This window comes from Chryseobacterium gambrini, assembly GCF_027920505.1.
GTDB classification, from domain to species: Bacteria; Bacteroidota; Bacteroidia; order Flavobacteriales; family Weeksellaceae; genus Chryseobacterium; species Chryseobacterium gambrini.
Map to the genome: position 1 here is coordinate 2,941,244 of NZ_CP115857.1, position 57,671 is coordinate 2,998,914.

59 protein-coding genes (2 of these 59 running past the window's edge) are annotated in these 57,671 nt (G+C 36.5%); 16 read left to right on the plus strand and 43 right to left on the minus strand.

Going from position 1 to position 57,671, the window contains the following annotated elements:
- The 14 genes from PFY09_RS13345 to mraZ form a co-directional block, all read right to left on the minus strand.
- Positions 1–544: the 5' portion of a cell division protein FtsQ/DivIB gene (locus tag PFY09_RS13345; protein WP_271160027.1), read on the minus strand. 401 nt of this gene lie to the left of the window's left edge; only the first 544 of its 945 coding nucleotides appear in the window; the start codon lies at positions 542–544; its stop codon lies beyond the left edge, outside the window.
- A gap of 116 nt (positions 545–660) precedes the next feature.
- Positions 661–1,038 (minus strand): GxxExxY protein, encoded by a 378-nt coding sequence (locus PFY09_RS13350; RefSeq protein WP_116548116.1) that lies wholly within the window; start codon positions 1,036–1,038, stop codon positions 661–663.
- 122 nt (positions 1,039–1,160) lie between these two features.
- On the minus strand, positions 1,161–2,519 hold the full coding sequence (murC, locus tag PFY09_RS13355; protein ID WP_271160028.1) for a UDP-N-acetylmuramate--L-alanine ligase: 1,359 nt from the start codon (positions 2,517–2,519) through the stop codon (positions 1,161–1,163).
- A 10-nt stretch (positions 2,520–2,529) separates the two neighbouring features.
- The gene (locus PFY09_RS13360) at positions 2,530–3,180 is read right to left on the minus strand and encodes a hypothetical protein (RefSeq protein ID WP_271160029.1); all 651 of its coding nucleotides are present in this window, start codon (positions 3,178–3,180) and stop codon (positions 2,530–2,532) included.
- The gene (gene murG, locus PFY09_RS13365; RefSeq protein WP_271160030.1) at positions 3,180–4,340 is read right to left on the minus strand and encodes an undecaprenyldiphospho-muramoylpentapeptide beta-N-acetylglucosaminyltransferase; all 1,161 of its coding nucleotides are present in this window, start codon (positions 4,338–4,340) and stop codon (positions 3,180–3,182) included. Before murG ends, PFY09_RS13360 begins: the two co-directional genes overlap by 1 nt.
- A gap of 23 nt (positions 4,341–4,363) precedes the next feature.
- Positions 4,364–5,602 carry an FtsW/RodA/SpoVE family cell cycle protein gene (locus PFY09_RS13370; RefSeq protein WP_076391176.1) on the minus strand — a complete coding sequence of 413 codons (1,239 nt, stop codon included), beginning with the start codon at positions 5,600–5,602 and terminating at the stop codon, positions 4,364–4,366.
- Between the two features lie 22 nt (positions 5,603–5,624).
- The gene (gene murD / locus PFY09_RS13375) at positions 5,625–6,962 is read right to left on the minus strand and encodes a UDP-N-acetylmuramoyl-L-alanine--D-glutamate ligase (protein ID WP_271160031.1); all 1,338 of its coding nucleotides are present in this window, start codon (positions 6,960–6,962) and stop codon (positions 5,625–5,627) included.
- 64 nt (positions 6,963–7,026) lie between these two features.
- Complete coding sequence (mraY, locus tag PFY09_RS13380; RefSeq protein ID WP_271160032.1) at positions 7,027–8,268, minus strand: phospho-N-acetylmuramoyl-pentapeptide-transferase; 1,242 nt, start codon at positions 8,266–8,268, stop codon at positions 7,027–7,029.
- A gap of 48 nt (positions 8,269–8,316) precedes the next feature.
- Positions 8,317–8,682, minus strand: coding sequence for a four helix bundle protein (locus PFY09_RS13385; protein ID WP_271160033.1), 366 nt, complete (start codon positions 8,680–8,682; stop codon positions 8,317–8,319).
- A gap of 30 nt (positions 8,683–8,712) precedes the next feature.
- Positions 8,713–10,173 (minus strand): UDP-N-acetylmuramoyl-L-alanyl-D-glutamate--2,6-diaminopimelate ligase, encoded by a 1,461-nt coding sequence (locus PFY09_RS13390; protein WP_271160034.1) that lies wholly within the window; start codon positions 10,171–10,173, stop codon positions 8,713–8,715.
- Between the two features lie 112 nt (positions 10,174–10,285).
- Positions 10,286–12,277 carry a penicillin-binding transpeptidase domain-containing protein gene (locus PFY09_RS13395; RefSeq protein ID WP_271160035.1) on the minus strand — a complete coding sequence of 664 codons (1,992 nt, stop codon included), beginning with the start codon at positions 12,275–12,277 and terminating at the stop codon, positions 10,286–10,288.
- A complete protein-coding gene (locus tag PFY09_RS13400; protein WP_076391186.1) occupies positions 12,261–12,629 on the minus strand; it encodes an FtsL-like putative cell division protein in 369 nt (122 codons plus the stop codon). Before PFY09_RS13400 ends, PFY09_RS13395 begins: the two co-directional genes overlap by 17 nt.
- Before the next feature lie 71 nt (positions 12,630–12,700).
- On the minus strand, positions 12,701–13,594 hold the full coding sequence (rsmH, locus tag PFY09_RS13405; RefSeq protein ID WP_108408923.1) for a 16S rRNA (cytosine(1402)-N(4))-methyltransferase RsmH: 894 nt from the start codon (positions 13,592–13,594) through the stop codon (positions 12,701–12,703).
- 36 nt (positions 13,595–13,630) lie between these two features.
- Complete coding sequence (mraZ, locus tag PFY09_RS13410; protein ID WP_271160036.1) at positions 13,631–14,089, minus strand: division/cell wall cluster transcriptional repressor MraZ; 459 nt, start codon at positions 14,087–14,089, stop codon at positions 13,631–13,633.
- 272 nt (positions 14,090–14,361) lie between these two features.
- Here mraZ and PFY09_RS13415 point away from each other — a divergent pair, with 272 nt between their 5' ends.
- The 3 genes from PFY09_RS13415 to PFY09_RS13425 all read left to right on the plus strand — a co-directional run bounded on the left by PFY09_RS13415 (position 14,362) and on the right by PFY09_RS13425 (position 16,256).
- Positions 14,362–15,123 (plus strand): alpha/beta fold hydrolase, encoded by a 762-nt coding sequence (locus PFY09_RS13415; protein WP_271160037.1) that lies wholly within the window; start codon positions 14,362–14,364, stop codon positions 15,121–15,123.
- A 67-nt stretch (positions 15,124–15,190) separates the two neighbouring features.
- Positions 15,191–15,814 carry a ribosome biogenesis GTP-binding protein YihA/YsxC gene (gene yihA, locus PFY09_RS13420; RefSeq protein ID WP_108408924.1) on the plus strand — a complete coding sequence of 208 codons (624 nt, stop codon included), beginning with the start codon at positions 15,191–15,193 and terminating at the stop codon, positions 15,812–15,814.
- Positions 15,807–16,256, plus strand: a complete 450-nt coding sequence (locus PFY09_RS13425; RefSeq protein WP_271160038.1) for a GNAT family N-acetyltransferase — start codon at positions 15,807–15,809, stop codon at positions 16,254–16,256. The genes yihA and PFY09_RS13425 overlap by 8 nt, the downstream gene beginning before the upstream one ends.
- Positions 16,257–16,905: 649 nt before the next feature.
- Here the strand turns inward: PFY09_RS13425 and PFY09_RS13430 are convergent.
- The 13 genes from PFY09_RS13430 to PFY09_RS13490 form a co-directional block, all read right to left on the minus strand.
- Positions 16,906–17,793: a hypothetical protein gene (locus tag PFY09_RS13430; protein ID WP_271160039.1), complete on the minus strand. Its 888-nt coding sequence runs from the start codon at positions 17,791–17,793 to the stop codon at positions 16,906–16,908.
- A gap of 10 nt (positions 17,794–17,803) precedes the next feature.
- Positions 17,804–19,144 (minus strand): beta-carotene 15,15'-monooxygenase, encoded by a 1,341-nt coding sequence (locus PFY09_RS13435; RefSeq protein ID WP_271160040.1) that lies wholly within the window; start codon positions 19,142–19,144, stop codon positions 17,804–17,806.
- Positions 19,145–19,149: 5 nt separating this feature from the next.
- Positions 19,150–19,557, minus strand: coding sequence for a hypothetical protein (locus PFY09_RS13440; RefSeq protein ID WP_271160041.1), 408 nt, complete (start codon positions 19,555–19,557; stop codon positions 19,150–19,152).
- Positions 19,547–19,963 (minus strand): DUF6804 family protein, encoded by a 417-nt coding sequence (locus PFY09_RS13445; RefSeq protein WP_214587915.1) that lies wholly within the window; start codon positions 19,961–19,963, stop codon positions 19,547–19,549. The genes PFY09_RS13440 and PFY09_RS13445 overlap by 11 nt, the downstream gene beginning before the upstream one ends.
- 11 nt (positions 19,964–19,974) lie before the next feature.
- Entirely contained in the window at positions 19,975–20,190 is a 216-nt protein-coding gene (locus PFY09_RS13450) for a TM2 domain-containing protein (RefSeq protein ID WP_076391204.1), read from the minus strand.
- A gap of 6 nt (positions 20,191–20,196) precedes the next feature.
- Entirely contained in the window at positions 20,197–20,823 is a 627-nt protein-coding gene (locus tag PFY09_RS13455) for a PH domain-containing protein (RefSeq protein ID WP_214587917.1), read from the minus strand.
- A 19-nt stretch (positions 20,824–20,842) separates the two neighbouring features.
- A complete protein-coding gene (locus PFY09_RS13460; RefSeq protein WP_108408932.1) occupies positions 20,843–21,367 on the minus strand; it encodes an SH3 domain-containing protein in 525 nt (174 codons plus the stop codon).
- A 2-nt stretch (positions 21,368–21,369) separates the two neighbouring features.
- Entirely contained in the window at positions 21,370–22,440 is a 1,071-nt protein-coding gene (locus PFY09_RS13465; RefSeq protein ID WP_271160042.1) for a type I restriction endonuclease, read from the minus strand.
- Positions 22,441–22,444: 4 nt separating this feature from the next.
- Positions 22,445–22,783, minus strand: a complete 339-nt coding sequence (locus tag PFY09_RS13470; protein ID WP_076391212.1) for a YegP family protein — start codon at positions 22,781–22,783, stop codon at positions 22,445–22,447.
- Between the two features lie 57 nt (positions 22,784–22,840).
- Positions 22,841–23,011 (minus strand): hypothetical protein, encoded by a 171-nt coding sequence (locus tag PFY09_RS13475; RefSeq protein WP_002981870.1) that lies wholly within the window; start codon positions 23,009–23,011, stop codon positions 22,841–22,843.
- 145 nt (positions 23,012–23,156) lie between these two features.
- Positions 23,157–23,816, minus strand: coding sequence for a response regulator (locus tag PFY09_RS13480; RefSeq protein ID WP_271160043.1), 660 nt, complete (start codon positions 23,814–23,816; stop codon positions 23,157–23,159).
- Positions 23,809–25,449 (minus strand): tetratricopeptide repeat-containing sensor histidine kinase, encoded by a 1,641-nt coding sequence (locus PFY09_RS13485; RefSeq protein WP_271160044.1) that lies wholly within the window; start codon positions 25,447–25,449, stop codon positions 23,809–23,811. The genes PFY09_RS13480 and PFY09_RS13485 overlap by 8 nt, the downstream gene beginning before the upstream one ends.
- Before the next feature lie 66 nt (positions 25,450–25,515).
- Positions 25,516–25,725 (minus strand): hypothetical protein, encoded by a 210-nt coding sequence (locus PFY09_RS13490; RefSeq protein WP_271160045.1) that lies wholly within the window; start codon positions 25,723–25,725, stop codon positions 25,516–25,518.
- A gap of 403 nt (positions 25,726–26,128) precedes the next feature.
- Between PFY09_RS13490 and PFY09_RS13495 the strand changes: the two genes are divergently transcribed.
- Positions 26,129–26,923 carry a hypothetical protein gene (locus PFY09_RS13495; protein WP_271160046.1) on the plus strand — a complete coding sequence of 265 codons (795 nt, stop codon included), beginning with the start codon at positions 26,129–26,131 and terminating at the stop codon, positions 26,921–26,923.
- A 151-nt stretch (positions 26,924–27,074) separates the two neighbouring features.
- Here the strand turns inward: PFY09_RS13495 and msrA are convergent, their stop codons facing one another.
- The 7 genes from msrA to PFY09_RS13530 all read right to left on the minus strand — a co-directional run bounded on the left by msrA (position 27,075) and on the right by PFY09_RS13530 (position 38,102).
- A complete protein-coding gene (gene msrA, locus PFY09_RS13500; RefSeq protein ID WP_087706943.1) occupies positions 27,075–27,629 on the minus strand; it encodes a peptide-methionine (S)-S-oxide reductase MsrA in 555 nt (184 codons plus the stop codon).
- A gap of 1,250 nt (positions 27,630–28,879) precedes the next feature.
- Positions 28,880–29,848, minus strand: coding sequence for an ROK family protein (locus PFY09_RS13505; protein ID WP_271160047.1), 969 nt, complete (start codon positions 29,846–29,848; stop codon positions 28,880–28,882).
- An 84-nt stretch (positions 29,849–29,932) separates the two neighbouring features.
- Positions 29,933–31,144, minus strand: coding sequence for a PepSY-associated TM helix domain-containing protein (locus tag PFY09_RS13510; RefSeq protein ID WP_271160048.1), 1,212 nt, complete (start codon positions 31,142–31,144; stop codon positions 29,933–29,935).
- Between the two features lie 64 nt (positions 31,145–31,208).
- Complete coding sequence (locus PFY09_RS13515) at positions 31,209–33,365, minus strand: TonB-dependent siderophore receptor (RefSeq protein ID WP_271160049.1); 2,157 nt, start codon at positions 33,363–33,365, stop codon at positions 31,209–31,211.
- A 150-nt stretch (positions 33,366–33,515) separates the two neighbouring features.
- Positions 33,516–36,590: a preprotein translocase subunit SecA gene (secA, locus tag PFY09_RS13520; RefSeq protein WP_076391236.1), complete on the minus strand. Its 3,075-nt coding sequence runs from the start codon at positions 36,588–36,590 to the stop codon at positions 33,516–33,518.
- Between the two features lie 126 nt (positions 36,591–36,716).
- Positions 36,717–36,938: a DUF2795 domain-containing protein gene (locus tag PFY09_RS13525; RefSeq protein WP_027382805.1), complete on the minus strand. Its 222-nt coding sequence runs from the start codon at positions 36,936–36,938 to the stop codon at positions 36,717–36,719.
- 141 nt (positions 36,939–37,079) lie between these two features.
- Positions 37,080–38,102 carry a GDP-mannose 4,6-dehydratase gene (locus tag PFY09_RS13530; protein WP_271160050.1) on the minus strand — a complete coding sequence of 341 codons (1,023 nt, stop codon included), beginning with the start codon at positions 38,100–38,102 and terminating at the stop codon, positions 37,080–37,082.
- Positions 38,103–38,177: 75 nt separating this feature from the next.
- On the opposite strand from PFY09_RS13530, the gene PFY09_RS13535 reads away from it, so the two are divergent.
- From PFY09_RS13535 to PFY09_RS13545, 3 genes are read left to right on the plus strand one after another with little or no spacing between them, the layout of a single operon-like run.
- Positions 38,178–39,236, plus strand: a complete 1,059-nt coding sequence (locus tag PFY09_RS13535) for a DUF389 domain-containing protein (protein ID WP_271160051.1) — start codon at positions 38,178–38,180, stop codon at positions 39,234–39,236.
- A gap of 36 nt (positions 39,237–39,272) precedes the next feature.
- The gene (locus PFY09_RS13540) at positions 39,273–40,070 is read left to right on the plus strand and encodes a DUF2797 domain-containing protein (protein ID WP_271160052.1); all 798 of its coding nucleotides are present in this window, start codon (positions 39,273–39,275) and stop codon (positions 40,068–40,070) included.
- Between the two features lie 32 nt (positions 40,071–40,102).
- Positions 40,103–42,766, plus strand: a complete 2,664-nt coding sequence (locus tag PFY09_RS13545) for a hypothetical protein (protein ID WP_271160053.1) — start codon at positions 40,103–40,105, stop codon at positions 42,764–42,766.
- Positions 42,767–42,791: 25 nt separating this feature from the next.
- Here the strand turns inward: PFY09_RS13545 and PFY09_RS13550 are convergent, their stop codons facing one another.
- A complete protein-coding gene (locus tag PFY09_RS13550) occupies positions 42,792–43,142 on the minus strand; it encodes a hypothetical protein (protein ID WP_116099114.1) in 351 nt (116 codons plus the stop codon).
- Positions 43,143–43,313: 171 nt separating this feature from the next.
- Between PFY09_RS13550 and PFY09_RS13555 the strand changes: the two genes are divergently transcribed.
- Together PFY09_RS13555 and PFY09_RS13560 are read left to right on the plus strand one after the other, a co-directional pair.
- A complete protein-coding gene (locus tag PFY09_RS13555) occupies positions 43,314–43,508 on the plus strand; it encodes a hypothetical protein (RefSeq protein ID WP_087706921.1) in 195 nt (64 codons plus the stop codon).
- A 123-nt stretch (positions 43,509–43,631) separates the two neighbouring features.
- On the plus strand, positions 43,632–44,678 hold the full coding sequence (locus PFY09_RS13560) for a PA0069 family radical SAM protein (protein ID WP_271160054.1): 1,047 nt from the start codon (positions 43,632–43,634) through the stop codon (positions 44,676–44,678).
- A 62-nt stretch (positions 44,679–44,740) separates the two neighbouring features.
- On the opposite strand, the gene PFY09_RS13565 is transcribed toward PFY09_RS13560, so the two are convergent.
- Complete coding sequence (locus PFY09_RS13565) at positions 44,741–44,908, minus strand: bacteriocin-like protein (RefSeq protein ID WP_271160055.1); 168 nt, start codon at positions 44,906–44,908, stop codon at positions 44,741–44,743.
- A gap of 223 nt (positions 44,909–45,131) precedes the next feature.
- Here PFY09_RS13565 and PFY09_RS13570 point away from each other — a divergent pair, with 223 nt between their 5' ends.
- Positions 45,132–45,401 carry a bacteriocin-like protein gene (locus PFY09_RS13570; protein WP_271160056.1) on the plus strand — a complete coding sequence of 90 codons (270 nt, stop codon included), beginning with the start codon at positions 45,132–45,134 and terminating at the stop codon, positions 45,399–45,401.
- A gap of 117 nt (positions 45,402–45,518) precedes the next feature.
- Here the strand turns inward: PFY09_RS13570 and PFY09_RS13575 are convergent, their stop codons facing one another.
- Positions 45,519–46,469, minus strand: a complete 951-nt coding sequence (locus tag PFY09_RS13575; RefSeq protein WP_271160057.1) for an isopenicillin N synthase family dioxygenase — start codon at positions 46,467–46,469, stop codon at positions 45,519–45,521.
- An 85-nt stretch (positions 46,470–46,554) separates the two neighbouring features.
- Here PFY09_RS13575 and menD point away from each other — a divergent pair, with 85 nt between their 5' ends.
- Positions 46,555–48,231 carry a 2-succinyl-5-enolpyruvyl-6-hydroxy-3-cyclohexene-1-carboxylic-acid synthase gene (gene menD / locus PFY09_RS13580; RefSeq protein WP_271160058.1) on the plus strand — a complete coding sequence of 559 codons (1,677 nt, stop codon included), beginning with the start codon at positions 46,555–46,557 and terminating at the stop codon, positions 48,229–48,231.
- On the opposite strand, the gene PFY09_RS13585 is transcribed toward menD, so the two are convergent.
- The gene (locus PFY09_RS13585; RefSeq protein WP_271160059.1) at positions 48,228–48,854 is read right to left on the minus strand and encodes an aminotransferase class IV; all 627 of its coding nucleotides are present in this window, start codon (positions 48,852–48,854) and stop codon (positions 48,228–48,230) included. The genes menD and PFY09_RS13585 overlap by 4 nt on opposite strands.
- On the minus strand, positions 48,838–49,815 hold the full coding sequence (locus PFY09_RS13590) for an aminodeoxychorismate synthase component I (RefSeq protein WP_271162350.1): 978 nt from the start codon (positions 49,813–49,815) through the stop codon (positions 48,838–48,840). Before PFY09_RS13590 ends, PFY09_RS13585 begins: the two co-directional genes overlap by 17 nt.
- Before the next feature lie 47 nt (positions 49,816–49,862).
- Here PFY09_RS13590 and PFY09_RS13595 point away from each other — a divergent pair, with 47 nt between their 5' ends.
- The 4 genes from PFY09_RS13595 to PFY09_RS13610 all read left to right on the plus strand — a co-directional run bounded on the left by PFY09_RS13595 (position 49,863) and on the right by PFY09_RS13610 (position 52,750).
- Complete coding sequence (locus PFY09_RS13595) at positions 49,863–50,585, plus strand: hypothetical protein (RefSeq protein WP_271160060.1); 723 nt, start codon at positions 49,863–49,865, stop codon at positions 50,583–50,585.
- Between the two features lie 74 nt (positions 50,586–50,659).
- The gene (locus tag PFY09_RS13600; RefSeq protein WP_256039204.1) at positions 50,660–51,397 is read left to right on the plus strand and encodes a beta-carotene 15,15'-monooxygenase; all 738 of its coding nucleotides are present in this window, start codon (positions 50,660–50,662) and stop codon (positions 51,395–51,397) included.
- Entirely contained in the window at positions 51,397–52,482 is a 1,086-nt protein-coding gene (locus PFY09_RS13605) for an AI-2E family transporter (protein ID WP_271160061.1), read from the plus strand. Before PFY09_RS13600 ends, PFY09_RS13605 begins: the two co-directional genes overlap by 1 nt.
- A gap of 13 nt (positions 52,483–52,495) precedes the next feature.
- Entirely contained in the window at positions 52,496–52,750 is a 255-nt protein-coding gene (locus PFY09_RS13610; protein WP_271162351.1) for a DUF3820 family protein, read from the plus strand.
- A 214-nt stretch (positions 52,751–52,964) separates the two neighbouring features.
- Here the strand turns inward: PFY09_RS13610 and PFY09_RS13615 are convergent, their stop codons facing one another.
- The 4 genes from PFY09_RS13615 to PFY09_RS13630 form a co-directional block, all read right to left on the minus strand.
- Positions 52,965–53,429 carry a DUF1801 domain-containing protein gene (locus PFY09_RS13615; protein ID WP_271160062.1) on the minus strand — a complete coding sequence of 155 codons (465 nt, stop codon included), beginning with the start codon at positions 53,427–53,429 and terminating at the stop codon, positions 52,965–52,967.
- A gap of 27 nt (positions 53,430–53,456) precedes the next feature.
- Positions 53,457–55,448: an excinuclease ABC subunit UvrB gene (gene uvrB / locus PFY09_RS13620; protein WP_271160063.1), complete on the minus strand. Its 1,992-nt coding sequence runs from the start codon at positions 55,446–55,448 to the stop codon at positions 53,457–53,459.
- A gap of 155 nt (positions 55,449–55,603) precedes the next feature.
- Entirely contained in the window at positions 55,604–56,836 is a 1,233-nt protein-coding gene (locus tag PFY09_RS13625) for a M56 family metallopeptidase (RefSeq protein ID WP_271160064.1), read from the minus strand.
- Positions 56,837–57,012: 176 nt separating this feature from the next.
- The gene (locus PFY09_RS13630; protein WP_076391278.1) at positions 57,013–57,387 is read right to left on the minus strand and encodes a BlaI/MecI/CopY family transcriptional regulator; all 375 of its coding nucleotides are present in this window, start codon (positions 57,385–57,387) and stop codon (positions 57,013–57,015) included.
- Between the two features lie 107 nt (positions 57,388–57,494).
- Here PFY09_RS13630 and PFY09_RS13635 point away from each other — a divergent pair, with 107 nt between their 5' ends.
- Positions 57,495–57,671, plus strand: partial view of a PQQ-dependent sugar dehydrogenase gene (locus tag PFY09_RS13635; protein ID WP_271160065.1) — the start only. The gene runs 1,044 nt beyond the window's last position; 177 of the gene's 1,221 nt are visible here — the first part of the coding sequence; the start codon lies at positions 57,495–57,497; its stop codon lies off the right edge, out of view.

Here is a 57,671-nt window from a genome sequence, read left to right on the forward strand (position 1 = left end):
AGTCGCCGTTTCGGTCTTTGGATATTCCGATAAAATATTTTTTGCTGAAATCGTCTTTGTCGATCTTTTCAACCAGTTCAGCAAGCTTTTCATACTCCTCTTTTTTCACATTTCCCGTTACAAGCATACAGGGATGAGAATAAGTTTTGGAGATCGGAAATTCTATACCTTTTTCATCTACATAAAAATCTCTGCCTTCTTTATTTAATCTGAAAACGGGAACCCTCTGTTTGATGTCTAAATTCAGTTTTCCGTTCAGGTTTAAATAGACATTTGCGCTGTCTACCGCCGGAAGATTGTTGATCTTTTTTTCCAGCGCGGGAATATTAAGATCCCCGACTTTTCCAGAAGGGTTTTCTTTTTTTACAATTTCCCGGATATCTTTTTCATCAATGAAGTAAACCTGTGTTTTTTCATTCATTTTCACAGAAATTTTATTGTCCGTAATCTTCTGTCCGCTGAATTTCTTCAAAGAGAAACTCAACAGGAATCCAAGGATGATTATTGTGATGACAATTTTTAATATTCTGTATTTATTTTTCATTTTTGTTTTTTAGCTTTTTTAACGCTACGGGCGCAAGGTTTTTCTTTAAATTCTTGCTTTTTATTTTTATGTTCGCAAAGGCGTTTCACTCAGCAAATGATAGCTGAAAATATTTTTTATAATTTGTTTACTGCTCTTTTTACTCCGTCTTTAAATAAGGTAGAATGAAAATTTAAAATCATCCCTAATTTCATTTCTGTGATTCTTAAATAATTAAGAATTTGGAAAAAATGATATTTATTAATTTCCGGAACTGCTTTTATTTCTATAATTACTTTATTTTCAATTAATAAATCAACTCTGAATGCTTTCTCAATAATTAAACCTTCATAATTGACACTAATATCTTTTTGACTTTCAATGTTCAATCCGCTATTTTTTAACTCGTGAATTAAACATTGCTCATAAACATTTTCATAAAGCCCGATTCCCAGTTTTCGGTGCACTTTCATCCCTGCATCAAAAACAATGTTTGAAATTTCATTTTCTGTCATTGTGTTTTTATATTTACTCTTAAATGATATTTTCAGCTATCATTTGCTGAGTGAAACGCCTTTGCGAACAAATTTCCGTGTTTTCAAAAAATTCTTTGTGTCCGTTGCGTTATATTTAATAATTAAATTTTCTCTATCCACTCACAAACAGGATCATACAGTGTGTCTATATTTCCTGCCCCTACTGTAAGAAGGATGTCAAAATCTTTTTCTTTTATTTTACTGAAAGCTTCGCCTAATGTTGAAACTTCTTTTTTATCTAAATTAACTTTTTCCAGTAACCAATCGGAAGTGATTCCTTCAAAATTTTCCTGAAGTTCTCTTGCCGGATAAATATCAAGTAAAATCAGTTCATCAGATTTGCTTAGACTTTCTGCGAATCCGTCTGCAAAATCTCTTGTTCTGCTGAAAAGATGGGGCTGGAAAACCACCAGTAATTTCTTTTCAGGGTAAAACGTACGGATTGAACCCATCACGGCATTAATTTCTGTCGGATGATGTGCATAATCGTCGATGTAAATTTTACCATTTTCGTAGATGTGTTTTGTATATCTTCTTTTAATTCCTTTGAAATTGGCAATTGCTTTTTTCAGTGTTTCGAAATCTACTCCTAAACTGTTTAAAATAGCCAACGCAACGGTTGCATTTTCTACGTTGTGAATTCCCGGAATTTCCCAGACAAAATCTTTTACCGTTTCGTTTGGCGTATGGAAATCAAAATAAATTTTATCATGATCCATTCTCAGGTTATCTGAATAATAATCAGCCACTTCGTTTACAGCGTAGGTTTGATGAGGTCTTCCGATTTCAATTCCTTTTCTTACAAAAAGCTGTTGGTCTTCGGGAACCAGAGCCGCAAATTGTCTGAACCCTTCTTCAATGGTATTTTTATCTCCATAAATATCCAGATGATCCGCATCGGTGGAAGTAATAACTGCCCAATCCGGAGAAAGGTTTAAGAAGCTTCTGTCGTATTCATCTGCTTCCACAACGGAATATTGTGAGCCGTTGTAGAGGAAATTTGACTTAAAATTCTCAGAAATTCCTCCCAGAAAACATGAAAAAGGCAAATCTGCTTCTTTGCACAGGTGTGAAACCAGAGTGGAAGTGGTTGTCTTTCCGTGAGTTCCGGCAACAGCAATGCAGTCTGTGTTTTCCGTGATTAACCCTAAAACTTTTGCACGTTTTAATACTTCAAACTGATTGGTATTGAAATAATCTAAAATGTCCAGTTTTTTAATCGCCGGAGTATAAATAACCAGCGTATTTTCTTTCTGAAGCGAAGTGATTTTTTCATCTATAAAATCTTCAAAAACAATATCAATTCCCTCGCTCATTAAAGTCTGAGTAAGTTTGGTGTTGGTTTTATCGTAGCCTGAAACTTTCTTGCCCGAAGCATGGAAATAGCGCGCCAAAGCACTCATCCCGATCCCACCGATCCCAACGAAGTAAAAATTTTGATATGTTTCTAAATTGTTCATTTATTATAATTTAACTAAAAAGTTTTATTCCAATCCATACAAAAAAAGCTATTGCAGAGATAATTAGAATGTTTTGTCCGTGGCTTCTGTCTTTTTTAGTAAAGCCATAAATTCTATCACCATTTGGTAAAGCTTTTTTATAATACATTAAATAAGCTCCAACAAATACACCTAAAAATCCGGCAACAAGGGCAGAAGCATATCCAATTATTATTAACCAAGTCGGACTTTCTTCCTGAGTTGAAAGATCTTTAATTCTTTGTTTATTTATCACATTTAAAAGTTCCGGGCTAATTTCCTTTCCTCTTTGTTTTAATATTTTTTGAGCGAGTAAATAATCAAATTTGTTCCATTCTTCTTTTTTTGTTACAATTTCAATCAGTTCTTCATCAGAAGAATCAAAAAGGTAATAGTCTTGATCTACATTTTCAATTTCTTTTTTAACTAAATCTTCTTCTAATTTCTCGACGTGACTAAAATCTTCTTTTTGAATTTTTAATTCAAACTGTTTTGTGTTTATATCGCCTCCAAAACTGGAGTCTAATTGTGAAGAATTATTTGCCAATTCATAAACAATATGATTCTCTTCCAGAATTTTTATTAATTCTAAAGCATCATCTTCGTAAATGAATTTTCTATATGTAGAAAGCTCGTGTGGCATTATTTTATCACTTTAAAAATCTCGTCTACAATCTCTTTTGCCGCATTTGGTTTGGCAAAATATTTCAGATTTTCAGACATTTCTTTTCTTACTTTTTCATTTTCGCATATTTCTAAAAGGGTATTCCAGAATTTTTCCTTCATCTCAGAGTCTTTTACCATTCGGGCTGCATTTTTTTCAACCAGATTCATCGCGTTTTTGGTTTGATGGTCTTCCGCTGCAAAAGGGAAGGGAACCAATAAAACCGGCTTCTGAGCGACTGCCAACTCTGAAATGGCAATTGCTCCTGCTCTGGAAACAATGACATCTGCTGCAGAATAGGCTGTTTCCATATCTTTGATGAATTCCTTAATTTGTATTTGGTTGTTGGTTGATAGTTGCTGGTCGTTTGTATTTCCATCAACTGTCAACTGACAACTATCAACAATTTCGTTATAATCCAATTTTCCGGTTTGCCAGATCAACTGGTATCCTTTTTCTTTAAGGTTTTCCAGATTGTCTTTCCATCCGTTATTCAATGTTCTTGAACCTAAAGATCCTCCGACAGATAAAATCGTCAGTTTATCTTTATCCAAGCCCATTTTTTCTTTTGCCTGAGTGGTTTCCTGTATTCCCGAGATAATATTCTCACGAATCGGGTTCCCCAGAAATTTTATTTTTTCAGCCGGAAAGCCTTCCACTTTCGGATAGGCGGTGAATACGGCTTTTGCTTTTTTACTTAAAATTTTATTCGTAACTCCTGCATGAGCATTCTGTTCCTGAATAAAAATAGGAATTCCCAGTTTACTTGCCTCGTACAAAGCCGGTCCGCTTGCAAAACCTCCTGTTCCCACTGCGAAATCCGGAGCAAAACTTTTAATAATCTTCTTCGATTTGGATAAACTTTTTAAAATTTTAAAAGGCAATCCTAGATTCGACAGAAGATTTCCTCTGTTGATTCCGGCAATATCAATTCCTTCGATTTTATAACCCGCCTGCGGAACTTTTTCCATTTCCATTTTTCCGTTGGCTCCTATGAACAAAAATTCAGCATCGGGAAATCTTTTTCTGATTTCATCCGCAATAGCAATAGCAGGAAAGATGTGTCCTCCTGTTCCTCCTCCGGATAATAAAACGCGGATGGATTTTGATTTTTGGCTATCTGCTGATTGACTATTCATTTCTGTTTAAATCTTTTTTTATCTTAAGCAATGTCGTTAATCTCTGCTATGCTTTGTTTTTTGCCCATTCCTTCTTCATCGTAAATCTGAATTCTGGAGCTTATGTTTAAAATAATTCCCAACTGCAAATATGTTACCAACATTGAGGTTCCTCCGTAACTTATTAAAGGCAGCGGTTGCCCTGTAACAGGGATTAAATTGACGGCAACTGCAATATTTACAGAAAGTTGTATAAAAATCATTACTCCGAGGCTGAGAACAAGCAAAGAGCCGAAAAATGCGGGCATCTTGCTGGCTATCATTACGATACGGATAATCATGATTAAATATAAACTTACCAGAAAAACCGCTCCGATCACTCCGTATTCTTCTACAATCACGGCGAAAATGAAGTCGGAGGCAGACTGCGGAAGCATTTGTTTTAAAGCACTTTTGCCGGGTCCCATTCCTGTAACTCCGCCGTGTACGATGGCTGCTTTTGCCATCATCACCTGATAATTTTTTGCTTTTACACTTTCGTCATCTACGTCTGCAGTTTTTGCTTTACTGGATGTAAATGTTTCAATACGGCTCATCCATGTGTGAACACGATTTCCTCCAATTAAGTTGGTGTTTAAAGCCACAAGTAAAAACAGAACAATTGCAATGAATGATGCAGAGATAAATCCTGCAATGTATTTCCAGTGTAACTGTCCGATAACGAGCACAATCACGGAAACCATTAAAATCATCAATGCGGTTGAACCATTGTCTTTTGCCACCAGAACAAAAACCAGCAGAATCGGACCGAAGATGTACATGATATTCTCAATCGGAAGCCGTTCCCGCGTTATTTTCTTGGTTAAATATCTGCACAGATAAATAATCAGCATTAAAAAAGCAAAGGAAGACGGCTGGAATGAAATCGGCGTTCCGGGAATTTTCAGCCATCGTGAAGCACTGGCTCCATCAATGGTTTGTCCCGTGAACATTGTGACAATCAATAGAATAACCATTAAACCAAGCATGATGCTGCTGAGTTTTCCGATGTATTCGTATTTTACCATTCCGACTACTCTCATGATTCCCAAACCTAAGACCACGAAGAACATATGTTTGATAACGTGACCGGTTGTGGTCCCGTTATTAACGATATATTCGAGATTTGAACTTGCAGAATAAACCGGGAAAATAGAGAAAATGGAGATCACAAGAATGACCATCCAAAGTACTTTATCGCCCTTCAGGAATTCAAATCTGTTTTCTGTGTCTTGTTCGTTCATATATAATGCTGTTGGCTTTTGGCTAATTGCCATTGGCTTTTAATACCTGCTCTTTAAACTGATGACCTCTGTCTTCATAGTTTTTGAATAAATCAAAACTTGCACAGCACGGAGACAGTAAAACCGTATCTCCTTTTTCAGCGAGAGATTTTGAGATCTCCACTGCTTTTTCCATGCTCGACGTGTCGTAAATAAATTCTTTTTTGTCTTTAAAGAAGTTGATAATCTTTTCATTATCAATTCCTAAGCAGACGATTGCTTTTACTTTTCTTTTGACTAATTCTTCAATTTCAGTATAGTCATTACCTTTATCTAAACCTCCAACGATCCAAACGGTCGGAGTTTTCATACTTTCTAAAGCGTAATACGTTGCATTAACGTTGGTTGCCTTGCTGTCGTTGATGTATTTTACACCCTCAATTTCAGTCACAAGCTCCAGTCTGTGTTCAACCGCCTGAAAAGTCATTAATGAATTTCTTATGCTTTCATTATTGATTTCCAATATTTTACCGGCAATTGACGCGGCTAAGCTGTTGGCAACATTGTGAGTTCCCAGAAGAGATAATTCATCAAGTTTCATTGAAAAAGTATCCTTCAGTTTTACTTCAATGGTTTCGCTGTTAATGAAACCTCCTTCTTCCAGTTTTTCTTTGGTGGAGAAAGGAATCATTTTCGCTTTAATTTCTAATTTTTCAAGAATATTTTTGCTCATCTCATCATCTTTATTGTAGATGAAAAAGTTGTCATTTTCCTGATTCTCCGTTATTCTGAATTTAGCCAAAGCATATTCTTCATAGTTGTAATTGTACTGATCCAGATGGTCCTGTGACAAATTCAACAATAAAGAAATATACGGTCTGAAATTCTGAATATCGTCCAACTGGAAAGAGCTTACTTCCAGAACATAATATTCATGGTTTTCATCGGCAACCTGCTTTGCGAAGCTGTACCCGATATTTCCGCCTAAACCTACGTTTAATCCGTCGTTTTTCAGGATGTAGTAGATGAGAGACGTTGTTGTTGTTTTTCCGTTGCTTCCTGTGATGGCGATGATTTTCGCATCTGTAAATTCCGAAGCAAATTCAATCTCAGAAGAAAGTCTTATTCCTTTCTCGTTAATTTTCTGAATCATTTCTGCCTTTTTCGGAATTCCCGGACTTTTTACAATCCAGTCGGCGTTTAAAATTCTTTCTTCATCGTGGCTTCCTTCTTCGAATTCAATTCCATTCTCGTTCAGAAACCGTTTGTAGTTATCCTTGATGGCACCTTTATCGGAAAGAAAAACTTCCATTCCTTTCTTTTTTGCCAGATAGGCAGCTCCGCAACCACTTTCTCCTCCTCCTAAAACAACTATTTTCATATAATTTTTGATTTAATGACTGAATTTTTACTTAGGTAAATCATCCAGTTTTTAAATTAATTTTCTATCTCATCTTCAGAGTAATCAGGCATACAATTGCCAACATTACTCCGATGATGATCATTCTGTTCACTATTTTACTCTCATGAAAGCCTCCCTTCTGATAATGGTGATGTAAAGGGGACATTCTGAATAGTCTATTGTTTTGGGCATATTCAAGCCCGAATTTTCTTTTTCTGTATTTAAAAACGACAACCTGAAGCATTACGGAAATATTTTCGATCAGGAAAATTCCGCAAAGTACAGGAATCATGAGTTCTTTTCTTAAAATGATGGCTAACACAGCGATAACCCCGCCTAACATCAGACTTCCGGTGTCGCCCATGAAAACCTGAGCCGGATAGGTGTTGTACCAGAAGAATCCGATTACGGCTCCTACCATTGCGACTACGAATATGGTGGTTTCTCCCATGTTGGGAAGGAACATAATATTCAGATAATCAGCAAAAATGATGTTTCCAGAAAGATAGGCAAACAAGCCGAGCGTTAATAAAATAACGGTGCTGGTTCCTGCCGCAAGACCATCAATTCCGTCGGTAATATTGGCTCCGTTTGAAACAGCCGTTACGATGAAAATTACAATTGGGATAAAAACAATCCAAGCCCATTCGTGAGCATCTTTATCGTTCATCCAAAACAGAATTCCGCTGTAATCGAACTCATTGTTTTTAGCAAACGGAACGGTAGAAACAGTTATTTTCTCGGTAGGCATAAAGTTTTGCTCTACATTATTTCTGTTTACGACTTTAGCATCTGCATATTTTCTTTTTACGGTAATATCGGAATGAAAATACATGGTAACTCCTACGATCAATCCCAATCCGACCTGCCCAACAATTTTGAATTTACCGCTTAAACCATCTTTGTTTTTTTTGATCTTTTTTAAATAATCATCCAGAAAACCTATCGCGCCCATCCATATCACGGAAACAATCAGAAGAACAATGTAAACGTTTGTGATTCTGGTGAATAGCAAAACAGGAATTAACGTTGCCAAAATGATGATAAGACCTCCCATTGTAGGAGTACCTTCTTTTTGTTTCTGTCCGTCCAGACCAAGATCACGCACCAGTTCTCCCATCTGTTTTGCTCTCAGATAGTTGATGATTCTTTTTCCATACACCAAAGCGATGGTTAAAGAAAACAGAACCGCCATTCCTGCACGGAAGGAGATGTATTTCAACAGTCCTAATCCGGGAACGTGGATTCCCATGCTGGTTAAATATTCGTATAGATAGTATAACATTTCTTAATTATTGATGTTTGATAATTGATGATTGATATCTAACCGATATTAAATAATCTTACTCTTTAATTTGTTCTTATAAGTTGATGTTACTTTCAGAATCTCCAAAGATTCATTCATAAGTTCATCTGTCATTATTTTTGAAGCTATATTAACTTCCTGAATTACTTCCAGCCAAAATACTGTTTCGTCTGCCTCTTCTACGACAATACAAATTTTAGCATATTTCTCTTTATCTGATCTGGCTCTGTACATTGCTCTGTAATTGGCTGCTACAGAACTTGCTGAACGAAAAATCTGTTTCCTGATTACGGATACTTTATCAGAATACGGCAAGTCTGATAAACTATTGATTATATTTATTGCTAAAGTTTTTGTTCTTTGAGCAAAAATCTGATTGTAATTATTTTCCATCATTAATCAATTATCAATAATCATTTATATTTACTTGCTCATAAGCTGCCACAGTTCATTAATCGTTTCTTTGTCGTCAAAATGATGTTTCACTCCGTTTATTTCCTGATAGGTTTCGTGTCCTTTTCCGGCTACGAGAACGATATCTTTCGGTTCTGCAAACTTTATTGCCATTTTGATGGCTTCTTTTCTGTCCGGAATGGAAGTGTACTTGCTGAAATTCTGAGGTTCAACATAAGCTTCGATTTCTTTGATGATTGCTGCCGGATCTTCTGTTCTCGGGTTGTCTGAAGTGATGATTGCCAATGTTGATTTTTTCGTGGCAATATTTCCCATTTCAGGTCTTTTTGAATGATCTCTGTCGCCTCCGCATCCGAAAACGGTGATCAGTCTTTCATTTTTTGTTCTGATATCATTAATGCTGTCCAGAATGTTTTCCAATGCATCCGGAGTGTGTGCATAATCTACGATAAAGAAAATTCCGCCGTCTGATTTAAAGGTCTCAAATCTTCCGGACACTCTTTTTAGTTTGCTGATTGCCTGTAAAATTTCGTCTGATTCAAAACCCAGCTCGGAAGCAATTCCGAAAACCAATAAGAGGTTGTACACATTGAATTTTCCGGTGAGTGTTGTCCAGAATTCTTTTCCGTTGAAATTCAGCAGCATTCCGTTGAAATCCACTTCCAGTAATTTTCCGTGAAAATCTGCCATTGTCTTCAAAGCATAAGATCTTTTTGTGGCTTTTGTGTTCTGAAGCATCACATTCCCGTTCTTATCATCCACATTGGTGATGGCAACCGCAGAATCTTCCAACTGATCGAAAAATCTTTTTTTCGTTTTCAGATATTCGTCAAACGTTTTATGATAATCTAAATGATCATGGGTAAGATTGGTAAATCCGGCAATTTTAAAGTGAAGTCCTTCAATTCTGTTTTGGGCAATTCCGTGGGAGCTTACTTCCATAAAAGCGAATTCACACCCTTCTTCAACCGCCTGAGCTAAAATTTTATTGATGGTAATAACATCAGGAGTGGTGTGTGTTGCCGGAATGATCTTTTCTCCGATTCTGATTTCAACTGTCGAAAGCAAAGCGGAATCATATCCTAAATTTTTAAAAATATCAAAAAGCAGAGTGGAAACAGAGGTTTTTCCGTTAGTTCCCGTTACTCCGATTAATTTTAGCTTTTCTGAAGGGTTTCCGTAGAAATTGGACGCTAAATGACCTAAAATTTTAGATGAATCTTTTACTTTAATATAAGTAGCATTTTCATTAAGATTTTCTGGGAATTCTTCGCAAACAATTGCTGTTGCTCCTTTTTCCACTGAAGATGCAATAAATGAATGTCCATCCACAACCGTCCCTCTCATTGCAATATACAAGGAGTTTTCCGTAACCTTTCTGCTGTCGAACACCAATTCTGAAACTTCACGGCTGTCGTCACCATGAATTTCTAATACCGGAATTCTTTTTAATAAATCATTTAACTGCATTTCTCTGATGCTTTATTTTTTAATTTTCAACAGGGTTTGTCCTGTCTTTATTGTTTCCATAAGTTTCACTTACGGTTATTCATAATTGAACCCTTCGGGTTCTTTTCTTTTTTTAATTTTGCAGAGACAGATAAATTCTCTGGTTTCTGCTTATGGTTGTGCCTTCTGTAGGGAACTGTTCTTTAATTCTTCCTACGCCTTTGTAATCTACACGGTAGCCTAAGTTTTCAAGCTGTGGAATTACATTTTTACCGATGAGTCCTACCACATTGGGCATCTGTTTATTATTTACTGCGACTTTTACGTTAGGTTCCACCATTTTGTTCAGGTTTACCTTTTTGTCGACAAGCATTTCTCTTTCAATATTCTGAGGGGTTTTCAGGAATGTTTTTCCTGCAATTTCTTTAAACACCGGTGCGGCAACGGTAGCTCCATAAAATCCTTTCGATGTATTCGGTTCGCTGATCATTATGTAACAGGTATATTTCGGATTATCAGCAGGATAGAAGCCTGCGAATGATGAGCGGTATTTCATGGGACCTGGAAGCCAGTATTCAAACCTTGCGGTTCCCGTTTTTCCTGCCATTTTTAAATTGGGTGTGAAAATACTTTTTGCTGTTCCTTTTTCAACGGCTTTTGTTAAAGCATTGGTCATCATTTTGATGGCTTTTTCAGATGCCATTTTGTTGACCATTACTTCTGGCTTTGCCGTGTACATCACTTTACCGTCCTTCATAATTTTATCAATAAATAAAGGCTTCAGCATTTTGCCATTGTTGGCAACTCCGTTATAGAAAGTGGTCAACTGCATTAGATTGATATTTGTAGAATATCCATATGCAATGGATGCTAAAGTTGCGGCATTCCATCTTTTGCTTTCGGGAGTTAAAATTTTTGGTTTTGTAATTCCCGGAAGTTCAATATCCATTTTATCGAATAACTTCCATCTTCTTAAATGATCTAAGAAGATCTGAGGTTTTTCAGCGTAATATTTTGTAATTAATTTTGCAGAACCTACGTTGCTGGATTTAGCCAGCACGTCACTGATGTCATACGTTCCGCCGCCGTGACCGTCCGAAATCCTTTGTTTTGCGTACACCCAGATTCCGTTTCCTACATTTACGGTTGTGTTTTCATCGATGAAACCATCATCCATTGCAGCCAAAAGTGAAATGGTTTTAAAGGTAGAACCCGGTTCTATATTGTCTTTCAGGGCGTAATTGTAAGAATCTACATACTCGCCATCGTCATTTCTTCTTAAATTAACCATGGCGCGGACTTTTCCGGTTTCCACTTCCATTACAATTACGGTTCCGTGTTTTGCCTCGAAATTTACCAGCTGTTTCTGTAAAGCGGAATGTGCAATATCCTGAATTCTAAGGTCTAATGTGGTGTAAACATCTTCTCCGTCAACCGGTTCCTGCACTTTCCAGTAATCAATCGGTTTCCATTGGGAAGAATTGATTCTCTGCTCCAGTCTTTTTCCGTCTGTTCCTCTTAAATATTTTGAGAAAGCGCCTTCAAGACCTGCTGTGTGAACGCCGTCGTCCATTCCGATGGTTCCGGCTCCGATTTCTGAGGTAGCCAGTTCTCTTTTATAGTTTCGGTCTACAATGAAGCCCCCTTTGTTTTTGCCTTTTTTGAATATCGGAAACTTACGGATTCTGTCGTACTGGTCAAAATCAAGCCCTTTAGCCAGAGTGTAATATTGATTTTTCTTTTTTCTCTGCTCATCGAATTTCTTTCTGAATTCTGCTCTTGGCTTTCCGAACATTTTGCTTAGAGAATCCGTTAAAGCACCAATGTTGTTGGTGTAAATGGTGTCTTTCATCGTTTTGAAATCCAGATAGATGTCGTAACGCATGACGGTTGTTGCCAGAATAGAGCCGTCTGACGCAAAAAGATTTCCTCTTGCTGCTTTCAGGGTAGCTTCGCGGTAGTTTTTGTTGATGTAATCGTCTTTAATTTCCTGAACGTTCGTATTCTGAAGAATAACGATGCGCGCAAGGAACATTACAAACACGCACAAAGCCACCACTGCAAAGAGGTAGCCCCATCGTAACGTTTTTTTACGTTTGTTGTCGTATTCATTTTGCTTTTGCATCTGTACTGTCCAGTTTTATTAGCAATTTATGAGGATGGTTTTCAAGGGTCATTAAAGAATCCCGTGCAACCTCTTTCCCCAACTCCGATTCCATTTTTACTTTTATCAGCTTACTTTGTGCGTAAGCGTTTCGCGATTTATATTCTTCAGTTTCTTCTTTAAGTGTATTGACAATTTTAATTTTTTTATTGACGAGGTGATTGCTGTAGATCATTGCCATCATCAATACAAACAACAGCAGAAAATACTTGTAATGTATTTTAATCTCATCACGGTTCAGGAAATTTCCTTTTATAATGTCTATAAAAGTTAATCTCTTCTGAGGACGATTTGTTGTTGTTCTTTTTGCCACTTTATTTATTAGTAATTGGTAATGAGTAATGTGTAATATTTAAAAATTGCTTATTGCCCATTGCTCATTATTTATACTTTTATTCCTGTTCTCATTTTAGCACTTCTGGCTCTTGAGTTTTCTTCTATTTCCTTATCATCGGGAATAATGGCTTTGCTCTTTACCAGTTCGAATGCTTTTTTATAATTTCCGTAAATGTCTCTTTCGGGTTCTCCCTCGAACATTCCGTTTTTCAAAAATCTTTTTACCAGTCTGTCTTCCAGAGAATGGTAAGAGATGACCACCAGTCTTCCTTCGGGTTTTAAAACGTTGTATGCCTGTACGAGCATTTCTTTTAAAACTTCTAGCTCCTGATTTACTTCAATGCGTATTGCCTGAAACAACTGGGCATAAAATTTATTTACTTTATGCGGCGGGAGATAACTGAAGAGTTTTTTCAGATCTTCTGTTGTATCGATGCTTTTTGTTTTTCTGTGATGAACGATGTCTCTTGCTAATTTTCTGGCTTCTCTCAGTTCACCGTAATAATAAAAGATATCGGCAAGCTGCTCTTCATCGTAATCGTTAATGACTCTTTTGGCATCAAGACCCTGCATTACGTTCATTCTCATATCCAGCGGAGCGTTGCTTCGTGTAGAGAATCCTCTTTCTGCTTCATCAAACTGGTGCGAAGAAACACCCAGATCTGCCAGAATTCCGTCCACCTGAGAAACTCCGTAGATCAACAGGGAGTTTTCCAGAAACCTGAAGTTCTGATTGATGAGCGTAAATCTCGGATCATCAATTGTATTTTTAAGAGCATCTAAGTCCTGATCGAAACTGAACAGTTTTCCTTTATCCGAAAGTCTGCCCAATATCTCTCTTGAATGGCCACCGCCTCCAAAAGTACAGTCCACATATATTCCGTCTGGATTCGTCACCAAATCATCAACACTCTGCTTCAGCAAAACGGGGTTATGATACATGTTTTAGTTGTGTTTTTTTACGTTTTTATAACGCAGTTATTCTTCTTCGAATGCGCCCATTACATCTTCGGCAAGATTCGCAAAATCGTCTTCACTGATGGAGATCACTTTTTCGTAATCGTCCTTATCCCAGATCTCAAATAATTCTCCTGCACTGGTAATGACAATCTCTTTCTGAAGATTGGCAAAAACAGTAAGGTCTTTAGAAATCTGTAACCTTCCGGCGTTATCCAGCTCCGCAATTTTTACACCTGCCGTAAACATTCTAATGAAATCAGCATTCTTTTTAATGAATCTGTTCAGTTTATTAATTTTGCCCATCACTTTATTCCATGCATTCATGGGGTAAACTTCCAGACAGGGTTGGAACACAGATCTTTTGACTACAAACGCCTTGTCGTCGAAGTTTTCCATCTGTTTAATTAAAGAGGAAGGAACTTTTAATAAGCCTTTGTCGTCAATTTTACACTCATATGTTCCAATGAAACTGTTCATTTGGGACAAATTTATATAATAATTTCTAAAATCTCCCACTTTTTCCCACTTTTTCCCTTAATGTTAATAAGTTTTATTAAAGATTTAATTTTGGTGGTGTAATAGGTTGATATGTTGGACGTTGATAAACCTCTTATTTACGCCATAATAAATAGATTTTCAAAAAAACAGTTAAAAAAGAGTTTGATATATTATTTTTATTTTAAATTAGGGTAATCAAAATATTTTTGAGGTTTAATTTGTATTTTTGCAAGGCTTTATTAAGGCATTTTATGATATTTAGTACAAAAAAAGAAAAGAAATATACTTTCGTAGAAGCGGGGGAAGGACATCCATTGGTGCTGTTGCACGGTTTAATGGGTGGTTTGAGTAATTTCGATAAGATGGTAGATTTTTTTTCAGACAGGGGGTTCAAGGTATACGTTCCTCAGCTGCCGATCTACGATTTGCCGGTACTCAATACTAATCTTACGACATTAGCAAAATATATTGCCAAATTTATAGAAACCCATATTGATGCTCCTGTAACCATTGTAGGAAATTCCATGGGCGGTCATATCGGTCTTATTCTTACACTGGCAAGACCGGATTTAATTAAGAATCTTGTTCTTACGGGAAGTTCAGGGCTTTATGAAAGAACTTTCGGAGACAGTTTTCCTAGAAAGAATGACCGTTCTTATATAAGAAAGAAAACGGAAGAGGTTTTTTATGATCCTTCTGTGGCTACCGAAGCTTTGGTAGACGAAGTGTTTGCAGTGGTAAATGACAGGATGAAGGGAATAAAAACCGTAATGTTGGCGAGAAGCGCGATCAAACACAATATGCTGAATGATCTGCCAAAGATTAAAACACCCACCTGCCTGATCTGGGGAAAGCAGGATAATGTAACGCCTCCTGAAGTTGCGGAAGATATGCACAAATTTATTCCGAATTCAGATCTTTTCTGGATCGATCAATGCGGGCACGCAGCGATGATGGAAAAACCCGATGAATTCAATGAAATTCTTTATAGCTGGGTAAAAGATAAAGTTTAAAATAAAATATAAAACGACCATTAAGAGCTTTTCTTAATGGTTTGTTTTTCTGAAAATATTCAATAAAATGGTTATTAAAACAGCAACATTTGTAAAGAGCAGCGGAAAATGGCAGGATTGCCCGGAACCGAATCTTCCTGAGTATGCTTTCATCGGAAGATCGAATGTAGGAAAGTCTTCGCTCATCAATGCAATGATGAATCATAAAGATCTGGCTAAAACGTCCCAGACTCCGGGAAAGACACAGCTTATCAACCATTTCTTAGTGAACGAAAACTGGTATCTCACAGATTTACCGGGTTACGGATATGCAAAAGTTTCGAAATCGATCAGAAAAGATTTTGAAAAACTGATCACCAATTATATTCTGAACCGAAGAAATCTGGTTAATCTTTTTGTTCTGGTAGATTCCAGACATAAACCTCAGAATATTGATCTGGAATTTATCCAGTGGTGCGGTGAAAGCGGCGTTCCGTTTTCCATCGTGTTTACAAAAGCAGATAAGCTGAAGCCGAATGTTGTGATAAAAAATGTGGAAGATTATAAAACGGAGCTTCACAAAACATGGGAAGATCTGCCGGAATTATATGTAACCTCAGCAGAAAAGAAGGAAGGGGGTGATGAAATCTTAAGTTTCATTCAGAAAACCAATGAGTTTTTGATCAATAATAACGTAAGTTTTGATGAGTAATATTGTCTGGAAAATAAAAACTTTCAACGAATTTACGGTTCCTGAACTGTATGCGGTTTTAAAAGCCAGAATTGATGTTTTTGTAGTGGAGCAGAACTGTCCTTATCCGGATTTAGACGGTTATGACCAAAAAGCAGTTCACATCTGGGCAGAAGAAGACGGCGAAGTTTTGGCGAACTGCAGGATTTTCGATAAAGGAATAAAATATGATGAACCTTCAATAGGAAGGGTTTTAACCACAGAAAAGGCAAGAGGAAAAAGCTTAGGCAGACAATTGATCCAATATGCGGTTGAAACGATCGAAAACCGTTTCCGCACTTCTGAAATCAGGATTTCTGCACAGGATTATCTGCTGAAATTTTATGGAGATTTCGGGTTTGAAGACACCGGTAAAAAATATCTGGAAGATGACATTCCGCATACGGAAATGCTCAGAAAATAAAGAAAAGCGAGGAATTGATTCTTCGCTTTTTTGTTTAGATCATGTGTTGGGTTTTTCGCCAAGACGCAAGAAGTTGAATTTACATATTTTATAAAAGGCGCAAAGATTTTATCTTTGATAAAATTGATTGAAAAATCTTTGATTTTTTTAACTTATGTGTTCTTTTCTTTCATTTAAGCTTTAAACTTAAACCACTAAAGTATTACCATCTTTTGCACCTTTAGATAAGTTTACTATTTAAATCAACTGTAGTACACTAAAATATGCAGTGCATGAATAAAAATATAGTGAGCAACAACTAAAATGTAGTGAGTAATGACAAAAATACAGTGAGCAACAACAAAAACATAGTGAGTAATAACAAAAATGTAGTAAGCAATGACAAAAATACAGTGAGCAATGATAAAAATACACTGCGCTAAACTAAAAATACGCTGTGCTAAAGCAAAAATGCCGAGAACCGAAATAAAAGCATAGCGGACTAGAATAAAAAGTACAAGAAGTATAATAAAACGGTTGGAGGAAGTCTTATAACTCAATGATGTGGGTTGAGAATCGTATGTACAAAAAACCATTCTCAGACAGAAGGTCGAGAAAAAACATAAAAAAAAGGCTGTTTTCACGAGTTGTGATACAGCCTCTAATATTTTTATTTTCCGGAAGTGGCTTTTAAGATAATAGGTTCCAAATTGGAAGGAAGATCCGCAGATTTGATCTGATAATTTTTAATTTTCATTTCTTTAAACCAGTTTTCCCAGTATTCTTTGATGACGGCTTCTTCGAAAGGATTTCCTTTTTCCGGATTGATTCCTAAGACGATGACTTCGAGATTACTCAGATTGTCATTGGCTTTTACAAAGCCGAATTTATTTTTTTCTATAACTTCTTTAAAGTTGGAAGTTGTAAGAAGGTTAGCTTTTATGAGTTTGCCGGTAAGATAAGAGGTTTTGCTTCCTTCCGAAAATTTTGTGTTTTCATGGTACATATATCCGTCGGTAAGAATAAATAATATGTTTCTGTGGTCGTTTTTAATGCAGTAATCTTTTACCTTATTTTTAAAAAATTCCCAAATGTCAGAACCTACATAATTTCCGTCTTTTATCGCTGACTGATAAATCGTTGTCGGTAATTCCGAATATTTTTTATCCACCAGATCAAAATAGTTTCGGGGAGTGTTTTTATCAAAGGAAACTTTCAGCTCTTTGGTAAGTTCATTCATTTTCGGATCTAAAGGTTCCGGATTGAAGAAAACCTGCATCTGATCTTCGTAGGTAATGATTTTTTTAGATTTGATGTGGTTTAAAAATCCTTTTTCAATCGCTTTGATGTACTCGGTATCTCTCTGGAAATATTCCATTGTGGGATTCGGGTTCGTTTTAGGATCAATTCTGTCGGATAAATCAATTAAAATACTGACATTAATATTGTTTGAATCAACTACAACAGGATTTTTTGTTCCCTCTTCAGTTTTGCCGGTTTTATCTTTGCAACATGAAACCAAAGAAATAATCATTAATAAATAAAATATTTTTTTCATATTCTGTAATTTATAAGGATGATAAATAAACAAGGTTCTGATTGTCCGAATTGGCTCCTACAGTTTCCAGATTGGTATTATACGTAGAAATGCATTCATCAATCATGGTCTGTTTTTCCGTTCTGGAAACGGCAATTTTCTCTCCGATAAACGTGATCCAGCCCTGAACATATTCCGAAGCATACAGCTTGTAATCTTTGGTCGGAATAATTACGCCGTCGATAATATTCTGAAGTTCCTCAATTCTTCCTCTTATTTTAATGATGGATTCTTTTATATTTCCGATAGCCGCAAGAATTTCTTCAATTTCTTTCTTTAAAACATTAATTTTTTCCTGAAAAAATTCTACTCTTTTCTGTCTGATTTCCTGTTCGTTTTTAATCTTATCTTTTTCGCGGTGCTCTTTCATTACAAAGTCGAAAACGAGTCCCCAGATAATATACACGATGAATCCTGCGAAGATAATTTCCCAAAACTGATTTTTGGTAAAAGCAATTTTAAGATCAAATGGAAGAGAATCAAAAGTTTTTTCTACATCATATATTTTTTTTTCAATTTCATACGCTAAAATGACATCAAAAATAAAAGTCACCATAAGTAATAAACCGAGTTTGATATAATTGGCTGTAGTTTTATTCTCTCCAAACATATGGATCAAAAAACCTAATCCAAGAAATACAAAAGGAATTAAAACGACAAAAGCAGCTTCGGTTGAACCATCATTCCAGGCTTTAGCTAATGCCTGTGGATCAAAAACACTTTGTATCACAGTGCTTTTTGCGTCAAAACCTTTAAAGAATGCAGAATAGGAAGTTGAAATATAAAATACTCCTAAATATAAAGTTATCGGGATTAAAAGAAATAGCCCAATGATAAATTTTGCTGAAGCTCCTTTTGTGGCTTTTACATTGTATTTTTCGGGATTTCTGGGAAGATCAATGATTTCTGAGTTTAAGGTTTCAATGGTTTGCTGATGGCTTTCTACTTCCCTGTTTTTGGTTTTAAGCTGTTCTTCCTTGGTTTCCTGCGAAACAATGAGTGCTTTAATTTCTGTTTCGCGGTTCTTCTGTTCATTCACATAAGACTCTTTCAGCTGTTGCTGTTTTTCCACCATTTCTTTTTCTTCATTCTGAAATTTCGAGTAAACGGCATCCAGACAGATGGAAAGGGTAGAGTGGTTTCCGCTGGTTCGGGAACTGTCCCGGTAACCGGATTCGTGGTAGGTTCTTTTGCGTGTTTCCTCAGAAGACTCTTCGTCGGTATTCACTTCAGTTTTCGGAAGCTGCTCTTCTTTGGGTTCTGTGGGAACAGATTTTAGTTTAAATAAATTTTTTATACTGGTGGTATCCATGATGGTTAGTTTTTTAGTTCATATAAAATTTCACTTTTAGGCTTTCCTGTTCGTATCGCCTCGATGAGGTAATCTACGATGGCGGTTACATTTTCTTCCATAAACCCGAACATCAGAACGTACTTTTGCATCGTGGTATATTCATTCGGGGAAACAATTCCGTCTGCCCAGATCATGACGGTAAGATCGTACAGATAATCTATTTTTTCTTCGATTGTCTGCGGAATCAGCGACTTCATATTGAGCGGATTCAGAAGGATCTCGTCCAAATTTTTTGATGAAATGCCTCTTTCTTCGGCGCAGTTGTAAAGTATTTTCAGTTCAAGGGCACTGAAATCGTCATCACAGATCGCCATTTGATACAGCCTTAAGAAATGCGCTTTAAGATGTTCCGTAATGTTGTTATTTTCCATGATTGTCTTCTTCCTTGGGTTTTTTAGGATTAATAATTCGGTCTCTGGATACAGCTCTTTGATGGATGGGAACTGAAGGCTGTGAAGTTTCCCCGGTAATTTCTTCTTCCTTTTTCTGCTCGGTTTTTTCGACGAAACCTATCAGCAGAAATAAAATTCCTGTAACAACATCAATCGGAATCCACACACTTTTCCTTAACAGATAAATGGGAAGCACAGGATTGAAAAGAATAAGGATGATAAGGAAAATTATACTGAAGTAATGCTGCTTAAAGGTTAATGTATTGTACAAAACCAATAAAGCTCCTGCGGAAACAAGGATTCTGAGAAAAGTATAATATTCTATAGGAAGTCTGAAGATACCGATGAAACAGCATAACGCACAGAAGGTGAGAAATGGTTTCATATGCTGTAATTTTAAAATCCTGTCCGAAGGTTGTATTTGTAATTAAAACGGCTTTCAGACATGAACAGAAATGCAAAGAAATCAATAACGGAAATAATGACAGGAATAAAAGTCCAGCAAAATAACAGGTAAAGAATTCCCATAATGTTCTGCCCCAGATAAAATCTGTGGATGCCTATTCCTCCAAGGAAAAAAGCAAGTAAAGCGGCGGTAGATTTTGATTTCATAATTTTTTAAACTCGGGATAAAATTTCGTTTTTCTTTGTTTCAAACTCTTCCGGAGAAATAACTCCGCTTTCTTTTAGTCCTTTTAGTTTCTGTAATAAAGCAAAAGGATCTTCATTTTCAATCAGCAATGGTTTCTTCTCCTCCTGAAACATCTGAGGCTGTGTAATAATGGGCGTTGCATTATTTACGGTAACTCCTCCTGCGGAAGCTCTTAATGTCTCCAGATTTTTTTCTCTTCTTACACCCCGCATTCTTTCTTCCACTTCCTGCGCAAACTGGTATAGCTTTCGGGCTTGGTTTTTAGGCAGGTAATCCATCATATTGGTAAAATGTTGTGTTGTTTTTACCATAAAAGTTGAACCTACAATCCCTTCCTTAATATGGCAGTCTGCAACATCTACCCAGCTGTAATCCTGAAAATCCATAGACAAACCAAAGTTTTTGGGTCTGCAGAAAATAATTCTTCTGTTGGTAAGCGCGATGCAGTCCGGAGATAAATTGAGTACCGGTTTTTTCTGAACTGCAATGTATTCCATAGTTTCCTGCGAGGTGAGCAGACTGTTGATTCTCCCTAAAAGCTTTTCGACGGCTTTTGGATCTTGTTCTTCATTTAAAAATTTTTTTAAGTTCATGATGATATTTTGTTTTTAGTTACTTTACATCTTTATAAAAAACATATCCTTTCTTTCCGGAAGATTTTACCTTTACTTTGTACCATGAACCTTCTTTGGAAAGTGGAATCAGCTTTTCGTTTTTGTAAACTCTTACTAGAACGGGAGATTTCATAGATGGCTTTTCGTAAATATTGGTGGTGGCAATTCCGACAATGTATCGGTTGGAACTGAGGTCTACGTTTACCTCATCAATAAAAACTTTTGGAGGTTTATTGGATTTTGTTTTTGAAGAAGTATAAGAATCGGAAGTTTTATGCTTTTTAGTTTTCCTTTTCTTTGCTGAACTTCTGCCGGATGAATAACTTTCTGAAGAGCCGCCGCCGCAAACTCCGCAGGTTCCGCCGCTGCTGCAATGTCCGCACCGCGAACAGTTGGAACAGGCTGTACAATTGGCAGAACCTGTACATCTTCCTTCGTGTCCTATACTGTCGTTTGCTTTAAAGCAAGAGTTTAAAAGAAAAGAACCGAAGGCGATTATGATGAAGGGTATTAGTTTTTTCATGGTTAATTATAATTTTCTAATGTCTGGTGAAGCTGATTTCTATAGTTGTAGATTTCGTCCAGACTGTTTAATAAAACTTTTTCTCCGGCATCTTTTCCGTTGTGGAAAGTCTCCAGATATTTATTAGCGGTATTAAAATACAGTCTGCAAAGCGGTTTGCGGTTGTTGTCGTCGAGTAAAATTCCGAAGTAAGACAACGTGTCTCTGTAAGCAATTCTTGAGGAAGGAATTTTCTCCCGCAGAATGGCTTTTACGATCTGGAAGCCTTCCAATTCTTCTTCTGTGGTTACAATTTTAGACTCGCTGGTTTCATGGATGGGCTGCGAAGTTTTTACATCATCTTCGCGCTGTTCGATCTGTTCATTAATGCTCAAAGCAGATTTTAGCCTGAAACTGATGGATTCATTAATAGAAGTCGTTAATGCTTTTTTGGCATATTCTTTAAACGAGACCATTCGGTTTGCTGTTAAAGGCTTTTCGAAGAAACGGTTCACGAGGAGTTTTACCAGTTCATCGGACGGATTTTCAATTTCCTTTTCGAATTCTTTTCTGATGGCTTTGATGTACTTTAAAGCTTCCGCAGAATCCAGAATGCTTTCCAGATTGTAGTCTTTTTTGGTAAAGCTTTCCAGAATTTTGATAGAGCTGTCTTTAAGATCTTCAATATTGATGGTGAAAAACGGCTTTTCATCCATAATATTGGGCTTTTCCAGATCCGTGTAGAAATTGTAGACAATCCCGTTCGTTAAAACGCCGAATCGTGTTTTGGAAACATGATAATACCGGTGAAGCTGAGAATTGTGGGCATCTGCACTTTCTTTCCAGTGTTTGCATTCGATGATGAAAATAGGCTCGTCATTGTTTTTGATGACATAATCTACTTTTTCACCTTTCTTGGTTCCAATGTCGCAAACGTGTTCGGGAACCACTTCTGTAGGATTAAAAATATCATATCCTAAAATCTGAATAAAAGGCATCACAAAAGCATTTTTTGTGGCTTCTTCTGTTCCGATCTGGTCTTTTAGCCCGATTACTTTCTGGTGAAGCTGTTCCAGTTTAATTTTAAGATCCATGATTTTATTTTTTTAAAGTTTCATCTGTAATTTCTGCTTTCGGAGCATTCTGTTTTACGGAAGCAATGCCGTTTTCCATTCCGGATTTTGTGCTGTAAAGCTGACTTTTCCCAATGATTTCGCCGTTTCTTGCTTTCAGAACGAAATAATCTTTTTTGTTTACAGCCTCTCTTCTGTCGTATCTGGAATCGTCCTGAGAATTAATTTTTACGGATTCAATTCCTTTTATACAGGATGCTTTCTGAACGTAGCCTTCGCTTGTTAAAATAATTTCACCGTTTCCGGCTTTCAGATTAAACTGATACTCTTTGTTTACTCTTTGTGTGATGACGAATTTTCCCATGGTTATTGGTTTTATTGTAAATCCAGTGATTATTTTCTAATCACTGGAAATAATGATTTAAGCATACTGAATTAATTCCCAAGTGACTGCTTTTCCATCATAAGGAGGCATTCTGTTTCCTTTCGATATTGGAGCAGTTGTAGAAGGATTTCCGACTACTTTCCAAACTCCAGACTCTGGGCAGTTCTCTCCAGTTTTTGCTTTTGTTCCTAATGGTTTTTTTTCCATTGTAATAAAATTTATTGGTTTAACACTTCAAAAATATGAGCATTAATTTTCGATCGGTTACGGAAAACCGTAAACGCAGAATATTTAATAAAAAAACCTTCCAGAGTATCTGAAAGGCTATTAGTTTTTCGATGAAGTATAGCATTTAGATGATGCCGATGTCTTTGCACATCACAACAAGTTCGATGTTGTTTTTGGCTCCCAGTTCGTAGCGGAGATCATTCAGTCTTTTTTCGATGGCGCTTTTGCTGTCGGGCGTAATTTTATTTTCTTTAAAATGTTTTTCAATGTCGCCCTGTTTCCATCCTTTGGCAAGGAGCTCGATAAGCGTAACGTCATATTCTGTGAATTCGAAAGACGTATTTCTTATAGAGTTTAAAATCTCCTGCGGAATAACCGTTTCGCCGGAAAATACTTTTTTAATGGTGCTTCTGAGATCTTTTCCGTCATTTCTTCCCTTGCTTACAAAACCATTGATGTTGTGTATTTTAAAAAGATCGTCAATAATTTTCGGTTTCTTCTCAATAGAAAAGGCAATCACTTTCAGATTTGGCTGAATTTTTTTAACTTCTTCAATCAGTTGTTGTCCGGAATTGATCTTCTGCTCAAAATGATCTTTATCAAAAGACAGATCTGTAATCAGCAGATCATAGGAATCAGCAGTTGCAGCGGCTTTTATTTTTTGCAGGGCATCATCACAATAATTTACAAAATCAAAATGCGGAATCTGTAATTCGGTAAGTGCATTTACCACTCCTAAATTTCTGACTTCATGGTCTTCGGCTATCAGTACTTTTTTAAACATATTTCGATTGTATTGGTATGGTTATCTCAATAATTAATCCACCTGTTGGATTTTTTTCAAAAGTAATATCTCCTCCAATGCTTTCAATACGGTTTTCCGTATTATGGATTCCTGTGCCTTTTTGCTGCTCCAGATCGGCGATTCCTACGCCGTTATCGGTATATCTGATGATTAAATTTTTATCATTTTTCTCAAACTTTACGGAAGCCAGCTTTGCTTTGCTGTGCTTTTTCATGTTCACAAGAATTTCTCTTATGATGTAATACAACTCAAGCTGCGTGTTGTAAGGAATGTTTTCCCAAATGCTTTCTTTATAACTCACCGTTAAAACCCTCTGTTCCTCAGAAGAGTAGGAGGTTATCATGTTGATAAAACGCGGTGCAAAATCTTTCTCTGCTATATTTTCGTGCGAAATATCTCTGGATTCTTCGTACATTTTTTCAATATCATTAAGAATCTTGGTCTTATCCATTTCAGGATTGTTCTGAACATCAATCATCATGTGATACAATCCATTCGCAACCACATCATGCACTTTTTTCGACATTTCGAGCTGTGTGTTTTTGACTTCGATTTCTTTTTCTTGTTTTAATTGTTTTTGTCTTTTTATGTACCAATATGTAGTGCCTAATAATAATAAAATTAAAGCAGAAATTCCTGCGCTCTTTATTAAGCCTTGTGAAATTAATCTCTGATTTTCTGCATCTTTTTGTGCCACATCATATCTTACCATTGCAAATTGGCTTTTATGCTTATTTCTTATGGTTTGTAAATTATAATTGATGGAATCAAACTTGTTAAAATTTGAAAGATATTTTTCAGGCTGTAAAGTTATGATTCTTCTTAGTGCCGTAATCTGATCATCTGGACTATTATTTTGTATTGCTTCTTTAAGCATTTTTTGTGCGTACTCTAAAGACAACTTTTTGTCTTTATCATAATAGTATGTTGATAAAGTTTCGAAACTTGAATTTAATCCTTCTCCATCGTTATTTTTTTGTCTTATTTCTAAAGCTTTATAAAACTCGGGTAATGGATTGTAGTTTTTGTCATCAAGATATTTAGCTTTTGCTAAGTTATTTATTGCTCTGGAATAATTAACCGCACTATCTGCAAGAGCTGCTTTTTCTAAATATGTCTTAGCTAATTTAAGGCTATCTAATGTTATAAGTAAATCACCAATGTTATTATAGCAAATATATGTGTTTTCTTTTCCTTCAACATATTTGATTGCAATGAGATAAAAAGAGAGTGCATCATTGAAATTTCGGAGTGCATTAGATGAGATTGCTAAATTATTATAATTTGTTGCAAGTAAATTTTTGTTGATTTTATCATCCTTTTTCTTAATATATTTATTTGCTTCGAGAGAGGATTCAATTCCACCTAAAAAATCTCCTTTTTTTGTTTGGATCATTCCCATATTAATTAATGATCTTGCTGTTCCGACAGAATCATTAATTGTAATTAAGTCGTTTTTTGCTAAATTGTAATAATAAAAAGCGGAGTCATAGGATTGTGATTCTCTACAAATGAATGCTTTCTGAAAATTTACATTATCTTCAGTTTTTTTATTATCTCTTTTACATGAACTTATTATAAGTAGTATAGTTATTAGGAAAAAATTTTTCATGGATTGGATTTAGTTTTTACAAAGTAAAACAAAAGGACAGATTTATGCAATCTGTCCTGTATTAAATTATGGATTGGTAAAAGGAGGTGGAAGTTGTCCTGTATTTCCTCCAACCGGTCCACCGCTTCCCGGTCCATCCGGATCGACTCCGTCTCCCGGATCCGTTCCTGTTCCCGGATCTGCCAATTGAGTGGTTGGCTGTCCGTTATTATTATTCCCGTTGTTATTACATGATGCATTGGCATTATTATTCCCGAATGCTAATGAGATTAGCATTAATATTAAGTTTAACATTTTTTAAAAATTTTATAAGAGTTTGGATAATTTTCTTCCTCTCAGGAGATTACCGAGCTGTACACTGTTAAAATTTTCGAAGCGCTTCTTAAATTTTTTTGGGAAGTGAACCTTTAAAAACGGAAGAGAAACATCTGCTTCCCAACCCGGAGTTTTCTTCCGTTTTATCTGGCAATTTTTGAAATCAGTTTCGTAACTTTGTTGTATTCTGTTGTTTTAATTGTTTGTTTCTCACTGATTTCTATGGCAAAGTAACGGCGAAAGGAAGAGCAAGGGTTAGAAAGTTTTTGGAAAGTTTTTGGAAAGTTTTTTCAGTGGGAAGTACGGAAAACCGTAATGATGTTGATATAAAACTTCATAATTTTCGCACCAATAACCGTTGAATATGTCAAAATTTTTATCTGAGAAAAAAAAATTACTGGAAGATGTCTATGAACAGGCTTCAAAAGAAGCTACAGAGACATCATTTAATGGAATCCTTTTGCATCTTGAAAGAGTACTACAAGATAAATACGAAGGGTTAAGTTATAAAACTTTTGAAAACTATTATAAGGCGATAGTTGAAAAAGGAGAAGATTATAATATAAAAAGATCAACATTAGATAATCTTAGTAAATATTTAGGATATGATGATTTTAGTAAATATTGTTCTGAATGGAAGACAATAGAATATACAATCCAACAAGCAGTTTCTAAAATTGTTATTACAATTATTAATAAACCAATTTTTACAATACCAGATATAATTAAGAAAAACGGGTTAGGTATTTTAGAAATGACTTTTATTCTATTAATGGTTACGGGCGGCGTTGCTTTTTCTGGTAATAAAGGAAAAGGTGTGGGTATTGTTTCAAGCCCTCTTCCTCCTGCTGTTGAAAAACCATATATGTATTGGGATAAAGACCGATATATGGCAACAGACAGCAGTTATTTAGGACCTCAAAAGGATGTGATTCCAATGGATAGAACTCTATTTGTATACTTTAAAAAAATTACAAGACCTGATACACTTAACGAAAAAAACTCAATGCGGAAAGTCTGGTATGATAAAAGCAATAATCACGTAGAATTTTTCACAAATTTTGGACAGCATCCTGAAAACGGAAAAACGCTGAAAGATGTTTCGAAAGGAATACTTGAAACCTATGCAGGAGAAAACGCGATACTGGAAGAAGAATAGTTAAAAAAATCTATAAAATAGCTAACAAAAATTCGGGCGGTTTCCTCTGGAAACCGCCCGAATTCTATGATATTAACGCTCTGTAACTAGCGATATTAAAAATCGTCTGTGCTAAATTTTCTGCGATGACAGATCACGGATAAACAATAAATTATTGTTCATTCAGCATTCCCAGTTCGCCGAAATGCTTTTTAAACTTCTGAATTTTCGGTCCTACCACAGCGCTGCAATACGGCTGAGTCGGGTTTTCGTTATAATATCCCTGGTGATACTGTTCCGCTGCCCAGAATTTATCGAATTTCGTTACTTCCGTTACATAGGTTCCCTGCCATCTTCCGGACTCTTTGGATTTTTCAATGGCCGCTTCAGCTTTTGCCTTTTCCGCATCGTCTTTGTAATAAATAACAGAACGGTATTGCGTTCCGATATCATTTCCCTGTCTGTTAAGCTGGGTAGGATCGTGAAGGAAAAAGAAAACATCCATTAACTGTTCATAAGAAATAACGGCAGGATCATAAGTGATCTGTACCACTTCCGCATGTCCGGTTTCTCCGGTGCATACCTCTTCATACGTCGGATGGTCTTTGTGACCTCCCGAATATCCGGAAACCGCAGACTGTACTCCTTTCAGCATATTGAAACAGCTTTCCACACACCAAAAACATCCGCCCCCGAAAGTAATCTGTTCTAAATTGTTGTTATCCATAAATTAATTATTGTAATTTCTTGTTTTCTCCTGTGAGAGATGGAGAAAAACCTATCAAAAATAAGGAAAAGTTTTTCAATCAGGCGTTCAAAATTCAAATTGTCATGATAGATGAGACAAATTTTTTCAAACACAATCAGCACAAATGTTTTCATCAAATAAAAATCCAAAATCTGCGTTATCCGCACAATCTGCGAGAGAATTTAATAAAGATATTGAGATAGAATAGAGATCCTTCGACTGCTTCGCGCTCAGGATGACAATGCCGCAAATTGTTGCTTATAAAGTCCTTGATATTGGCAATGTCACGCTGAGAAAATTTTTTTCAAACACAATCAGCAGAAATATTTTCACAAATTAAAGCCCGAAAATCTGCGTTATCTGCACAATCTGCGAGAGAATTTTAATAACTATATTGAGTTAGAATAAAGATCCTTCGACTGCTACGCGCTCAGGATGACAGTGCCGCAAATTGTTGCTTATAAAGTCGTTGATATTGGCAATGTCACGCCGAGACAAATTTTTTTCAAACACAATTAACACAAATATTTTCACAAATAAAATCCAAAATCTGCTTTATCTGCACAATCTGCGAGAGAATTTTAATAATAGTATTGAGTTAGAATAGAGATCCTTCGACTGCTTCGCGCTCAGGATGACAGTTCTGCAAATTGTTGCTTATAGAGTCGTTGATATTGGCGATGTCATGCTGAGAAAATTTTTTTCAAACACAATAAGCACAAATGTTTTCATCAAATAAAAATCCAAAATCTGCGTTATCCGCACAATCTGCGAGAGAATTTTAATAATGTTATTGGGTTAGAATAAAGATCCTTCGGCTGCTTCGCGCTCAGGATGACAGCACTGCAAATTGTTGTTTATAAGGCTATTGGTATTAGCAATGTCACGCCGAGACAAATTTTTTCAAACACAATCAGCACAAATATTTTCACAAATTAAAGCCCTAAAATCTGCGTTATCAGCACAATCTGCGAGAGAATTTAATAATGGTATCGGGTTAGAATAAAGATCCTTCGACTGCTTCGCGCTCAGGATGACAGTGCCGCAAATTTGTTACTCATAGAGATTAGTATTAGCGATGTCATGCTGAGCCTGTCGAAGCATCTACAAAGATGAAATAAAAACAAAAAAGCACCCTTAAAGAAGGATGCCTGTATTATTTGAGAATCATTGCGATTTTGCGTTAAAAAATTTAAGAGAAATCAACGCAGATAATCAAAATGTTCCGGTTATTTTTCCCAAACCAAAGCACTTGCGCCTAAAATAGCAGCATCGGCTTCGTCCAGTTCACTGAAAACCAATTTTACCTTGTTTCTGAAAATAGGAAGTAAGTTTCTTTCCATATGAAGTTTGGTAGGTTTTAAAATAAAATCTCCTGCTTTTATCACGCCGCCAAATAAAAGAATGGCTTCCGGAGAAGAGAACATCACAAAATTTGCCAGAGCTTCCCCCAGTTTCTGTCCGGTATATCGGAACACTTCAATAGAAATCGGATCGCCCTGTAAAGCGCATTCGTGAACAGTTTTAGAATTAATGGATTCTTCAGGATACTGATTCAGTAAAGATTCAGGAAATTCAGCTCTCATTTTTTTTGCGGTAATCGCAATTCCGGTTGCCGATGCGTAGGCTTCAAGACAGCCTTCAGAACCCGTGCTCCAGTGTTTTCTTCCGCCGGGTTTTACGATGGTGTGTCCCAGTTCTCCGGCAAATCCGTCGTGTCCGTAGATGAGTTTTCCCCCTGCAACAATTCCGCTTCCAACGCCTGTTCCCAGAGTAATCATGATGAAATCTTTCATGCCTCTTGCAGCGCCGAAAAGCATTTCTCCGATGGCTGCGGCATTCGCGTCATTAGTAATGGTACACGGAAGCCCGAATTTTGCCGACATCAGTTCCGCAAAAGGGATGATTCCTTTCCACGGAAGATTGGGAGCCTGTTCTATGGTTCCTGTATAGTAGTTGGCATTGGGAGCACCGACACCGATCCCATCAAAATTTTTCTCTTTTCCATGGCTTTCGATCAGGGGATGAACCGCCTCGTATAAAGCGTCAATATATTCTTCTACAGTAGGATAGGCATCTGTGCGGATGTTTCCTTTTTCCAAAACTTCGCCTCTGTGGTTTACCACTCCAAATTTTGTGTTCGTTCCGCCGATATCAATTCCCAGCGCAACGTTTTTTGACAAATCTACTAATGACATTCTGTTCTAAAATTCTAAAAGGCTAAAATTATAAAAAAGATCTTATTATTAGACGATTAACCAAAGATTTATTTTAAAAAAATATTATGTTGCTTTTGGGGTTTTCTTTTTTCTTCTTCCCCACCAGATCATGAAGCCAGTGACTGGTAATGAGGCACATATCAAACTTACAATGAAAGCAATGATCTTTGTGGGAAGTCCTAAAATGGATCCGACGTGGATATCGTAGTTGGCTCCCACCGTTTTTTCGCCAAAATTTTTGTCTTTCATATCATGCGTATGAAGCAGTTCTCCAGAGTTTTCATCGAAAATAAGACTGCTGCTTTTGTGATAGGAATAGGAGAGGTGTTTTACATAGACTTCAAAATTCGGATGTTCGTGGTCGTCCATATGTTCGTGTCCGAGATCGATAGAAAAGTTATAGGAATCGGGATATTTTGCTTTAACGGTATTGCTTATTTTGTCTAAAGTTCCTTCGGTTCTCCATTCAATCGGTGTTTTTGTTTTGATTGATGAAAAGTCGGGATAAGCGGTTTTTCCTCCTGAAAAGATGAAATATATTGATGACTGAATGAATAAAAAGGCGTAAAATAATCCGGTAATGGAGAAAATCAGCGCGAAAACGGAAGCGTAAAAACCTAAAACGTTGTGTAGATCATAATTTTTTCTTTTCCAGTTTTGTACATTTTTCCATTTGAAAGAAAAACGCTGTTTTCTTGCGGCTTTATTTTTAGGCCACCACAGAATGATTCCGGAAATCAGCATGAATACAAAAATCAGCACAGGAATTCCCACAACATAGGTTCCCCAGGATTGTTTTAAAAGAAAACTCCAGTGGATCATTTTAACGATCTGAAAAAATCCGTTTTTCTCGTCGTAGGTTTCCAAAACTTTTCCGTTATAGGGATTTACATAAGCTACTTTATAGATGGGAAATTCATCAAAATAATTCCAGCCTTTCGGATCGTGTTCGTACCAGTAGAAAAGATAGGACATCTTTTTATCAATCGGAATGTTCACCCAATGCACAGGATATTTTTCTTTTACCTGCGCCACCACTGCTTTTTCCAGCGTTCTTATCGGAAGAACCTGTTTCTGATCGATGTTCTGCTCGTTATGATAGATCACGTCTTTTCTTGTTGCATTTTCAATTTCATCCTTGAAAACGTACAATGCTCCCGTTATCGAAATAATGAAGATCAGAAATCCAATCCCAAGACCGAGCCACAAATGCAGTTTTCCCGTCCATTTTTTAAAGGCATCTGGCTTTTTTTTGTGATGATGCTTTTTCCTCATTTTTTATTAAACTTTTAATGAAAGAAAAGTCAGCCTCCGGAAAGGCTAACTTTAAGATTGATAGTTAAAATTTATATCCGACAGAAAGTCTCCAGTTTCTAGGAGCATTGTAGATCCATGCATATGAACCGTCGTCTGATCTGTATCCGCTATACAGTTTTCTATTTAAAGTATTATTTAAGAGCAAATTAACATCGAATTTTTTAGCGGCATAAGAAATACCAAAGTTCGTATCAAAATAATCTTCAAGACGTTGATCGTATTTCGCGGTTGTTCCAAACCAGGACTGTCTTCCTCCCTGATACTGATATCCTGCCGAAATACCGAATCCTTTTAGCATACCATTTTCAAATCTGTAGCTTAGCCATGTGTTTTGTACATTCTTGGCATTTCCGGGAGATTGTACGCCAATTCTTGCAGGATCGGTATCTTTTACTGTTTTGGCGTCTGTATAGGCATAATTGATTACTACATTTAATCCTTTAAAAATTTCCCCTTTAATATCTGTTTCAAAACCTCTTGCTCTTTGTTCTCCGGTGGCTACCTGAAATGCGATCCCGTTGTTCTCATTAATGTTTCCGGCAACCAGAATATTTTTTCTTCTGATTTCGTAGAATGCAAATGTTGTGTTCCATTTTCCGTTAAACCAGTCTTTTTTCAGACCAAATTCAATGTTCTGACCTTTGAACGGATCTGTAATTGAGGTGTTGTTTTTGCCTATTCCGGATTGTGGAGCGAAAGTTTTATCAAAAACCCCATATACGGAAAAATCATCTTTAAAAGAGTAGCTTAACCCAACTCTCGGCGTGAATTCATCAGCTTTATCTTTCGGAACAATATTGTTTTCAGAATAAAAAGGATATCCTGCGTATGTGGTACCGTTTGTATATCTTCCTCCTAATGTTAAACGTAATTTATTGTTAAACATTTCTATTTGATCCTGAGCATAATAGGAGGTGTACTTTACACCCTGATCATTGTAAAAAGGAGCGGAAGGATTTAATGTGTAAAAATCGGCAGAAGGTAATGTTGAAGGATCTACACCATACTGAGGATGGTAGATATTTAAAGGATAAACACCATTGGCATACCCGGAAAAATCTGCATTATATTTTCTTTCTCCGTAATCAAATCCGGCAATAATTTTGTGGGTGATATTTCCCGTTTTCAGGCTTCCTCTTACGTATGTCTGGAAAATATGGTTTTTTCCGACCGCCTGCCAGTTGCTTAATGTTCTGTTAAAAATACTGCTGTTCTTAGTGTCGAAACTTCCCCACCACGAACCTCCGTCGTAGTTCAGATCCATGTAAGCATACTGAGTGCTCCACAACCAGTCTTTGGATAGCTTTTGATCTAATGTAAGAAATAAGCTCTGATCTTTTACTTCGGTTTCTTTAAAGTTTTTGTCGTTGAAGTTTGTGTGTACATTTAATGATGCATATCCGTCATTCGACATTAAATACGCTCCCGGCTGAGAGAATTTTAAAAACTGATAATTGTACTGTGCCGTTAAAGTGGTTGTTTTAGTCGGTCTGAAAGTAATAGACGGAGCAACGATGATCTTTTTTGTCTTATCATTTTCTACCCATGATCCGTTGGTGCTTCCCATTAAATTTAAACGGTAATCTAAAACTCCGTTTTTAATAATGACACCATCCAAATCTGCTTCCCCTCTGAAAAGATTATAACTTCCTGTTGTAAATCTCACTGAGTTTTGGAATTTTCCCGTCGGTTTCTTCGTTACAACATTATAAAAACCTGCAGGATCTCCCATAGAACCCATAAATCCTGCCGGTCCCTTTACAAATTCTATTCTGTCTATAATTGAAACATCCGGATTAATCGGTCCCCACGTTGAAGTAACGTTCATTCCGTTCATATAGGTAGCAATACTTGCTCCCCGCATAAACACATTTGAATAAACATTATCCCAGTGCTCTACTTTTCTTGCCCCGCTTACATTTCTTACAATGCCTTCAGACATATTCAGTGTAATCTGATCTGCTAAAATTCCGGCACTAATAGTTTGCACATTCTGAGGAAGTTCAAGAATCGGAGTCTGCAGTCTTAAAGATCCCGAAACTTCATCTAATTTGTATTTTTGATAATATTTCCCCTTTACAATTACCTCTTCAATATCATTTCCTTTAATTGAATCTTTTTCCTGAGCAAACGTTAGCATGGAACCTAACAGCGAAGCACAGATCAGTACATTTTTCATGAAACCTTAAATTTTTCTGCAAATATATTGTTTTTAATTATTCTAAATAAATAATCGAATTGATATTTGTCATAAAAGGAGCGAATAACAGCAACAAAAAAACCGCTACAAACTGAATTGTAACGGTTTTTAAATTATTGTTAATGATTCTTATGCAGGAATTTCACCTTTGTATAAGAATGAGATAATCTCTTTGTTTAGCTTCTCGATCATTTCGCTGAATAAGTGGAAAGATTCCTGCTTATAAATTACCAACGGATCTTTCTGTTCGTAAACAGCTCCCTGTGAAGATCTTCTTAAATCGTCCATTTCGCGAAGGTGAAGCTTCCAGTTTTCATCGATGATGGATAACGTGATGTTCTTTTCAAAATCGTTGATTAAGCTGTCGCACTGCGTTTCATAAGCCTCTTTAAGATCGGTTACGATCGTCATTGTTTTATGACCGTCTGTGAAAGGAACCTGAATCATTCTGAACATTGAACCCTGATTCTGATAAACATTCTCGATAATCGGGAAAGATTTTTCTTTCAGTAAGTTCAGCTTCATCTGATAATCTTCCTGAGCCGCTTTGAATAAAATATTCGTTAAATCCTGAACTGTTTTATTCTTGAAATCGTTCTCAGAAACCGGGGATTCCATCGTAAATGTTTTGATGATCTCGTATTCAAAATCTTTATAGCTTCCTGTCGCCTTTCCTTTTGCTGCGATAGAATTTGCCACATCAAAGATCATATTGGTGATGTCGTACTTCAGGTGATCTCCGAACAAAGCATTCTTTCTTCTCTTGTAGATGACGTCACGCTGTTTGTTCATTACATCATCGTACTCAAGAAGTCTCTTTCTTGTTCCGAAGTTGTTTTCCTCTACTTTTTTCTGTGCTCTTTCGATAGATTTTGAGATCATGGAATGCTGAATCACTTCACCTTCCTTATGACCCATTCTGTCCATCATTTTAGCGATTCTTTCAGAACCGAATAAACGCATTAAGTTATCTTCCAGAGAAACATAGAACTGAGAACTTCCCGGATCTCCCTGTCTTCCTGCTCTACCTCTCAACTGTCTGTCAACACGTCTTGAATCGTGTCTTTCCGTTCCGATAATTGCCAAACCTCCCGCTTCTTTTACTTCTTTGGTAAGCTTAATATCCGTACCACGACCCGCCATGTTGGTTGCAATGGTTACAACACCCGGCTGTCCTGCTCCGGCAACGATTTCTGCTTCCTTCTTGTGAAGTTTTGCATTCAGAACCTGATGCGGAATTTTTCTTAGCTGTAATGCCTTAGATAATAACTGAGAAATTTCAACAGATGTTGTACCTACCAGAACGGGTCTTCCTGCAGCCGTTAATTTTTCAATTTCTTCAATTACGGCATTGTATTTTTCACGGTTAGTTTTGAAAACTAAATCCTGTCTGTCGTGTCTTAAAATCGGACGGTTGGTAGGAATTACCACCACGTCTAATTTATAAATTTCCCAAAGCTCTCCTGCTTCTGTTTCCGCAGTACCGGTCATCCCCGCAAGTTTGTTGTACATACGGAAATAATTCTGAAGGGTAATGGTTGCAAACGTCTGCGTTGCAGCTTCGATTTTTACATTTTCTTTCGCTTCAATCGCCTGGTGAAGACCGTCTGAATAACGTCTTCCTTCCATGATACGACCAGTCTGTTCATCAACGATTTTTACCTCACCGTCAATAACCACATATTCATCATCTTTTTCAAATAATGTATACGCTTTCAACAGTTGGCTCATGGTGTGAACTCTTTCAGATTTTTCTGCAAAATCAGAGAAAAGTCTTTCTTTCGCTTCAAATTCTTCTTCTTTAGATAAATTCTTAGCTTCCAGTTCTGCGATTTCTGTTCCGATGTCCGGAAGAACGAAGAAGTTAGAATCAGAATTTCCCTGAGACATATATTCAACACCCTTGTCCGTAAGATCAACCTGATTGTTCTTTTCTTCAATGACGAAGTAAAGATCTTTATCTACAATCGGCATATCGCGGTTGTTGTCCTGCATATATTGCGCTTCAACCTTCTGAAGCAAAGCACGGTTTCCGCTTTCCGATAAGAATTTAATTAATTGTCTGCTCTTAGGAAGACCTCTGTAAGCCTGAAGCAATTTGAAACCTCCTTCTTTCGTGTTTCCTGCAGCGATTAATTTTTTTGCTTCGTTAAAGATGGTAGAAACTGTTTTTTTCTGAACTTCAACGATTCTGTCGATAGAAGGCTTAAGAACATCAAATTCCTGTCTGTCTCCCTGCGGAACCGGACCTGAAATAATCAACGGTGTTCTTGCATCATCTACCAATACGGAATCCACCTCATCCACGATGGCAAAGTTCAATTCTCTCTGCACCAGTTCTGAAGGTGAAGTTACCATGTTGTCTCTCAGATAATCGAAACCGAATTCATTATTCGTTCCGTAAGTGATATCTGAATTGTATGCTTTTCTTCTTCCGTCTGAGTTCGGTTGGTGATTATCGATACAGTCGATTGACATTCCGTGGAATTGGTACAATGGTCCCATCCATGCCGAGTCTCTTTTCGCAAGATAGTCGTTCACCGTTACAACGTGAACTCCTCTTCCCGGAAGTGCATTTAAGAAAATTGGAAGCGTACCTACCAAAGTTTTACCTTCTCCGGTCGCCATTTCGGCAATTTTACCGCTGTGTAGGATAATACCCCCGATAAACTGAACATCGTAATGTACCATGTCCCAGTTTACAGGCGTTCCTGCAGCGTCCCATGAGTTTTTCCAGACAGCCTGATCTCCCTGAATTTCCACGAAATCTTTTCCTGCGGCAGCCAGTTGTCTGTCCCAGTCTGAAGCCGTTACACGGATTTCTCCGTTTTGTGCCCATCTTCTTGCTGTTTCCTTCACCAAAGCGAAAACTTCGGGAAGAATCTGGCTCAGAACTTTTTCTTCAATTTCGTATGATTCTTTCTTCAGAGACTCAATTTTCGAGAAAAGCGCTTCTTTTTCGTCCACGTTTTTCGAATTTTTAATCTGCTCCTGGATCTGTTCTATCTGAGCTGTGATTTTGCTGGTTGCAGATTTAATATTTTCTTTAAACTCAGCAGTTTTTTCTCTTAAACCATCATCAGACAATTGCTGAATAGCGGGTTCAACAGCTTTGATTTTTGTTACAACTTTTTTTACTTCTTTTAGGTCCTGCGCTTTTTTGTCTCCCAAAAACCCTTTTAGAACTTTGTTTAAAAAACTCATAAATTTTTTGCTTTATGCTTAAAAGGATATCCTTTAAGCGTTTTAAATAACACTTATTGTGTAAAAAATAATATATAAAAAAGGGCAAAAAAGCTCTAAGCAGAGCCTAAAGCTTATTGCTTTTCATTAATATTCGTCTTCGTTCCAAAGATAATCTTCGTCCGTAGGATAATCGCTCCAGATCTCGTCGATCGCGTCATAAATTTCTCCTTCATCTTCGATAGCCTGAAGATTTTCCACTACTTCCATTGGTGCACCAGTTCTGATTGCATAGTCGATAAGCTCTGCTTTAGTCATTGGCCAAGGTGCGTCACTTAAGTATGAAGCTAATTCTAATGTCCAGTACATAATTTTCTAATTTTTTGCAAAAGTATAAAATTAGCTTATATTATATGCTTTTTTATACTTGATTTTCAATTCTTTTTATTAAATTTTGTTCACCGTGTGCCTTCAGAAAGTGTTTAAGGTACTTTCCCCGGCTTACTGAGGTCATTTTCTCAAAAACCATTCCACAAATTTTTTTATGCCATTTTGGAAGTTTGTGTCAGGTTTGTAGCCAATTAATGTTCTTGCTTTGGTAATATCGGCATTGGTTTTCAGGACATCTCCGGGCTGCATTGGCAGATTTTTGCGGATGGCAGATTTTCCCAATGTCTTTTCTATCGTGGAAAGCATTTCATTTAAATTAATCACTTCGCTCTCACCAAGATTAATGATTTCGTAAACGTCTGAATGATTTTCAAGATATTGAACAGATTTCCAGATTCCGTCTACCACATCATCAATATAGGTATAATCTCTCGCAGTACTTCCGTCTCCGTAGAAAGGGATTTCCTGATCTTCGGAAATGAGTTTTGTGAATTTGTGGATGGCAAGATCAGGTCTTTGTCTGGGTCCGTAAACCGTGAAAAACCTGAGCTGGATCATATCTATTTTATATAAATCATGATAAACGTGTCCTAAAATTTCACCACATTTTTTGGTTGCTGCATAAGGAGAAATGGGATTGTCTACATTGTCAGTTTCAGAAAAAGGGATCTTTTCATTATTTCCGTAAACGCTTGATGAGGAGGCGCAGACAAATTTATTGATATTGAAATCTTTACAAAGTTCCCACAGATTCATGGTTCCGCGGATGTTGACTTCTTCGTATTCTAAAGGTCTTTCAATAGAAGGACGGACTCCCGCAAGTGCAGCAAGGTGAATGACGGTGTCTATTTTATGGTTCTTAAATATTTCCTCCAAACCATTTTTATCGCGGATGTCCTGATAATACAGCCTGTAATTTTCTGATTGTGAAAGAGAAATTAATTTTTTAATATCATTATCTTTTCCGGAGTACTCAAAATCCGAAAAATATTGAATAGCGTCTAAAGTATTTTGAATTTTTATCTGATAGCTGTAGAAATCATCAAAATTGTCAATGTTTATGACAGAATGTCCTTTTTTCAATAATTGCTCAGCAAGATGGGAACCTATGAAACCGCTTCCTCCGGTTATGAGATAATTCATTTGTTGGTTTTTAATTCCACAAATTTATTAAAATACTTGGATGCTCTTTTTATACTTTTGCTATAAATATCATAAATGATTAATTTTCAAAAATTATTCACCCTGCCAAAAGAAGAAGAGGAAGAATTTACTTTTCAGGAAATTGAAGAGGGAATCTACTTTCGAGGGCATAATCTCTGGCTTCTGGTGATCTCTATGGGAATTGCCTGCATCGGTTTAAATATCAACAGTTCGGCGGCAGTAATCGGAGCGATGCTGATTTCTCCTTTAATGGGACCTGTTGTAGGTATTGCATTCGGATTTTCAATCGGGAACAGGCATCTGATCAAGCTGGGCATTTTCAACTGGCTTCTGATGATTATCGTTGCCCTTTGTTCTTCCACCCTGTATTTCCTTGTTTCTCCTTTTCATTCTGAGACATCCCAACTGGAAAGTTTTAAAACAGCGACTATTTTCGACTGTTCTCTGGCTTTGTTGGGCGGTTTTGCGTGGTTTCTGGGAATTGTAAGAAAAGAAGCCATAAAAGTAATTGCCGGAGTTGCGGTTTCTACCGCCTGTATTCCGCCGCTTTGTACAGCAGGATTTGGGATTGCCAACGGAAACTTGGAATATTTCTGGGGCGGATTTTATTTTTACCTCATCAATTGTTTCTTTATTGCGGTAGGAACATGGATTCTGAGTCTTGTACTCGGTTATCAGAAGTACTACATGGAAAAAGGAAAGGCGGCGAACAGAAAGAACTCATTAATTATAAGTCTGGCTTCTGTTATTATTCTGCTTCCGAGTGTTTTACTCACCAAAAAGAAATGGGAAAAAGAAACACTGAAAGAACGGTCTGAAAATTACATTAAAAAGATCAGAGAAAATCATCCGGAACTCGCCATCATCAATTATGAACCTTTTAAAGAAGGAGAAAGCAATTTTCTGAGAATTACGGTACTGAATGACAGCGTTTCCCTCAGTAAAAAAAGGCTGGATGAGCATAATGATCTGGTAAAAGACATTCATCTGATCTGGCAATATTCGCCACATTCTGAAAATATGAATAATCCGGACGTAAGAAAACTCCAGAATCAGATTGATGCTTTAAAATCAGAAATCAACCTGATGAAATCTGAGAACAAAATCAAATAAATTTTAATTTTTTTATATTTACTTAAACTTAATACAATGCAGTTTCAAGGGCAAATTTTAAAGATGACGAGCTTCCACGACGAGCCGATCCAATATTACCTTAATCTTTCCGGTGATCTTATCCACATGAACGAACTTTTCGGAAAAGAACTTACCATAAAACATACGGGGTACCAATGCGTAAACTGTGGCGAAAATAAACCGATTTACAGAATGGGCTTCTGCAAAAACTGCTTCTTTGAAAGTCCTTATGCGAGCGATACCATCATTCGTCCCGAACTTTCCACAGCACATCTTGGAATTGCGGAACGGGATTTGGATGTAGAAAAGGAAATTCAGTTACAGCCACATACCGTTTATCTTGCGTACACGGGAGAAGTAAAAGTAGGGGTTACGAGAAATACACAGATTCCTACAAGATGGATCGATCAGGGCGCTACATTTGCGCTGCCGATTGCGAGAACGGAAAACCGATATGAAGCGGGAATGATAGAGGTTGCTTTGAAGCAGCATGTTGCCGATAAAACAAGCTGGAAGAAAATGCTTCAGGACGATTTTGAAGATGATATAGATCTTGCCGATTTTCAGCAGAAGATAAAAGAATATTTTCCTGAAGATTTCCAGAAGTTCTACAGTGAAGGCGAAAATCTGTGGAGATTCGATTATCCGTTTGAAAAACCTGAAAAGGTAACTTCCTTTACTCTTGATAAAAGACCTGAATATACAGGGAAATTAAATGGAATTAAAGGGCAGTACTTAGGTTTCGACGGAGGCGAGTTTATTAACGTAAGAGGACATGAAGGGTATGTAATTGAATTGACTGTTAAAAATTAATAGAATATTGAATTAAAACCAAATCACAAAAAATGAAAGGATGGGTAAAAAAATTATTTCTTGCTCTCGGAATTCTGCTGGTAATTGTTTTGCTGGCAAATCTTGGGCTAAATATCTGGCTGAAAACAAGGCTTCCGAAATACATTAAAAACAATACGGATTACAAAGTCTCCTACAAAAGTCTGGATGTTGATCTTCTGTCGGGGAATATTCTTTCGACAGGAATTACCGTCAACAGCAAAAACCCCCAGAATTTCAATGTTATAGGGCTTCAGGGTACGATTGACACTTTGAAAATAAGCCGTTTCGGCATTTATGATGCCATTTTCAATAAGCAGATCAGCTCATCAGATTTATTGCTGTCCAAACCTAATCTGAATATTATTCTTGCCAAACCGGTTGATACAAAAACCGGAAAGAAGAGAAACCCGGTACGGTTTGACAACATCCGCATCAATGAAGGAAATATCAGCATTTTCAGATTTACGAAGCAGAAATTCTTTTCGGTGCAGGATCTGAATCTGTATGTGGAAAATCTTCAGATGACGGAAGAGTCCGTAGAAGATAAATTGCCAGTGGTTTTCGATCAGTACTCCATTAAAGGAAGTAATTTCTTCTTCCGTCCGGATAATGTGTATGCATTGGAAATCAATAAAATAGAAACGAGAAACGGACAGATGTCGATTGATCATTTTCAACTGACTCCACTCGTTACTTTTGAACAGTTTAAAAAATATTATCCTAAAAAGACGCAGCTTTTTCAGTTTAATATCGAAAAAATGGAATTCAAAGATATTGTTCTGAAAAAGAATAAAGTGTCTTTGGCAAATGCTGTTTTTTATAATCCTGATTTTAAGATTTACACCACCGATGCAGCTCCGGTAAAGCCTAAAAAACCGCTTAATTTTGATATTGATCTCGAAGATATTAAGCTAAACAATGCTACTGTTCAGGTGATGAAACCTAACGGAGAAAAACTTCTCTACGCACAAAAGGCAAACCTGAACATCAATACACTGAGATTTGACAAGGAAACAAGGGAAGAGCTGATTCCGGTAGGATATAAAGACTTTCAGTTTTCAGCGCAGGATATTTTGTACTCTGATCATCAGGATTTTAATGTAAAAAGTTTCACGTTAAATCCGAAAAAAGGAGAAATCCGAAATATTTCTGTCGTTCCGAATGGTTCAGCAGCAGGAAAAACTTCCATGAATCTTGTCGCAAATTATATTGGTTTCAACATCAATAAATGGGAATCTGTTGATAAAAAACTTAACCTTGATGTAAAAGATGTTCTGGTAGATCAGGTGAAAGGAAGCATCAAAGCGGGAGAAATAAAAACAGCGAAAAAAACAGCCAATCTCAGTGGGATTCAGTTTCCGATAATCATCAGAAAAGTAGTGCTGAAGAATTCTGATATTACGTATGAGAAAAACAACCAGCCGTTGAGTTTTGCCCGTCTCAATGCAACCATTAATGATATTCAGCTTACCTCAAAACCCGACAACTCAGGAATCGCTGTTGATGTAAAAAACTATGCGCTTACTTCGGGCAATTTTGCTTACAAAACGCAGTTTTATCATATGACTTCCGGCGCTTTGAAGGTGGATAAAAACAATATCCGGCTCTCTCAGTTTGCGATGAAGCCTCTCGTTTCGAGAGCGCAGTTTATCAAAATGATTCCCGTGGAAAGAGATTTATACGATATTAAAGTGAATCAGATTACGGCAAACGGAACATGGGATCTGTTTTCTGACAATAAATCGATTAATGCTTCTAATGTTACTATTGAGTCTGCCGATGCCAATATTTTCAGAAGTAAAATCCCGAAAGACGATCCTAAAGAAAAACCTTTGTATTCCAGATTGTTACGGTCTATAAAAATTCCGATGGTCGTTAATAATCTGAATCTTAGAAATTCTGTTCTCGTATATGAAGAAGATACGCCTGAAAGTGCAGGACCGGGAAAACTGACATTCAGCAACTTTAATATGAATGTTAGAAACCTCAACTCTGCCAAAATGAAAGGAAAACCGACAAGAGTAGACATTAAAATAGACTGTTCTTTTATGAAGCTTGCTCCGCTTTCGGTCAACTGGAATTTCGATGTTGCCGATCAGCGTGATGTGTTTGCTATTTCGGGAAGAACCACCAATCTTCCGGCGCAGGGAATCAACCCGTTCATCCGTCCTTATCTTCATGTAACGGCAACGGGAACCATTCAGGAAATGCTTTTTAATTTCAGAGGGGATCCGAAAGGGCTGAACGGAAGTTTTAATCTGAAACATAAAGACCTTAAAATTGCGGTGTTAGATAAAAACAACCGCGAAAAGAAAGGGTTTTTAACTGCCGTTGCCAATCTTCTGGTAAAAACAGACTCGGGAAAACTTCCTGAAGATGTACAAGTGGAAGATGTGGAAAGAGATCCTACCAAATCATTCTTCAACCTTTTCTGGAAAGGAATTGAACAGGGTCTGAAGAAAACTTTGATCGGAATTAATATAGACGGTGCTAAAAAGACTGTGAAAAATGTAAAAGAAGATATGAAAGGCATGAAGCAGTCGGTAAAAGAAATAGGTCAGGAGATAAAGAATAAGCCCGATCAGAATAAAGAAGAGCAGCCCAAAAAAGAAACTGAGAAGAAAGGTTTTCTGAAAGGCATATTTAAGAAAAAAGAAAAATCCGGAACTGAATAAGTCCGGATTTTTATCATATTTAAATTTAGAAATTGTAATCGTCGCTTTCATCAATGGTGATTGCTCTTAAAAACTGATCGAATTCTTCGCCGGGATAATTGCTGTCTGCTCCGTAAGAATCGATGATCATTCCCATATTTCCTGCTGTATCTTTTACCAGATAAAGCACTGCATTATCATCAGGATTGCTGTCTCCCTCAAAACGGTACGTTTTCAGAACCGTTAATTCTGAAGGCTTATACACCTTGTCTGAATTTTCAAACTTCATTTCGCACTGTTCATTCATTCTGAACTCACGGTGTACTCCTCTTTGTGCCAATTTTGCCATTACCTGACTTAAGGTTGTCATTTTATCAATATTGTCTGTATTTTCCATAATAATATTTTTGTTTTAAACTACAATAATTAAACCATTGATCGCTTTGTTGTGGTATTGGCAAAGATTATATTTTTAAATTTTTTCAATATCTGTTAACAAAATTTATCGTGACAGAAAATGTTTGGGTATACTTTTTGCAATAACGAGAATATATAAATCAGACAGAATATGAAAAAAGAAGTCGGAGTTTTACTGGCAGGAGGAGTTGGTCTTTTGGCAGTATTAAGTATCATAGGAATAAAAAAAATATTACACAGAAAAGATAAAAAATACAGTGATGCCTATTCGGATTATCACAGACATTTCGAAGACAAAAACTATGACGATGAATATCATGGCGTAGAATTTTATGCACTGAAGTAGTTAAAAAATATATCCAATCATGTTAAAATCCGGGGCTTTTAAAGTTTCGGATTTTTCTTGTGTAAAACTTTAATGTTAAAATTCATTTTTTTATCATCATTCCACTCTAATTTTACATCATCAATGAAGAACGAAAATACCATAAAAGGTCAGGGCGCACAGCGAAATGTAAGCAATCGTTTCGACCGATATACTTTTGAGCCTGAAGATGATGAGTTGGAAACCATAAAAACGTCCTTTACCGAAGTTTTCCCTAAAAGTATCGTTAATCAGGTAAAAAGCGATGATCTTCCGATGGAATATTCCATGAATCCTTATCAGGGCTGTGAACACGGCTGTTCCTACTGCTTTGCAAGACCTACTCATGAATATTGGGGATACAGTGCAGGAATTGATTTTGAAAGGAAGATCATGGTGAAGAAAAATGCGCCGGAACTATTAGAAAAGTTTTTTCAGAAAAGAGGATATCGACCGGCTCCCATTTTACTTTCAGGAAATACAGACTGTTATCAACCCGCAGAAAGGCAGTTTGAGATTACCAGAAAAATACTGCAGGTCTGTCTGGATTACAGGCATCCGGTTCATGTTCTTACAAAAAACGCTTTGGTTCTTCGCGATATCGATATTCTGCAGCCTCTAGCCGAACAAAATCTTGTGTCCGTTTCTCTTAGCATTCCCACCATCAATGAGGAACTTCGAAGAAAAATGGAACCGAGAACCAGCGCTGCAAAAAACAAATTGAAGGCCATAGAAATTCTGTCTGAACATAAAATTCCTGTCAATGTGATGGTCGCGCCGATTATTCCCGGATTAAACAGCGATGAACCTTTAACCATTTTAAAAGCAATCTCTGAAGCAGGAGCGCAAAGTTTCGGATACACTCTGGTAAGATTAAATGATACGGTAGAGCCGGTTTTTGTGAACTGGATTGAAAATGCATTTCCGGACCGTGCTCAGAAAGTTTTAAATCTGATCCGTTCCATGCGGGGCGGAAAATTAGGTGAGAAAAAGTTCTTCGACAGACAAAAGGGAGAAGGAAATATTGCAGAAATGATTCATAACACCTTTAAAATAGGGCGAAAAAAGTTTTTCGATGGAAAAGAATTTCCGAAACTTTCTGCCAAGAATTTTACAGGAGCAAAAGATCAGCAGCTGAGGTTGTTTGATTAACAGTTTCACAAAAATAAAAACCGCTCCAAAAGAAACGGTTTTTTTTATAACTTTTTTGCAGTCTACATATCCGTTACAGGACATTCGAAATCTTTGCTGCATGCAGCGCATACAATGATGTCTCCGCAAACATACATACAAAAATCCGGTTCATCCGGAAAAGACTTAATTCCTCCTGCTCCTTTAATTCCCTTTAATTGGCTTTTGCTTAGTTTTTTTAAATTTTTCATATTGTTTTAGTTAAAAATTTGATACTAATGTAAAAATAATCAAAATTTTAATAAATCAAACTATTGTGGGATATTTTAATTAATTTTTCAATGGAAATAAAATATGAATGAATTTTCATATATTGGTGAATAATATTTTTAGAATTTTATAGTTAAATATTTATCATAATAAAGCGGTTTCCGAAAAGCTGACAGAGTAGGAGTACATCAAAATCAAAAAACTATGAAAAATTTTAAAAAGCTTTCAAGAGAAGACAAAAAAAGAATTTCTGCGGGCTATGGTCCTGCGTATTGCATTGAGGGAGGAGGTCCCGGTTCAGGCGGCTGTGGCGCAAATGAAATCTGTTCCGGCGGAAAATGTGTGCCGTACCAAGATCCGGGAGGAGATCCGGGAAATCCCGGCGGCGGCGGAGATACTTATACCTGTATCTGTCCGTGGGGAACTTTTACACAATCTACTCCATGCCCTGAATTCTACTGTATTACAGGATAATAAAGATTATAAAGTAAGAAAAGGGAAGGTGTTTATTACCTTCCTTTCTTATATTATGTAATCATTTCTTGCTGTCTGAAAGGCATAAAAAAACCGGGTAAATTGCCCGGTCTGTATTTATTTTTTGATCAATCCTAATTCAATTAATCTTTCGTGTAAAAATTCTCCTGCTGTTGTATCTTCATACAGTTTCGGGTGATTTTCGTCTACACAATTTTCAAGAGCATTCAGTGACATGGAGCTCACAGGATGCATAAAGAAAGGAATTGAATATCTTGAAGTTCCCCACAATTCTCTTGGCGGATTTACCACTCTGTGAATCGTAGACTTCAGTTTATTGTTGGTATGTCTCGAAAGCATATCTCCAACGTTAATCATCAGTTCGTCCGGTTCTGCAATCGCATCAATCCATTCTCCTTTGTGATTCTGAACCTGAAGACCTTTTCCCTGAGAACCCATCAAAAGGGTAATAAGATTAATATCTCCGTGAGCTGCAGCTCTTACTGCATCATTCGGCTCTTCCGTGATCGGAGGATAATGAATGGGTCTTAAAATAGAGTTCCCTTCTGCAATTTTATCATCAAAATAAAATTCATCAAGACCAAGATACAGCGCCAAAGCTCTCAAAACATACTGCCCTGTTTTTTCCAGCATCTGGTAAGCTTCTTTACCTACCTCGTTGAATTTTGGAAGTTCTTCAACGATTACATTATCAGGATACTCGCTTTTGTATTGGGAATCATCAGACACATACTGTCCGAAATGCCAAAACTCTTTCAGGTCTCCTTTTTTGAAGCCTTTTGCAGTCTCCTTACCGAATCCTACATAGCCTCTTTGTCCGCCAATCCCCGGAATCTCATACTTCTGTTTCGTTTCCGTTGGCAATTCAAAAAAGTTTCTTACCTCTCTATACAGTTCATCCACCAATTTGTCATCAAGAAAATGGCCTTTTAAGGCTACAAAACCAATTTCTTCATAAGCTTTTCCGATTTCATTTACAAATTTCTGTTTGCGTTCCGGGTCACCCGAAAGGAAATCACGCAGGTCTACACTAGGTATTTTATCCATTTTTAGAAATTTACGAACTGCTAAATTACAGATTTTTAAATTAAAAATTATTTCGTGTTACGCATTTATAAATTAAATTTGTATTATGAAAAAATATTCTTCCAAAAGAAGTATTCAGATACTTGCACACCTTCTTCAGCAATACGGAATTTCAGATATCATTGTTTCCCCGGGATCCAGAAATGCACCTTTGGCGATTCATTTTTCAGAGATCGACAGTTTCAACTGTTACAGTATTGTGGACGAAAGAAGTGCGGCTTTTGTAGGAATGGGAATGGCGATAAGCGAGAAAAAACCGGTTGCCGTTACCTGTACAAGCGGTTCAGCCTCTGTAAATTATTATCCGGCGATTACGGAAGCTTTTTATTCCAATATTCCGCTTTTGGTGTTAACTGCTGACAGACCAACGGATTATGTGGATATTTTCGACGGACAGACGATCCGGCAGAATAATCTTTTTCATCAGCATTCTTACGGAGATTTTCAGCTTTTGGAAGACGGAAAGGAAAATGCGGAAGACATTAATTTTGATATCATTAAAAAAGCCATTGAACTTTGTATTGAAAAACAGGGTCCGGTTCACATCAATATTCCTCTCGAAGAACCTTTGTATGAATTGATTTCTGAATTGCCGACTTTCCCGACGGTTGAAAAAACAATCAAACAGAAAGAATATGAAATTCCTTCTAACCTTATTGCAGACTGGAATACTTCGCAAAGAATCATGATTCTTGTCGGAACCAAAGATCACAGTCCGGAATTAGAGAATCAGTTAACACAATTGGTTAAAAATCATACGGTTGTGGTGTTGAGCGAAGCGAATTCAAATTTATACCACGAAAAATTTTTCAGGCATATCGACCGGTATGTTTTCAATTTCACGGAAGAAGATTTTAAAATGTATGCGCCTGATTTGCTGATTACAGTGGGACAAAATGTTGTTTCCAAAAAGGTGAAACAGTTTTTAAGAAAAGCTAAACCCAAACAGCATTGGCATCTTGATCCTGTCTGGCAACCCGATACCTATTTTGCTCTGACTGAAAAAATTGAGGTAAAGCCGGAAATTTTCTTTTCTAAATTATTGAAATTCGTTAATCTCGAGCCTAAACCTTATTTTAACCTTTGGGATGTTTTAAGAGATAAAAAAGATGCAAAACATGAAAAGTTTTTAAATTCCGTAGATTTTTCAGATTTTTATTTTTTCAATAAAACGGCACAGATTGTTCCTGAAAATTACAATATTCATTTCAGCAACAGTTCAGCAATACGCTATGCACAGCTTTTCGATTACGGCAAAAGAAGAATTTACTGCAACAGAGGAACAAGCGGAATCGATGGTTCAACTTCTACGGCAATGGGCTTTGCAATCAAAAATTCTAATCCTACCTTGTTGATTACCGGAGATTTAAGTTTTTTCTATGACATTAACGGACTTTGGAATCAGTACATTCCTCCGTTTGTAAGGATTATGATTTTCAATAACGGCGAAGGAAATATCTTCAAAATTATTCCGGGACCGGGAAATGCCAATCCGAATACGTTAGACGAATTTATCGCTACAAAACATCATAAAAATGCCGAGTATTTAGCCAAACATTTCGGATTCTCCTACACAAGAGTAGATGAAGAGGTAACTTTAGACCGTGTTCTTGAAAATTTCTTTAAACCGGATGTTCAGCCTAAAATATTGGAAATCAACACGCAGGCATTGCATAATGCTGATATACAAAAATCGTATTTTAACTTTCTGAAAGAAAATTAAAGATCTAAATATTCTTCATTTCCGGGTAAATTGATAATCCTGTCCAAAGGATAAATGAAATTTTCATCAAAATCATTCATCGCGTTAATGATTTGGAAATGAGAAAATTGCTTGATGTTCTGTAAAGTGATCTCGGTTTCTTTTACTTTTTTGTGTTTTAAAAGATTTTGTCTCTGTACACCATTCAGAAGATACGTTGAAGGAGTAAACCAGTCTTTTCCTTTTAAAAATAAAAGGTTGGAGTAGGAAGTATCTGTAATGTGATTGTTTTTAACGATGATGATTTCTTCGGCTTTGGATTTTATCTTCATCTTTTCGAGCTCTTTCCGGTCTTCAAATTTAAAAGAATAATCGTAGCTGTTGTTTTCAACCAGCTGAAAATCGTCAATTTCAGGAATCGCATAAGGAATCATCTGAGTGCGGATTTTCTTATCAAGATCATACACGATTCTCAGCTTGAAAAGTCCGTCCTCATCATGCTCAAGATGTTTATAAATCTTGGCAATATCTATGGTACCTTCCTTTCCAAAATGGGCGAAAGTCTGGTCTACACGCTTTTGATGAAATTCCAATAAAAAAATTTCCTGATCTTCTACTTTAATGCTTTCAATGAATTGGGACATAGATTTTGTTTTTCATTTCCTGATATTCGTCTTCTAACCTGCTCATGTGTGTAATTCCGCCTCCGCTTTTAAAGAAAAGTTCTTCTCCTTCTTTTTCAATAAAACGGATCATTACACAACTGTCGACATTTTTTCCGTCAAACCAACCGCAAACGCCTGTATAATATCCTCTTTCATAACCTTCTGCATCCAGAATGATTTCCAGTGTTTTAGGTTTTGGAGCTCCCAAAATAGAACCTGCAGGAAGCAGTTTTTTCATGATGCTTCCCAGTTTTCCATTAAATTCAGGTTTGATGTTTCCTGAAATTTCGGAACTCATGGCATATAAATCTTTTTGCTTTGTTTTGATGAAATCGATGTACTGAAATTTGTCAACTTTCACATCGTCTGCCACCATGCTCAGATCATTCCGGAGCAAATCTACCACTGTGTAATGCTCGGCTTTCTCTTTTTTATCATTTTTAAGAATTTCCGCTGCATTATCCAGAGAGGCGTCAATAGTGCCTTTCATGGGATAGGTAAAAATTTTTCCGTCGTTGATCTTTACAAAAGTTTCAGGAGAAAAAAATACGAAAAAATCTTTATAAAAAACTTTATATTTCGCCGAAGAATGATAAAATATTTCTTTTAGTGTTAAATTCGTCTCAATTTTAGTTTTTCGGGTATAATTTACCAGATAAGAATTTCCGAAGCGAATATTTTTCTGAACTTTATCGAATCCTGTTTTAAAGCTTTCCAAAGTTTCAGGATAAGAAATCCATTCTAATTTTTTGTTTAAATGAGGCTCTGTTTCTATGTTTGAAAAGTTTTGAAAATCAATTAATAAGCCCGAATTTTTAATTTCATCTTCTTTAAAGATTTCAACATTCTCCGTAAGAAAATCAATGATAAAAAAGTAGGGAACTTTCTGTAGTGAAAGTTCATCCATTTCTATAAATTTTTGATGATTCGCCGAAAACATTCCGCAAAAGTAATTATTGATGTTTACTTTTGCACAAAATTTTTTTAATGGAAAACAAATATCCACAGAAACCGGGATTAGATTTTATACTGAAGCAGGCATTTTTCTACTGGAATAAGACGCTGATTTTTCAGCTGATGTTTTCGGTGCTTTACTTTGCCATATTTTTCACCTCTATGTTTTTCTTTGCAGAAAAATTCGGGGTATTGGAGCAGCAACAGCAACTTATCGAAGCCTATCAAAACGGGATGGATGCTTATCTGGCAAAAGCGGCGGAACTTGGACAAGCGGATAATTCTCGGTATTTCAGCTATGCTTTACTGGGAACACTGGTTTTCCTTTACCCTTTAAATCTTGGGTTTTTTCAGATTTTCAGAAAGATTGATTTAAAAGAAAAAATTGAGATCAGTGATTTACTGGCGGGTTACAACGGAACGAACTTTTTCAGATATATTTCGTACGGTCTGTTTTGGTTTTTGATCTATGCCATGATCTTTAATACCTTAATTTTGCCTGTTATCTGGGTTTGCATTACGATTTTTGTAGCACCGATGATGTTTTTCATGAACCGAACCATCTTCGAATCGATTTCTTTAAATTTTAAAGCGCTGAAGATGTATTTTCTGGAAATATTTGTGTGTGTGATGGTTGCGGTAATTTTTAAATACATAGGATTTACCCTGTTTTTTGTAGGAGGTTTATTTACATTTCCTTTCTGGAATGCGATGATTTATTCGCTTTACAAAACCATTTTCTCCGAAAAGGAATAAATTTGGAGTGATTTTAATATTATTTCTGCCAAAAAAAGATTAATTTGGTAGTAACAACATTAAAAAATCACACCATGTCAGAATTTGATGAATTTGATCAGCAGGGTTCTGTTCCGGAAAGGAATACAGGATCTATTATTTCTCATGCTTTCGAAATCTATAAAGGAATTTTTCTTTATGCGATTGCTGCAATGATCGTTTATGTAATTGGCGATTTTGTATTACAGTCTGTTACAGGTTATAATTCCTGGGAAGGCTTTAGCGGTTTCAAAGATATTGAGGATGGCGATTTTTCTCAATATAATTATTTGACCCGACCGGGAGCTTCTTTGTATTATTCTGTTTCGAGTGTTTTTGGCATTTTGTTTTCTCCTATTTACGTTGGATTAATTTATATTGCCAATAAGTTTAATACTAAAAATGCAATAGAATTTTCTGATCTGTTTATAGGGTATCGTCAAAATTTAGGAAATATCCTTCTGTACTGCTTATGCACTACAATTATTTTTGGTATTTCCGCAGCACTGTGCGGGATCCCTTTCTTGTTTGTTTATCCACTTTTTCTTTTAGGTTATCCTATTCTTTTGTTTGAGAATGCAAATGCAATAGATGCAATCAGCAAGACTTTTAACATCGCAAAAGAAAATTACGGTACGTTTTTAGGTGCAGGTCTGTTGGGCGGATTAATTAGTATAAGCGGAATTGTTCTTTGCTGTATAGGCATCATAGCTACTTTTCCGTTTATCATGATCGTAATGTATTCTACTTACTGTGCACATTTAGGAAAACCAAGACAAATAATAAACAACTAATGAATAAAAATGAACAAATAAGCAGCGTCAAAATAAAGCAGGTGTTTCTGCTGGCAATTATTTTGATATTGGCGGCATTAATCTGTTATAATCTTACTCTTTTTATCCCTTCCGTATTGGGAGCAATCACCATATATGTGGTGTGCAGGAGATATAATTTTTATCTGCAGGAAGAAAAAAAGTGGAAACCGTGGCTTGCCTCATTAACGCTGATGTTTGCGAGTCTGGTTATTCTCATTCTCCCGATTTATTTTATAGGAGATCTTTTAATTGAAAAATTAGGAAATGCGCAGGCTTACATGGATAAGTTTAATGTATTTCTGGAAAAAATTCATACCTATATTTTCGATAAAGTAGGGTTTGATATCTTAAGCAAAGAAAATATGGATAAGCTGAAAAGCAGCGTAGGACAGTTTTCTACAAAAGCCCTCAGTGGAACTTTTAATACAATGACGGTAGTTATGTCGGTGTATTTTATTCTTTACTTCATGTTGGCAAAACCTCGCTTTTTTGAAAGAATTCTATCCTCTTCAGCTCCTCTGAAAAGATCCAATGTATCTATGATCGGAGAGAAAATGAGAAAGCTGATTATGGCAAATGCGATCGGAATTCCCGTTGTTGCTCTCGGACAAGGAATTGTTGCTTTAGTGGGATACTTCATTTTTGGCGCACCAAGTCCGGTTTTGCTTTTTGCATTAACGGCGGCAGCTTCTATGATTCCCGTTGTGGGAGCGGCAATTGTTTATGTTCCTGTCTGCGTTTATATGATTGCGGAAGGAAACACCGGAGCGGGACTTGGGCTGGCTGCCTATTGCCTTATTGTTGTCGGATTAACAGATAATGTGCTGCGTTTTACCCTTCTGAAAAAGCTAGAAGACATTCACCCTTTAAATACGGTTTTCGGAATTATTATGGGAATGAATTTATTCGGTTTTATGGGGCTGGTTTTTGGTCCTATTTTAATTTCATTAACTTTGCTTCTGATTCAGGTATACAGAAACGAATTTTCGGATGATGATACTCCTGATCTGCAGTTACCGGGTAAAGATGATGCCCTGGAGCAAAAAATCGATTTAATGGTATAAAATGGAAGACGGAATAAACCCTGAAATTTTAAAAGAAATCAGTTTCTTAAAAATGCCTTTCGGGAAATACGAAGGAACAGTTCTCGCGGATCTGCCGATAAGCTATCTGGAATGGTTTGCCAGAACAGGAATGCCCAAAGGAAAGTTGGGAATGCAGTTATCAACAGTTTACGAAATAAAATTAAACGGTCTAATGGATTTGCTGACTCCAATTCGGGGAGGAACGGTGAATTTTGAAAAACCTAAAACAAAAACGTATAAATTTTAGCATAAAGTTTCGGCGGCATCTTCGATGCCGCCGAAACTTTTTTCAAATAGATGCTATCTATAAGTATGTTTTCAGCTAATTAATTGATTTTTCAGTAGTATGCTTCAATTTTAATCTAAAGAATTATCAGAGAAATAAAAGAGAAAAAGCCTGAATTCATTAAATTAGAAAGTTTAATTTCATTATTACCTATTAAGCTTAACCCCAGAGTTGTTTATTTTTTTTGTTTTGCCTCTGAAGGTTTAGTTTTTCTGCATGCACATTCATGATGTTTGTTTAGATATTCAATGGTTGATCTGCACATTTTTTCTAAAACAGAAAGATGGATATCAGATAATTTTTTTACATAAATACACGATTTTCCCATTCTATATTTTCCAAGTTCTTCCAGTAAATATTGGGTTTCTTCAGTTGGAGAAAATACATATAGTGAAAATGCGGATTTACGAGGTGAGAAGCTGATCAGAGGCATATCTCCTGCATGTCCGCTTTCGTATTTATAATGATAACTGCCAAATCCAATAATTGCGGAGCCCCACATTTTGGGTTCAAATCCAGTCCAGTCATTCATTAGCGAGATCAGTTTAAAACTTTCCTCTTTCTTTTGTTCATTTTCCACATAGGAGTTGATGAAATTTGTAACATTTACTTCTGTTTCGACTGTTTTATTTTGGGGCATAGAAAATTATATTTTACAATTAATAATTTATTCCTTCAAAGCAGCAATTTCATCCCTTAATTTCGCGGCTTTAATGAAATCAAGATTTTTCGCAGCGGTTTCCATTTCCTTCTGCTTTTGCGCGATTACTTTTTCCATATCTTCAGAAGTGTAGCTTGCTTTGGCTTCAGCAACTTTCTGTAAAATTTCTTTTTGTGTATATTTTTCATCCGGAAAATCTTTGCTTCTTCCGACAAGGCTTTCAGAAATCTTCTTATTTAAAGCCACCGGAACTTTGCCGTGTTCTTCGTTGTACTGCATTTGTTTTGCACGGCGGTATTCAGTCTCATCGAGTGTTGCCTGCATCGATTTGGTGATCTTATCAGCGTACATAATCGCTCTTCCGTTAAGATTTCTCGCGGCACGACCAACGGTTTGGATCATCGATCTTCGGCTTCTCAACATCCCTTCTTTATCCGCATCCAGAATCGCTACTAAAGACACTTCCGGTAAATCCAGACCTTCTCTCAATAAATTTACCCCGATTAAAACATCAAAAAGTCCCACACGCAGATCCTGCATGATCTGGATACGTTCCAAAGTTTCTACATCGGAATGGATGTACCGTGTTCTGATCCCGAATTTGGTAAAATATTTTGTTAATTCCTCCGCCATTTTCTTGGTTAACGTCGTTACCAGAACCCTTTCATCAAGATCCGCTCTTTTCTGGATTTCCTCCATTAAATCATCAATCTGATTCAGTGTTGGACGGATTTCTATAATCGGATCTAAAAGTCCGGTCGGTCGGATAATCTGCTCAATATAAGCACCTCCTGTTTTTTCAAGTTCATAATCCGCAGGAGTTGCCGAAACATAAATAACCTGATTCTGAATGGCTTCAAATTCTTCAAATTTCAAAGGACGGTTATCCATTGCGGCAGGAAGCCTGAATCCGTATTCCACCAAGGCCTCTTTACGGCTTCGGTCGCCTCCGTACATCGCATGAACCTGCGGAACCGTAACGTGACTTTCATCAATCACCATCAAATAATCTTTAGGGAAATAATCCAATAAACAGAAAGGTCTTGTTCCCGGCAATCTTCCGTCGAGATACCTCGAATAATTTTCAATTCCGGAACAGTAACCCAGCTCTTTAATCATCTCCAAATCGAGTTCGGTTCTTTCCTGTAATCTTTTGGCTTCCAGTGGTTTTTCAATAGAATTGAAAAAATCAACCTGCTTTACTAGATCATCCTGAATATCGCGGATTGCGCCGTTCAAAGTTTCTTTTGAGGTTACAAAAAGATTGGCAGGATAAATCTGAATCTGTTCAAAAGCTCCTGTCACATTTCCCGAAACCGGATCAAAACTCTGGATTTTTTCAATTTCATCCCCGAAAAACTGAATTCTGATTGCGTTATCCGCATAAGCCGGGAAAACATCAATCACATCTCCCTTTACACGGAATGTACCTCTTTGGAATTCGTTTAATGTTCTGGAATATAGTGCATTAACTAAAGAATGAAGAAGTGCGGTTCTGGTCACTTTTTCACCAATCGCAATGGAAATTAAAGATTTGTGAAATTCTGTCGGGTTTCCGATACCATAAATGCATGATACGGAAGCAACAATCAGAACGTCCCGTCTTCCGGAAAGTAAACTCGCAGTTGCGGAAAGTCTTAGTTTTTCAACTTCTTCGTTGATACTCAGGTCTTTTTCGATGTAAGTTCCGGTTGTGGCAATGTAAGCTTCCGGCTGATAATAATCGTAGTAACTTACAAAATATTCAACGGCATTTTCAGGAAAGAATTCTTTAAACTCCATGAAAAGCTGTGCCGCTAAAGTTTTGTTGTGAGCTAAAACCAAAGTCGGTTTCTGTACATTCTGCACCACATTGGCAACGGTAAATGTTTTTCCGGATCCGGTAACTCCCAAAAGCGTTTGGTATTTTTCCCCGATTTCGATTCCTTCGGTGAGCTTTTCTATCGCTTGTGGCTGATCTCCGGTAGGTTTATATTCTGATTGAAGTTTAAAATTCATAAAAATTGTGATGTTATCCTAACAAAAATACGAAAGAAATATTTGACATCGGGAACTATTTCACACCACAGATTCATTAAAATAGACGAATGACTATATGTAAAACAAAAACAGCACCCAATCTGAATGCTGTTTTTATTTTTGAAAAATCGATCCTAATTTTGAAAAGACATCGTTAGTGGAATTCTCATTCTGTAGCGAACTTGTTTTCCGTCTTTTTCAGCAGGTTTCCAGGTTATATTTTCATTGGCTTTTTTGAAGGAATTCACTGCCTCTGTATTAAATGCTTCATTGTTTCCCGTGGCTTTAACATCGGCAATATTTCCGTCTTCCAGAACAGTGTAGTTGATTTCAGTTCTGTACGTTTCTTTGCTTACATTAACTTTATTTCCGTCAAAAGATTTTGAAATATTATTCCTTAATTCATTAATCCCTCCCGGATATTGAGGAAGCAGTGTGGGCTCTTCTTTTACCGTTTCATTTGTTGTACTTTGTGAAGTTTCCTGCTTTACTATTGTGTTTTTACCCTCTTTTGGTCGGATGGTATCCTGAACTTCTTTTTCAGTATTTGCTTTTTTTAAAAGTTCTGCAACGTTCTCAGTTTCGTTATGTAAAGCATCATTTTTGAAAACATTACTATTTTCTTCATTATTTTCAATGATCTGATCTTTCACCGGTTCTGATATTGTTTCCTGTGTTTTTTCGATCATCTTTTCGATTGGAGTTGCATAGGTTCTCTGCACAAACAGTCCGAAAGCAATCATTAAAACAGGAATACTTATTACTTTTTTTAAGTCTGTAATTTTTGATTTTTTGGCGTTCATCATAATAAATCGTTTTTTGGTGTTTTTGAAATTGAATGTATGGGTAAGGTTATAGTTTTGGCTTGAAATAATTTCCTCCAGAATTAAATTCTGATAGTCTTTTATGGTAAAATCATTTTTTAAGACAGATTCGTCCGCCAGAAATTCATGATTGGTAATCATTGCTTTTTTGTAGAAATACACAGACGGATTGAACCACGTAAAAGCCTTTATGATTTCAACAATAATAATATCAATGCTGTGTTTCTGTTCCAGATGACTCTTTTCGTGAAGAAATATTCTGGAATCTAATTTGTTGTCAATCAGATAGTTTTTTCCTAAATAAATCGTATTCCAAAAGCTGAAAGGCGAAATAGGTTCATTTGTGATGATGATATTTTGATTCTGATAGATCATTTTTTCACCCTTCAGATTTTTAATTTTTAAATATGAAATAATAGTTCTTATCAGGAAAATCAATGTTACGATTCCGTACAATATCCAGATCAGATTCATCCAGTTAAAACTTTCCTGTTTCGGCGTAATGTCCATAACCTGTTGTGTTGCTTCAATCGTTTTCTGCAAACGATTAACAGGTTTTTGAGCTTCCGATTGAATGGAAATGAACGGAACGGTGCAAGAAAATACAAGGGAAAACAAAAGGTAAAACCTATTGAAACCATACATTTTCTCCTTCTGCAAAAACACGTAATATACGGTCAAAAGCAAGGAAGAACACAGAATTATTTTTAAAACGATCATCATTTTTCGTCGATTTGCTGGTCGATAATTTCACGGAGTTCTTTCAGTTGTTTTTGGGAAAGCTTTGCATTGGACGTAAAAAACGATGCAAACTGCGTTACGGAACTGTTGAAAAAACGGTCAATCATGGAAGTCATTTCTTCTTTGAAATAAGCTCCTTTCGCGATCTTTGGATAATATTCGCGGGAATTTCCATACAATTTGTAGCCAACAAAATCCTTATTTTGCATTCTTTTCAGAAGGGTGGCAATAGTTGTAGTGGCAGGTTTGGGTTCAGGGTAGGATTCTAAAATGTCCTTCATGAAAACTTTTTCTTTTTCCCAAAGAATTTCCATGAGATCTTTCTCAGAATCGGTCAGTTTTATTTCTTTCATATTCTACGGATTGTTATTTGTTTCTACAAATGTAGAATAAAAATTTAAACCACCAAATTTTATGGCATTATTTTTCCATTTGAAATTAAAATAATAATCCTAATTCAATGAAAATCAGTAAATTTTATATTTCAGCAATCAGTTTAATTCTCCTGTTTTCATCATGCAAAGAAAATAAACTTAATGCCCAAAAGCTCGGAAAAGACGGAAGCGTAGAAACGAAAGAGCCTAATTCTCCCGAATATAAACCTGCTTTTGCCGGACAGACCAGAATAAAAGCTGTA

Coding starts and splice junctions, on each gene's coding strand:
- secA (WP_076391236.1), bottom strand. CDS start 36,590: ATGAGTTTTTTAAACAAAGTTCTAAAAGGGTTTTTGGGAGACAAAAAA.
- menD (WP_271160058.1), top strand. CDS start 46,555: ATGAAAAAATATTCTTCCAAAAGAAGTATTCAGATACTTGCACACCTT.
- PFY09_RS13435 (WP_271160040.1), bottom strand. CDS start 19,144: ATGGATACCACCAGTATAAAAAATTTATTTAAACTAAAATCTGTTCCC.
- PFY09_RS13490 (WP_271160045.1), bottom strand. CDS start 25,725: ATGCTAATCTCATTAGCATTCGGGAATAATAATGCCAATGCATCATGT.
- PFY09_RS13545 (WP_271160053.1), top strand. CDS start 40,103: ATGAAAGGATGGGTAAAAAAATTATTTCTTGCTCTCGGAATTCTGCTG.
- PFY09_RS13475 (WP_002981870.1), bottom strand. CDS start 23,011: ATGGAAAAAAAACCATTAGGAACAAAAGCAAAAACTGGAGAGAACTGC.
- PFY09_RS13440 (WP_271160041.1), bottom strand. CDS start 19,557: ATGGAAAATAACAACATTACGGAACATCTTAAAGCGCATTTCTTAAGG.
- PFY09_RS13585 (WP_271160059.1), bottom strand. CDS start 48,854: ATGTCCCAATTCATTGAAAGCATTAAAGTAGAAGATCAGGAAATTTTT.
- PFY09_RS13595 (WP_271160060.1), top strand. CDS start 49,863: ATGGAAAACAAATATCCACAGAAACCGGGATTAGATTTTATACTGAAG.
- PFY09_RS13480 (WP_271160043.1), bottom strand. CDS start 23,816: ATGTTTAAAAAAGTACTGATAGCCGAAGACCATGAAGTCAGAAATTTA.
- PFY09_RS13470 (WP_076391212.1), bottom strand. CDS start 22,783: ATGGGAAAATTCGTCATCACACAAAGAGTAAACAAAGAGTATCAGTTT.
- PFY09_RS13385 (WP_271160033.1), bottom strand. CDS start 8,682: ATGGAAAATAATTACAATCAGATTTTTGCTCAAAGAACAAAAACTTTA.
- murC (WP_271160028.1), bottom strand. CDS start 2,519: ATGAACAATTTAGAAACATATCAAAATTTTTACTTCGTTGGGATCGGT.
- PFY09_RS13560 (WP_271160054.1), top strand. CDS start 43,632: ATGAAGAACGAAAATACCATAAAAGGTCAGGGCGCACAGCGAAATGTA.
- PFY09_RS13565 (WP_271160055.1), bottom strand. CDS start 44,908: ATGAAAAATTTAAAAAAACTAAGCAAAAGCCAATTAAAGGGAATTAAA.
- murG (WP_271160030.1), bottom strand. CDS start 4,340: ATGAATAGTCAATCAGCAGATAGCCAAAAATCAAAATCCATCCGCGTT.
- PFY09_RS13460 (WP_108408932.1), bottom strand. CDS start 21,367: ATGAAAAAACTAATACCCTTCATCATAATCGCCTTCGGTTCTTTTCTT.
- PFY09_RS13370 (WP_076391176.1), bottom strand. CDS start 5,602: ATGAACGAACAAGACACAGAAAACAGATTTGAATTCCTGAAGGGCGAT.
- PFY09_RS13515 (WP_271160049.1), bottom strand. CDS start 33,365: ATGAAAAATGTACTGATCTGTGCTTCGCTGTTAGGTTCCATGCTAACG.
- uvrB (WP_271160063.1), bottom strand. CDS start 55,448: ATGAATTTTAAACTTCAATCAGAATATAAACCTACCGGAGATCAGCCA.
- PFY09_RS13540 (WP_271160052.1), top strand. CDS start 39,273: ATGCAGTTTCAAGGGCAAATTTTAAAGATGACGAGCTTCCACGACGAG.
- PFY09_RS13425 (WP_271160038.1), top strand. CDS start 15,807: ATGAGTAATATTGTCTGGAAAATAAAAACTTTCAACGAATTTACGGTT.
- PFY09_RS13485 (WP_271160044.1), bottom strand. CDS start 25,449: ATGAAAAATTTTTTCCTAATAACTATACTACTTATAATAAGTTCATGT.
- rsmH (WP_108408923.1), bottom strand. CDS start 13,594: ATGTATCATAACCCCGTTTTGCTGAAGCAGAGTGTTGATGATTTGGTG.
- PFY09_RS13445 (WP_214587915.1), bottom strand. CDS start 19,963: ATGAAACCATTTCTCACCTTCTGTGCGTTATGCTGTTTCATCGGTATC.
- PFY09_RS13615 (WP_271160062.1), bottom strand. CDS start 53,429: ATGCCCCAAAATAAAACAGTCGAAACAGAAGTAAATGTTACAAATTTC.
- PFY09_RS13550 (WP_116099114.1), bottom strand. CDS start 43,142: ATGGAAAATACAGACAATATTGATAAAATGACAACCTTAAGTCAGGTA.
- murD (WP_271160031.1), bottom strand. CDS start 6,962: ATGAAAATAGTTGTTTTAGGAGGAGGAGAAAGTGGTTGCGGAGCTGCC.
- PFY09_RS13415 (WP_271160037.1), top strand. CDS start 14,362: ATGATATTTAGTACAAAAAAAGAAAAGAAATATACTTTCGTAGAAGCG.
- PFY09_RS13630 (WP_076391278.1), bottom strand. CDS start 57,387: ATGAAAGAAATAAAACTGACCGATTCTGAGAAAGATCTCATGGAAATT.
- PFY09_RS13525 (WP_027382805.1), bottom strand. CDS start 36,938: ATGTACTGGACATTAGAATTAGCTTCATACTTAAGTGACGCACCTTGG.
- PFY09_RS13390 (WP_271160034.1), bottom strand. CDS start 10,173: ATGCAGTTAAATGATTTATTAAAAAGAATTCCGGTATTAGAAATTCAT.
- PFY09_RS13590 (WP_271162350.1), bottom strand. CDS start 49,815: ATGTTTTCGGCGAATCATCAAAAATTTATAGAAATGGATGAACTTTCA.
- mraZ (WP_271160036.1), bottom strand. CDS start 14,089: ATGAACAGTTTCATTGGAACATATGAGTGTAAAATTGACGACAAAGGC.
- msrA (WP_087706943.1), bottom strand. CDS start 27,629: ATGGATAACAACAATTTAGAACAGATTACTTTCGGGGGCGGATGTTTT.
- PFY09_RS13535 (WP_271160051.1), top strand. CDS start 38,178: ATGATTAATTTTCAAAAATTATTCACCCTGCCAAAAGAAGAAGAGGAA.
- PFY09_RS13555 (WP_087706921.1), top strand. CDS start 43,314: ATGAAAAAAGAAGTCGGAGTTTTACTGGCAGGAGGAGTTGGTCTTTTG.
- PFY09_RS13510 (WP_271160048.1), bottom strand. CDS start 31,144: ATGAGGAAAAAGCATCATCACAAAAAAAAGCCAGATGCCTTTAAAAAA.
- PFY09_RS13350 (WP_116548116.1), bottom strand. CDS start 1,038: ATGACAGAAAATGAAATTTCAAACATTGTTTTTGATGCAGGGATGAAA.
- PFY09_RS13575 (WP_271160057.1), bottom strand. CDS start 46,469: ATGGATAAAATACCTAGTGTAGACCTGCGTGATTTCCTTTCGGGTGAC.
- PFY09_RS13450 (WP_076391204.1), bottom strand. CDS start 20,190: ATGAAATCAAAATCTACCGCCGCTTTACTTGCTTTTTTCCTTGGAGGA.
- PFY09_RS13605 (WP_271160061.1), top strand. CDS start 51,397: ATGAATAAAAATGAACAAATAAGCAGCGTCAAAATAAAGCAGGTGTTT.
- PFY09_RS13600 (WP_256039204.1), top strand. CDS start 50,660: ATGTCAGAATTTGATGAATTTGATCAGCAGGGTTCTGTTCCGGAAAGG.
- PFY09_RS13360 (WP_271160029.1), bottom strand. CDS start 3,180: ATGCCACACGAGCTTTCTACATATAGAAAATTCATTTACGAAGATGAT.
- PFY09_RS13570 (WP_271160056.1), top strand. CDS start 45,132: ATGAAAAATTTTAAAAAGCTTTCAAGAGAAGACAAAAAAAGAATTTCT.
- mraY (WP_271160032.1), bottom strand. CDS start 8,268: ATGTTATACTATCTATACGAATATTTAACCAGCATGGGAATCCACGTT.
- yihA (WP_108408924.1), top strand. CDS start 15,191: ATGGTTATTAAAACAGCAACATTTGTAAAGAGCAGCGGAAAATGGCAG.
- PFY09_RS13495 (WP_271160046.1), top strand. CDS start 26,129: ATGTCAAAATTTTTATCTGAGAAAAAAAAATTACTGGAAGATGTCTAT.
- PFY09_RS13530 (WP_271160050.1), bottom strand. CDS start 38,102: ATGAATTATCTCATAACCGGAGGAAGCGGTTTCATAGGTTCCCATCTT.
- PFY09_RS13455 (WP_214587917.1), bottom strand. CDS start 20,823: ATGAACTTAAAAAAATTTTTAAATGAAGAACAAGATCCAAAAGCCGTC.
- PFY09_RS13465 (WP_271160042.1), bottom strand. CDS start 22,440: ATGGATCTTAAAATTAAACTGGAACAGCTTCACCAGAAAGTAATCGGG.
- PFY09_RS13395 (WP_271160035.1), bottom strand. CDS start 12,277: ATGCAAAAGCAAAATGAATACGACAACAAACGTAAAAAAACGTTACGA.
- PFY09_RS13430 (WP_271160039.1), bottom strand. CDS start 17,793: ATGAAAAAAATATTTTATTTATTAATGATTATTTCTTTGGTTTCATGT.
- PFY09_RS13505 (WP_271160047.1), bottom strand. CDS start 29,848: ATGTCATTAGTAGATTTGTCAAAAAACGTTGCGCTGGGAATTGATATC.